This is a genomic window from Streptomyces sp. NPDC057249, from assembly GCF_042669245.1.
Taxonomy (GTDB): domain Bacteria; phylum Actinomycetota; class Actinomycetes; order Streptomycetales; family Streptomycetaceae; genus Streptomyces.
On the sequence record NZ_JBHUXS010000001.1, the window covers coordinates 506,773 to 563,877 of the forward strand.

51 protein-coding genes and 2 tRNA genes (2 of these 53 cut by a window edge) are annotated in these 57,105 nt (G+C 69.7%); 21 read left to right on the forward strand and 32 right to left on the reverse strand.

The window, feature by feature from the left end; all coding sequences use genetic code 11:
• Positions 1–331, forward strand: partial view of a response regulator transcription factor gene (locus ACFUJY_RS02440; protein WP_383293275.1) — the end only. Its footprint begins 377 nt before the window's first position; 331 of the gene's 708 nt are visible here — the last part of the coding sequence; the start codon falls outside the window, past its left edge; it ends in the stop codon at positions 329–331.
• Here ACFUJY_RS02440 and ACFUJY_RS02445 read toward each other — a convergent pair.
• From ACFUJY_RS02445 to ACFUJY_RS02470, 6 genes are all read right to left on the reverse strand, one after another.
• Entirely contained in the window at positions 317–1,975 is a 1,659-nt protein-coding gene (locus ACFUJY_RS02445) for a sensor histidine kinase (protein WP_383293278.1), read from the reverse strand. The genes ACFUJY_RS02440 and ACFUJY_RS02445 overlap by 15 nt on opposite strands.
• Positions 1,976–1,989: 14 nt before the next feature.
• A complete protein-coding gene (locus ACFUJY_RS02450; RefSeq protein ID WP_383293281.1) occupies positions 1,990–3,309 on the reverse strand; it encodes an ABC transporter permease in 1,320 nt (439 codons plus the stop codon).
• The gene (locus ACFUJY_RS02455; RefSeq protein WP_383293889.1) at positions 3,306–4,040 is read right to left on the reverse strand and encodes an ABC transporter ATP-binding protein; all 735 of its coding nucleotides are present in this window, start codon (positions 4,038–4,040) and stop codon (positions 3,306–3,308) included. The genes ACFUJY_RS02450 and ACFUJY_RS02455 overlap by 4 nt, the downstream gene beginning before the upstream one ends.
• A gap of 35 nt (positions 4,041–4,075) precedes the next feature.
• Positions 4,076–5,191: a peptidoglycan-binding protein gene (locus ACFUJY_RS02460; protein WP_383293284.1), complete on the reverse strand. Its 1,116-nt coding sequence runs from the start codon at positions 5,189–5,191 to the stop codon at positions 4,076–4,078.
• Between the two features lie 54 nt (positions 5,192–5,245).
• Positions 5,246–5,824, reverse strand: a complete 579-nt coding sequence (locus tag ACFUJY_RS02465; RefSeq protein WP_383293288.1) for a hypothetical protein — start codon at positions 5,822–5,824, stop codon at positions 5,246–5,248.
• A gap of 168 nt (positions 5,825–5,992) precedes the next feature.
• Positions 5,993–6,065: transfer RNA gene (locus tag ACFUJY_RS02470), tRNA-Ala, on the reverse strand.
• Positions 6,066–6,233: 168 nt separating this feature from the next.
• On the opposite strand from ACFUJY_RS02470, the gene ACFUJY_RS02475 reads away from it, so the two are divergent.
• Together ACFUJY_RS02475 and ACFUJY_RS02480 are read left to right on the forward strand one after the other, a co-directional pair.
• Positions 6,234–6,782 carry a DNA-binding protein gene (locus ACFUJY_RS02475; protein WP_383293291.1) on the forward strand — a complete coding sequence of 183 codons (549 nt, stop codon included), beginning with the start codon at positions 6,234–6,236 and terminating at the stop codon, positions 6,780–6,782.
• Between the two features lie 57 nt (positions 6,783–6,839).
• Positions 6,840–8,228 carry a serine/threonine protein kinase gene (locus ACFUJY_RS02480; RefSeq protein ID WP_383293294.1) on the forward strand — a complete coding sequence of 463 codons (1,389 nt, stop codon included), beginning with the start codon at positions 6,840–6,842 and terminating at the stop codon, positions 8,226–8,228.
• 18 nt (positions 8,229–8,246) lie between these two features.
• Here ACFUJY_RS02480 and ACFUJY_RS02485 read toward each other — a convergent pair whose 3' ends face one another.
• Together ACFUJY_RS02485 and ACFUJY_RS02490 are read right to left on the reverse strand one after the other, a co-directional pair.
• Complete coding sequence (locus tag ACFUJY_RS02485) at positions 8,247–9,575, reverse strand: hypothetical protein (protein WP_383293892.1); 1,329 nt, start codon at positions 9,573–9,575, stop codon at positions 8,247–8,249.
• Between the two features lie 393 nt (positions 9,576–9,968).
• Positions 9,969–10,103 carry a DLW-39 family protein gene (locus ACFUJY_RS02490; RefSeq protein ID WP_003958712.1) on the reverse strand — a complete coding sequence of 45 codons (135 nt, stop codon included), beginning with the start codon at positions 10,101–10,103 and terminating at the stop codon, positions 9,969–9,971.
• A gap of 295 nt (positions 10,104–10,398) precedes the next feature.
• Between ACFUJY_RS02490 and ACFUJY_RS02495 the strand changes: the two genes are divergently transcribed.
• Positions 10,399–10,782, forward strand: coding sequence for a DUF6344 domain-containing protein (locus tag ACFUJY_RS02495; RefSeq protein ID WP_383293297.1), 384 nt, complete (start codon positions 10,399–10,401; stop codon positions 10,780–10,782).
• 357 nt (positions 10,783–11,139) lie between these two features.
• On the opposite strand, the gene ACFUJY_RS02500 is transcribed toward ACFUJY_RS02495, so the two are convergent.
• The 9 genes from ACFUJY_RS02500 to dnaA form a co-directional block, all read right to left on the reverse strand.
• Positions 11,140–11,216: transfer RNA gene (locus tag ACFUJY_RS02500), tRNA-Ile, on the reverse strand.
• Between the two features lie 77 nt (positions 11,217–11,293).
• Positions 11,294–11,893: a DUF3566 domain-containing protein gene (locus ACFUJY_RS02505; RefSeq protein WP_383293299.1), complete on the reverse strand. Its 600-nt coding sequence runs from the start codon at positions 11,891–11,893 to the stop codon at positions 11,294–11,296.
• 93 nt (positions 11,894–11,986) lie between these two features.
• Positions 11,987–14,641, reverse strand: a complete 2,655-nt coding sequence (gene gyrA, locus ACFUJY_RS02510) for a DNA gyrase subunit A (RefSeq protein ID WP_383293302.1) — start codon at positions 14,639–14,641, stop codon at positions 11,987–11,989.
• A gap of 46 nt (positions 14,642–14,687) precedes the next feature.
• Positions 14,688–16,775 carry a DNA topoisomerase (ATP-hydrolyzing) subunit B gene (gyrB, locus tag ACFUJY_RS02515; protein ID WP_383293305.1) on the reverse strand — a complete coding sequence of 696 codons (2,088 nt, stop codon included), beginning with the start codon at positions 16,773–16,775 and terminating at the stop codon, positions 14,688–14,690.
• A gap of 353 nt (positions 16,776–17,128) precedes the next feature.
• A complete protein-coding gene (locus tag ACFUJY_RS02520; protein ID WP_383293307.1) occupies positions 17,129–17,692 on the reverse strand; it encodes a DUF721 domain-containing protein in 564 nt (187 codons plus the stop codon).
• Positions 17,689–18,819 carry a DNA replication/repair protein RecF gene (gene recF, locus ACFUJY_RS02525; RefSeq protein ID WP_383293309.1) on the reverse strand — a complete coding sequence of 377 codons (1,131 nt, stop codon included), beginning with the start codon at positions 18,817–18,819 and terminating at the stop codon, positions 17,689–17,691. The genes ACFUJY_RS02520 and recF overlap by 4 nt, the downstream gene beginning before the upstream one ends.
• 84 nt (positions 18,820–18,903) lie before the next feature.
• Positions 18,904–19,782, reverse strand: a complete 879-nt coding sequence (gnd, locus tag ACFUJY_RS02530) for a phosphogluconate dehydrogenase (NAD(+)-dependent, decarboxylating) (RefSeq protein WP_383293312.1) — start codon at positions 19,780–19,782, stop codon at positions 18,904–18,906.
• A 128-nt stretch (positions 19,783–19,910) separates the two neighbouring features.
• Positions 19,911–21,041 carry a DNA polymerase III subunit beta gene (gene dnaN, locus ACFUJY_RS02535; protein ID WP_073966647.1) on the reverse strand — a complete coding sequence of 377 codons (1,131 nt, stop codon included), beginning with the start codon at positions 21,039–21,041 and terminating at the stop codon, positions 19,911–19,913.
• Between the two features lie 941 nt (positions 21,042–21,982).
• Entirely contained in the window at positions 21,983–23,788 is a 1,806-nt protein-coding gene (dnaA, locus tag ACFUJY_RS02540; protein WP_383293316.1) for a chromosomal replication initiator protein DnaA, read from the reverse strand.
• A gap of 382 nt (positions 23,789–24,170) precedes the next feature.
• Here dnaA and rpmH point away from each other — a divergent pair, with 382 nt between their 5' ends.
• The 9 genes from rpmH to ACFUJY_RS02585 all read left to right on the forward strand — a co-directional run bounded on the left by rpmH (position 24,171) and on the right by ACFUJY_RS02585 (position 30,818).
• The gene (gene rpmH / locus ACFUJY_RS02545) at positions 24,171–24,308 is read left to right on the forward strand and encodes a 50S ribosomal protein L34 (RefSeq protein WP_006348049.1); all 138 of its coding nucleotides are present in this window, start codon (positions 24,171–24,173) and stop codon (positions 24,306–24,308) included.
• Between the two features lie 21 nt (positions 24,309–24,329).
• The gene (gene rnpA / locus ACFUJY_RS02550) at positions 24,330–24,701 is read left to right on the forward strand and encodes a ribonuclease P protein component (RefSeq protein WP_383293321.1); all 372 of its coding nucleotides are present in this window, start codon (positions 24,330–24,332) and stop codon (positions 24,699–24,701) included.
• The gene (gene yidD, locus ACFUJY_RS02555) at positions 24,698–25,057 is read left to right on the forward strand and encodes a membrane protein insertion efficiency factor YidD (RefSeq protein WP_383293323.1); all 360 of its coding nucleotides are present in this window, start codon (positions 24,698–24,700) and stop codon (positions 25,055–25,057) included. The genes rnpA and yidD overlap by 4 nt, the downstream gene beginning before the upstream one ends.
• 3 nt (positions 25,058–25,060) lie before the next feature.
• Complete coding sequence (gene yidC / locus ACFUJY_RS02560) at positions 25,061–26,323, forward strand: membrane protein insertase YidC (RefSeq protein WP_383293326.1); 1,263 nt, start codon at positions 25,061–25,063, stop codon at positions 26,321–26,323.
• Between the two features lie 14 nt (positions 26,324–26,337).
• Positions 26,338–26,847 carry a protein jag gene (locus ACFUJY_RS02565; RefSeq protein ID WP_383293329.1) on the forward strand — a complete coding sequence of 170 codons (510 nt, stop codon included), beginning with the start codon at positions 26,338–26,340 and terminating at the stop codon, positions 26,845–26,847.
• 108 nt (positions 26,848–26,955) lie between these two features.
• On the forward strand, positions 26,956–27,672 hold the full coding sequence (gene rsmG, locus ACFUJY_RS02570) for a 16S rRNA (guanine(527)-N(7))-methyltransferase RsmG (RefSeq protein ID WP_018101894.1): 717 nt from the start codon (positions 26,956–26,958) through the stop codon (positions 27,670–27,672).
• A 209-nt stretch (positions 27,673–27,881) separates the two neighbouring features.
• Complete coding sequence (locus ACFUJY_RS02575) at positions 27,882–28,958, forward strand: ParA family protein (RefSeq protein ID WP_383293895.1); 1,077 nt, start codon at positions 27,882–27,884, stop codon at positions 28,956–28,958.
• Positions 28,955–30,040 carry a ParB/RepB/Spo0J family partition protein gene (locus ACFUJY_RS02580; protein ID WP_383293331.1) on the forward strand — a complete coding sequence of 362 codons (1,086 nt, stop codon included), beginning with the start codon at positions 28,955–28,957 and terminating at the stop codon, positions 30,038–30,040. The genes ACFUJY_RS02575 and ACFUJY_RS02580 overlap by 4 nt, the downstream gene beginning before the upstream one ends.
• 160 nt (positions 30,041–30,200) lie before the next feature.
• Positions 30,201–30,818, forward strand: coding sequence for a GNAT family N-acetyltransferase (locus ACFUJY_RS02585; RefSeq protein ID WP_073863857.1), 618 nt, complete (start codon positions 30,201–30,203; stop codon positions 30,816–30,818).
• 88 nt (positions 30,819–30,906) lie between these two features.
• Here ACFUJY_RS02585 and trxA read toward each other — a convergent pair whose 3' ends face one another.
• From trxA to sigM, 4 genes are all read right to left on the reverse strand, one after another.
• Positions 30,907–31,245: a thioredoxin gene (gene trxA / locus ACFUJY_RS02590; RefSeq protein ID WP_383293334.1), complete on the reverse strand. Its 339-nt coding sequence runs from the start codon at positions 31,243–31,245 to the stop codon at positions 30,907–30,909.
• A gap of 51 nt (positions 31,246–31,296) precedes the next feature.
• A complete protein-coding gene (gene trxB / locus ACFUJY_RS02595; RefSeq protein WP_383293337.1) occupies positions 31,297–32,262 on the reverse strand; it encodes a thioredoxin-disulfide reductase in 966 nt (321 codons plus the stop codon).
• A gap of 133 nt (positions 32,263–32,395) precedes the next feature.
• Entirely contained in the window at positions 32,396–32,599 is a 204-nt protein-coding gene (locus ACFUJY_RS02600) for a hypothetical protein (protein ID WP_383293340.1), read from the reverse strand.
• A 776-nt stretch (positions 32,600–33,375) separates the two neighbouring features.
• Positions 33,376–34,113, reverse strand: coding sequence for an RNA polymerase sigma factor SigM (sigM, locus tag ACFUJY_RS02605; RefSeq protein ID WP_383293342.1), 738 nt, complete (start codon positions 34,111–34,113; stop codon positions 33,376–33,378).
• 141 nt (positions 34,114–34,254) lie between these two features.
• Between sigM and ACFUJY_RS02610 the strand changes: the two genes are divergently transcribed.
• The gene (locus ACFUJY_RS02610; RefSeq protein WP_383293345.1) at positions 34,255–34,719 is read left to right on the forward strand and encodes a DUF2690 domain-containing protein; all 465 of its coding nucleotides are present in this window, start codon (positions 34,255–34,257) and stop codon (positions 34,717–34,719) included.
• 83 nt (positions 34,720–34,802) lie between these two features.
• Here ACFUJY_RS02610 and ACFUJY_RS02615 read toward each other — a convergent pair whose 3' ends face one another.
• From ACFUJY_RS02615 to ACFUJY_RS02625, 3 genes are all read right to left on the reverse strand, one after another.
• On the reverse strand, positions 34,803–36,503 hold the full coding sequence (locus ACFUJY_RS02615; RefSeq protein ID WP_383293348.1) for a protein kinase family protein: 1,701 nt from the start codon (positions 36,501–36,503) through the stop codon (positions 34,803–34,805).
• A 133-nt stretch (positions 36,504–36,636) separates the two neighbouring features.
• Complete coding sequence (gene murJ / locus ACFUJY_RS02620) at positions 36,637–38,793, reverse strand: murein biosynthesis integral membrane protein MurJ (RefSeq protein ID WP_383293350.1); 2,157 nt, start codon at positions 38,791–38,793, stop codon at positions 36,637–36,639.
• A gap of 49 nt (positions 38,794–38,842) precedes the next feature.
• Positions 38,843–41,140, reverse strand: coding sequence for a DUF6049 family protein (locus ACFUJY_RS02625; RefSeq protein WP_383293353.1), 2,298 nt, complete (start codon positions 41,138–41,140; stop codon positions 38,843–38,845).
• Positions 41,141–41,321: 181 nt separating this feature from the next.
• Here ACFUJY_RS02625 and ACFUJY_RS02630 point away from each other — a divergent pair, with 181 nt between their 5' ends.
• On the forward strand, positions 41,322–42,764 hold the full coding sequence (locus ACFUJY_RS02630) for a CCA tRNA nucleotidyltransferase (RefSeq protein ID WP_383293356.1): 1,443 nt from the start codon (positions 41,322–41,324) through the stop codon (positions 42,762–42,764).
• 123 nt (positions 42,765–42,887) lie between these two features.
• On the opposite strand, the gene ACFUJY_RS02635 is transcribed toward ACFUJY_RS02630, so the two are convergent.
• From ACFUJY_RS02635 to ACFUJY_RS02650, 4 genes are all read right to left on the reverse strand, one after another.
• Entirely contained in the window at positions 42,888–43,445 is a 558-nt protein-coding gene (locus ACFUJY_RS02635; protein WP_383293359.1) for a hypothetical protein, read from the reverse strand.
• Positions 43,446–43,489: 44 nt separating this feature from the next.
• Positions 43,490–44,755 carry an MFS transporter gene (locus ACFUJY_RS02640; protein WP_383293361.1) on the reverse strand — a complete coding sequence of 422 codons (1,266 nt, stop codon included), beginning with the start codon at positions 44,753–44,755 and terminating at the stop codon, positions 43,490–43,492.
• A 114-nt stretch (positions 44,756–44,869) separates the two neighbouring features.
• On the reverse strand, positions 44,870–45,952 hold the full coding sequence (locus ACFUJY_RS02645) for an inositol-3-phosphate synthase (RefSeq protein ID WP_383293364.1): 1,083 nt from the start codon (positions 45,950–45,952) through the stop codon (positions 44,870–44,872).
• A 62-nt stretch (positions 45,953–46,014) separates the two neighbouring features.
• Entirely contained in the window at positions 46,015–46,719 is a 705-nt protein-coding gene (locus ACFUJY_RS02650; RefSeq protein ID WP_383293367.1) for a helix-turn-helix transcriptional regulator, read from the reverse strand.
• A 387-nt stretch (positions 46,720–47,106) separates the two neighbouring features.
• Between ACFUJY_RS02650 and ACFUJY_RS02655 the strand changes: the two genes are divergently transcribed.
• Positions 47,107–49,875, forward strand: coding sequence for a transglycosylase domain-containing protein (locus ACFUJY_RS02655; RefSeq protein WP_383293369.1), 2,769 nt, complete (start codon positions 47,107–47,109; stop codon positions 49,873–49,875).
• 134 nt (positions 49,876–50,009) lie between these two features.
• Positions 50,010–51,512, forward strand: coding sequence for a glycosyltransferase family 87 protein (locus tag ACFUJY_RS02660; RefSeq protein WP_383293371.1), 1,503 nt, complete (start codon positions 50,010–50,012; stop codon positions 51,510–51,512).
• A 19-nt stretch (positions 51,513–51,531) separates the two neighbouring features.
• Here ACFUJY_RS02660 and ACFUJY_RS02665 read toward each other — a convergent pair whose 3' ends face one another.
• The 3 genes from ACFUJY_RS02665 to ACFUJY_RS02675 all read right to left on the reverse strand — a co-directional run bounded on the left by ACFUJY_RS02665 (position 51,532) and on the right by ACFUJY_RS02675 (position 54,265).
• Complete coding sequence (locus tag ACFUJY_RS02665; RefSeq protein ID WP_361028417.1) at positions 51,532–52,563, reverse strand: alanine racemase; 1,032 nt, start codon at positions 52,561–52,563, stop codon at positions 51,532–51,534.
• Positions 52,564–52,669: 106 nt separating this feature from the next.
• A complete protein-coding gene (locus tag ACFUJY_RS02670; RefSeq protein WP_383293375.1) occupies positions 52,670–53,788 on the reverse strand; it encodes a lipid II:glycine glycyltransferase FemX in 1,119 nt (372 codons plus the stop codon).
• Between the two features lie 162 nt (positions 53,789–53,950).
• Entirely contained in the window at positions 53,951–54,265 is a 315-nt protein-coding gene (locus tag ACFUJY_RS02675) for a hypothetical protein (protein ID WP_383293378.1), read from the reverse strand.
• 276 nt (positions 54,266–54,541) lie between these two features.
• Between ACFUJY_RS02675 and rpsF the strand changes: the two genes are divergently transcribed.
• From rpsF to rplI, 4 genes are all read left to right on the forward strand, one after another.
• Positions 54,542–54,832, forward strand: coding sequence for a 30S ribosomal protein S6 (rpsF, locus tag ACFUJY_RS02680; RefSeq protein WP_018101872.1), 291 nt, complete (start codon positions 54,542–54,544; stop codon positions 54,830–54,832).
• Between the two features lie 72 nt (positions 54,833–54,904).
• Positions 54,905–55,498 carry a single-stranded DNA-binding protein gene (locus tag ACFUJY_RS02685; protein ID WP_143617562.1) on the forward strand — a complete coding sequence of 198 codons (594 nt, stop codon included), beginning with the start codon at positions 54,905–54,907 and terminating at the stop codon, positions 55,496–55,498.
• 43 nt (positions 55,499–55,541) lie between these two features.
• The gene (gene rpsR, locus ACFUJY_RS02690) at positions 55,542–55,778 is read left to right on the forward strand and encodes a 30S ribosomal protein S18 (protein ID WP_003967857.1); all 237 of its coding nucleotides are present in this window, start codon (positions 55,542–55,544) and stop codon (positions 55,776–55,778) included.
• Positions 55,779–55,796: 18 nt separating this feature from the next.
• The gene (rplI, locus tag ACFUJY_RS02695; protein WP_143617560.1) at positions 55,797–56,243 is read left to right on the forward strand and encodes a 50S ribosomal protein L9; all 447 of its coding nucleotides are present in this window, start codon (positions 55,797–55,799) and stop codon (positions 56,241–56,243) included.
• Positions 56,244–56,329: 86 nt separating this feature from the next.
• Here the strand turns inward: rplI and ACFUJY_RS02700 are convergent, their stop codons facing one another.
• Positions 56,330–57,105: the 3' portion of an MATE family efflux transporter gene (locus ACFUJY_RS02700; RefSeq protein WP_383293382.1), read on the reverse strand. Its footprint extends 562 nt past the window's final position; 776 of the gene's 1,338 nt are visible here — the last part of the coding sequence; its start codon lies off the right edge, out of view; the stop codon is at positions 56,330–56,332.

Consider the following 57,105-nt stretch of genomic DNA (forward strand, 5'->3'; position numbering starts at 1 on the left):
CGACGGGACGGCGCTGCTGCGGGTCGGCGACGTGGAGCTGGACACCGCGCGCTTCGAGGTCCGGGTGGCGGGCCGGCCGGTGGAGCTGACCGCGAAGGAGTTCGCCATCCTGGAGACGCTCGCCCGCGAGCCCGGCCGGGTCTTCACCCGTGCCCAGATCATCGAGCGCGTCTTCGGTTTCGACCGGGACGTGCTGGAAAGGACCGTCGACGCCCATGTGATGAACATGCGGCGGAAGCTGGGGACGGGCCCGGACGGCCCCCGCCATGTGGAGACGGTGTACGGCAGGGGCTACCGACTCGCGGACGGTCCCGTCTCAGCGTCCTCCTGAGACGTCCCCCTCCGCCCGGGGCCGGGCGCCCCGCGCCGGGGGGAGGGTGACCGCGAAGGCCGTGCCCTCCCCGACCGTGCTGCGCACCTCGATGGCACCCCCGTGGTCGGCGACGATCTGGCGGGCGATCGAAAGGCCAAGACCGCTGCCTCCGGTGGCCCGGTCCCGCGAGGCGTCCGCGCGCCAGAAGCGGTCGAAGAGCCGGGGCAGGTCCTCGGCCGCTATCCCGGTGCCCGTGTCGCGCACCTCCAGGACGGCCCGGTCGTCGTCCCTGAGCAGGGCCAGGGTCACCGTTCCCCCCGGGGCGGTGGCGCGCAGCGCGTTGCCGAGGAGGTTGCCGACGACCTGGCGCAGCCGGTCCGGGTCCGCCCGCGTGTACACCGGTCGCGGGGCCTGAAGGTCCAGCGTGATGCCCGCGCCCCGCGCCTGGGCGAGGTGGGCCCGGTGGCTCGTCTCCAGCAGCTCGCGGAGGTCGACGTCCATGGGGTGGTAGGCCAGCGCGCCCGCCTCGGCCAGTGCGAGGTCCCGCAGGTCGTCCACGATCCGCTGCTGCAACAGCGCCTCCTCGTGGAGGGATGCGAGGAGCTCGGGGGTCGGTTCGAGGACCCCGTCGCGCAGGGCCTCCAGATAGCCCCGCAGATTGGCCAGCGGGGTGCGCAGCTCGTGCGCGATGTCGCTGGTGAGGCGGCGCTGGTGCTCCTCGCTCGCCTGGAGCGAGTCGGCCATGCGGTTGAAGGCGCCGCCGAGCTGCGCGATCTCGTCCCGGCCGGACGCGGGCACCCGCCGCCCCAGGTCGCCCTCGCCCAGCCCCCTGGCGGCGAGCGTCAGGGCGCGTACGGGGCGCAGGACCGCCCTGCTCAGCAGCAGCCCGCCCAGGATGACCACGAGGGCCACGCCCGCCGCGACGGCCACGGTGGGCGCGACGGTCAGGGAGGGCGGCGACTCGTCCCGGAAGCCGAGCCGGACCTCCAGGCGGGGCGGGGCCACGGAGACGACGCGCTCCTCGAAGCCCCGCTGCAGACAGTCGGCGAACCGCTTCGCGGACTCGCACGGGCGCAGGGCGTCGAGGTCCCGGGGGGTCAGCGAGTCGTACGCGTCCGTGGGCTCCGGGCACGGGGCGGGCCTGCGGTCCGCGCGCACCGTCGGCACACCGAAGGCACCGGTCCCGGTGCCGAACCCGGCCCCCGCCCGGGTCAGGCAGGCCGCGTCGGCGGCGTACGAGCGGTAGGCGGCGACGGCGGAGGCGGTCTGCTTCATGGCGGCCCGCCGCACCTGTCCCCCGGCAATCCGCAGCGTGGGGCGCGCGTCGACCAGTACCGGCGGCCGGCCGCTCACCGCACGCGGTGCACGGCCGGCCAGGGTGTCGGAGTCGGCGAGCAGCGCGTCGGCCTCCGTGGCCACCCGGATGCGCTGCCCGGTGGCCTTCGCGAGCGCCGCGACCGTCGGCGCGAGCCCGTCCCAGGTGGCGTGCGCCAGCCCGTACGCGCGCAGCTCACCGACGATCCGGGAGGTGTCCTGCTGCCCGGCCGTGACGGTCTCGCGCACCTGGCGGTTGGCCTGCCGCAGGGTCAGCCAGGCGGTGGCCACCGTGGCGGTCATCGCGATCAGCATCAGCAGACCGAGGGCCCGAATCCGGAAGCTCACCCTGTCCCCTCTCCTCAGGTGCCGGCCAGCGCCCGGGTCGGCGACAGCCCGCTGGCCCGTACCGCCGGATACAGCCCGGCGACCGCCCCGATGACCAGGGTCGATCCGATGCCCGCCGCGCTCGCCCACACGGGCACGACCGTAGGCCAGTCGCGGCTGAGGGCGTACCCCGAGGTGATCAGCGTTCCCAGGACCGTTCCGGCGAGTCCGCCGATGAGCGACAGGAGCAGTGACTCCATCACGAACTGGGTGCGGATCTGTGCCCGGGTCGCGCCGAGCGCGCGGCGCAGCCCTATTTCCGTACGCCGTTCCAGTACAGAGATCACCATGGTGTTGCCGACGCCGACCCCGCCGACCAGCAGGGCCACCCCGCCGAGCCCCAGCAGCAGCCCGGTGAGCGCGGATTCGGTGGCCTCGCGGGCGGCGAGCGCGTCCGAGGGCCGCGAGACGCGCACCTCGCCGGGCTTCTCGGGGTACGCCGTCGCGGCGAGCACGTCCCGCACCGCGGCGACCCGGCTGTCCTCCGCCCGTACGTACACCGTGGACGGGTGGCCGTCGAAGCCCAGGTAGGTCCGCGCGGCCGGCCGGCCGACCAGGGCGGCAGCGTCGAGCTCCGGAGCGAGCGGCACCGGGTCGAGCACGCCGATCAGCGAGAACCACCGGTCGCCGATCCGGACCCGGGTGCCCGGCCGGTACACGTCCAGCCGCTGGGCGGCCGTCGCCCCGAGCACGACCGCCGGGTACTCCTCGGTGGCCGGGTCCAGCCAGCGGCCCTCGCGGAGACGGCCGCCGACGGCGGGCAGCAGACCCGTGTCGGCCGCAAGGACGCTCAGCGAACCGGTGTGCCCGACGGCGATCCGTTCGTTGCGGTAGACGTGCGCGCCGGTCTCGCCGGTGGCGGCGACCTCCCGCACCGGCGGGATGCGGCGGACCATGGCCACGGACTCCTCCGGGAGTTCGGCCTTCTCACCGGACAGGGACTCGCCGGGGGCGACGCGCAGCAGGTTGGTCCCGAGCGCGTCGAGCCTGCGGTCCACCTCGGCCTGGCCGGAGCCGGAGATCCCGACCACCGCGATCATGGCGGCGACCCCGATGGCGATCCCGAGGGCGGAGAGGAAGACGCGGAGGGGGCGGGTGCGCAGCCCGGTGGAGCCGAGCCGTACGACGTCGGCGGGGCGCAGCCGGGCGGATCGCAGGCGGGCGGGGGCGCGCCCGCGGTTTCGCGGCTGCCGGAATGGGAATCGCCCGCGGTTTCGCGCCTGCCGGGACGGGAACGGCGTCGGGGCCCCGGCCTCTTCCCGGGCCGGCCCGGGCGTATGCGTGCGGTCCGTCATCGGGGTGCCCCGATCGTCGTACCGCGGGTGACGTCACCGGTCAGCCGGCCGTCGCGCAGATCGAGGCGGCGGGGGAGCCCGGCCGCGATCTCCCGGTCGTGGGTGATGACGACGACCGTGGTGCCCGCCGCGTGCAGCCCGTGCAGCAGGTCCAGTACGGCCGCCCCGGAAGCGGAGTCGAGGTTCCCGGTCGGCTCGTCGGCTAGCAGGACCGCGGGTTCGCCGACCACCGCGCGGGCGACCGCGACCCGTTGCCACTCACCGCCGGAGATCTGATGCGGGAGGTGGTGGACGCGGTGGCTGAGCCCCACCCGGGCGAGCGCGGCGGCCGCCCGGGCCCTGCGCCGGCGTAGCGGCACCCCCGCGTAGAGCAGGCCGTCACCGACCGCGTCGAGCACCGGGACACCGACCGCGAGGTGGAACTGCTGGAAGACGAAGCCGATTCGGGTGGCCCGGAGCGCGGAGACCTCCCGGTCGGACAGCTTCGCCACGTCGTGCCCGTCGATCAGCACCCGGCCCGAGGACGGCCGGTCCAGGCTGCCCATCAGATGGAGCATGCTCGACTTGCCGGAGCCCGAGGGCCCGACGACGGCGACCAGCTCCCCGCGTCCGATCCGCAGACTGACGTCCCGCACCGCGTGCACCCCGCCCGGATACGTCTTGGAGACGGCGTCGAATTCCACGACCGCCGAAGAGCCCGCGCGGTGCGTCGACGAGCCCGCACTGTCCACCGAAGAGCGCGCGCCGTGCTGCGTAGAGTCCCCGCTCACTCCGGAATCCTCACCTTCAGGCCCTCGCGGACCGCCGGACCGCTCACCTCCACACCCCCGTCCGCGAACAGCCCGGTCTTCACCGCGACGAACGTCCCGTCCGCCCGCTCCAGGCCGTGGCCGCCCTCCGCGAGGGCCACCAGGGCGGCGACCGGGACGGTCAGCACGTTCCGGGCCCGCCGCCCCACGTACTCGACGGTCACGGGCCCGCTCTCCCACTTCCCCACGGCCTTCTGGTCCTTGATGGTGAGGGTCACCGGCACCGTGGCCGCCCGCTCGCCCGTGCCGCCGCCCCCCTCGGCCGCGTCCGCCTGCTTCCCCACGGACGCCACCCGCCCCTGCACGGTGGTCTCGTCGGGCAGCCGGATCGTCACGCCGGCGCCGCGCACGGCCCACGACGCCTCGGCCGCCGAGGCGTTGACGACCACCTTGCGCGCCGTGCCGGTGTAGGTGAGAGCGCCCTCGCCGACGGCGGCGCCCAGCCGGACGCCCGGCCGGCCGATCCGTATCCGCCACGCGCCGTAGACGACGTCCCCGACGCCGACCGTCCCGGTCTGCGGCAGGCCGAGCGACTTCTGCCAGCGCTCGACCGCCGCGGCGGTGCCCTCGGTGAACGTCTCGTCCACCGTGAAGCCCGTGTAGCCGAGGGCGGCCAGGTTGGTCTCGAACTGCATGACGTCCATGCCCCGTACGGGCGTGGGTTCCTGAGCGGGCGGGGACGTGCTCTTGCCGGACTCGTCGGGCCCGTCTGCCTCGTCGCCCTCCGGAGCGGCCGGGGCCAGGCCCAGGTCGCGGTACATCGGCAGCGCCCCGTAGAGCAGCACGACCGGGCGGTCGTCGACGCGCAGCAGCGTGTCGCCGCGCTCCGCCGTCGTGCCGGAGTCGGGCAGCCAGGTCACCGTGCCCGTCGCCTTGACCGGCAGCGGGATCTCGGGGCCGTATCCCAAGGTGCCGTCCACCGTGGTGCGTTCGGTCAGCGTCGCCCGGGTGACGGGCACGGTCGAGCCGGTCCTGGGAAGGGGTTTCGGCCCCTCGTCCCCGCCGCCGAGCCCGAGGGTCCCGGTCACCGTGACCGCCGCCACGACGACCGCGCCGGCGACGACGAGCAACATCCGCCGTCCGCGGGCCCCACGCTTCTCATCGAGGTCTGTCACCGTCTCCACCGCTCAGCCCTTGCCCGGACCGGCGTTCTCGGGGACGCCGATGATCGGCCCGCAGATCCGGGCGGCCCGCTTCGCTCCGGCCGCGCTCTGGTCCCACTCGTCCTGGCCGAGGCCGTCGGGGCCGGGGTCGGGGAAGTCGGCGGCGCCGTTCTTCTGCATGCAGGCGGCGTACTCGCGCTTCACCTTGATCTGGGCGGCCGACAGCTCGGGCTGATTGCCCTTCTCGATGCTCTCCGGCACCGCCGATACGTACCGGGCGCACTTCTCCTGGGCGGCCCTGAACTTCGGGTCCTGTTTCAGCTCACGCCGCTGGTCGCCCGCGCCGAAGTCGATGGTGCCCTTCGCGTCGGGGTCCGGCGCGTCCACGCCGTGTTCCCGCAGGCACTTCACGTACGCGCGCTGCGCCCGCACGTACGCGGCGATGTCGTCCGTGGCCTTTCCCCGCCCGGCCGGGGCCGACACCTTGCCGCCGCCGGCCGTCGGGACCTCCGCGCCGCCGTCGCTCCCGCCGCAGCCGGCCAGTACGAAGGCCATGGCCAAGGCCGCGGCGGCCGGTCGTACCCGGTTCGTCCTCATCGTCATCCCGCTCTCCCTGTCGGCCCGGCCGCGGGTGCGGCGGGCAGGGCGAACGTAGGAGGGGAACGATGAAGAACCTTTGAAGAACCTGTCCGGCTGCCGTGCGGTCCGGACCGGGCGCGTGCAAAGACTCCCCCGACCCGCGTTTCCGCAGGTCGGGGGAGTCCGGGGAAGTGGAGCCTAGGAGATTCGAACTCCTGACATCTGCCTTGCAAAGGCAGCGCTCTACCAACTGAGCTAAGGCCCCGACAGCACGCAGCCCGAACACCTCGATGTTCCGGCCACCGCCGCAGAACAGAGTACCGGCTCACCCCCGTGATCCTGCAAAATTACGGGGACTCCCCGTGTGCGACCACGCTCCGTAAGATGCTGGTCGAGGTTCGCAGCAGCGAAGCGGATGCGAAGGGGAGACGCAATGGATGCAGCGCAGCAAGAGGCCACGGCCAGAGCCAGAGACCTCCAGCGCAGTTGGTACGGGGAGCCGTTGGGGGCGCTCTTCCGCCGGCTGATCGACGACCTCGGTCTCAACCAGGCCCGCCTCGCCGCGGCACTCGGGCTGTCCGCTCCCATGCTCTCCCAGCTCATGAGCGGTCAGCGCGCGAAGATCGGCAATCCGGCGGTCGTGCAGCGCGTCCAGGCCCTTCAGGAACTGGCGAGCCAGGTCGCCGACGGCAGCGTCAGCGCCGCCGAGGCCACGGCCCGCATGGAGGAGATCAAGAAGTCCCAGGGCGGCTCGGTCCTCACGGGCACCGGCCAGACCACGTCCAGCGGCGGGGCGCCCACCGTGCGCCGGGTGGTCCGGGAGATCCAGTCGCTGCTGCGCTCGGTCGCGGCGGCCGGTGACATCATCGATGCCGCGGACTCCCTCGCCCCGACGCACCCGGAACTGGCAGAGTTCCTCCGGGTATACGGAGCGGGGCGCACCGCGGAAGCGGTGGCGCACTACGAGAGCCACCAGAGCTAGGCCCCGCACGGTACGGGGGCACGGGCCGGAACATGAACGGGGAGCGGGCGCAGCGCCATGGGTGAGGTCTTCGCCGGACGGTACGAACTGGTCGATCCGATCGGACGCGGTGGGGTCGGTGCCGTGTGGCGCGCCTGGGACCACCGGCGCCGCCGCTATGTGGCGGCCAAGGTCCTCCAGCAGAGCGACGCGCACACGCTGCTCCGCTTCGTCCGGGAACAGGCGCTGCGCATCGAGCACCCCCATGTGCTGGCGCCGGCCAGCTGGGCCGCCGACGACGACCAGGTCCTGTTCACCATGGACCTCGTCAGCGGCGGTTCGCTGGCCCATGTCATCGGCGACTACGGCCCGTTGCCCCCTCGCTTCGTCTGCACCCTGCTCGACCAGCTGCTGTCCGGCCTCTCGACGGTGCACGCCGAAGGCGTCGTGCACCGGGACATCAAACCGGCCAACATCCTCATGGAGGCCACCGGTCGCGGCCGGCCGCATCTGCGGCTGTCGGACTTCGGCATCTCCATGCGCAAGGGCGAGCCCCGCCTCACCGAGACGAACTACGTGGTGGGGACCCTCGGTTACTTCGCGCCCGAGCAGATGATGGGCGCCGAACCGGACTTCCCGGCGGACCTGTTCGCGGTCGGTCTGGTCGCCCTCTATCTGCTCCAGGGCACCAAGCCCGACTCGCAGGAGCTCATCGAGCACTTCGCCGCGCACGGCACGCCCAGCGCCCCGGACGGCGTCCCGGAGCCCTTGTGGCAGGTCATCGCGGGGCTCCTGCAACCAGACCCGCAGGACCGTTTCCGCACGGCCACGGGGGCGCGCAAGGCGCTGAACGCCGCCGTCGAGATGCTTCCCGAACCCTCGGGCACCGAGGAGCCGGTGGAGGTCTTCGACCAGATCGGCCCGCTGCCCGAGGGCTTCGGCCCCGACGGCCCCGTGCGGTCCGGCGGGACGGCGGCAGCGCACTCACCGGGTCCTCAGACAACCGGCCGGCCGGCCACGCCGCCCTCGTCCCAGGGAGTCCCGGACGCCCCGCCATCGGTGCCCCAGCCGACCGGCCCGCACCCCGCCGGGCAGCCGGCACAGCCCTACCCCTCCGCACCGGCCGCCATGTCCGAGACGGGCAGTTTCCACCTCCCGCCCCCCGGGCCGGCCGTTCCCGCGCACCACGCCCCGCAAACCGCCGCCCCCGCGGCCCCGTACGGCTATCCGAACCCGGCCGGCTACACCGCTCCCGACGCGGCGCCCTCGCACGCTCCGGCCCCCGGTCCGCACGACCAGTCCTTCACCCACCCCTACACGACCCCCCAGCAAGGGGCGGCCCCGTACCAGGCACCGGCGTCCGCCCCGGGAACGCGTCCGGGACCGTCCCCGAAGGTGGCGGTCCCGGTCCTGCTGGTGGCACTGGTCTGCTTCGCCGTCGGCATCTGGGCGCTGACCCAGGCGTGAGTACGGGGGCGGCCCCGGCTACCAGGCCTGGGGCGGCCCGCCGTACGGGTACTGCCCGCCCGTGGGAGCCACCGGTGCGGCAGCCGCGCGGCGTCGCGCGATCAGGGTCCAGGCCCCCAGCCAGAGCACCAGCACGGTGCCGGCGCCGATGCCGCCCGCCGCGACCAGCTTCATCGTGCCGCGCTCGCTCCTGGCCTCGGCGGCCTGCGCCCCGCTCTGCCCTTCCCGCGCCGCGTCCTTGTCGCCCTGGGTCACGGAGAAGATCCCGGCGTCCCCCTTGTACGGCGACTTACCGGCCTCGCCCTTCACACTGATCTTGAGGGTCAGCGCGATCGGCTTCTGCCCGTACGCCTTCGCGACGTCCGGGCTCAGCGAGACGGAGAGGTAGTACCAGCCCGCGAACCGCATCCCGCGGACATCGTCACCGGAGTCGTACCGGTTCCGGTACGCCACCGGGGGCAGCGGGTCGAAGGGGACGGAGATCGGCTTTCCCGAGTAGGACGTGGGCGACACATCGGCGACATGCCCCAGCGCGGGGTTCTCCAGCGACATCGCCAGCGCGCTGCTGACGTACGCGTTCTTCTCGGAGGTGCTGTTGCTCAGTTCCGCCGTGGCGAACAGCTGCTGCCCCCAGTCCACCGGCACCCGGTAGAAGAGGGTCTGCCCGGGCTCGATCCGGTCCTTCCACTCGCCGGTCTCCAGGCTCGTGGCGTCGTAGTAACCGGCGCCCCCGCGCCGGGTGTTGTCCGCGGCAGCGGCGGGCGGCGCGGGCGAAGCGGACGGCCAGGACGACGGAGCGGTGGTCGGCTCCGAAGAGGCGAGCTGCGGCTCCGAGGCGTAACGCAGCTCCAGACCCCACTCCCCCTGGTCGGACGTCTCCTTGCTCTCCCGCTCGATCAGCACGTAGTACGTACCGGCGTCCTGGCAGGTGCCGTCCTTGTCCATCCGCCGGGAGGCATAGGCGGCGAGGGGGCGCGGGTACTGCGCGGACCCGAACACGGCGTCCTGCGAACTGCACTCGTCGTCCGAGCTGTCCCGGATGCTCAGCGTGATCCCGTCCCCGTACGCCACCTTGCCGCCGCCCTTCGGCACGACGACGGCGGAGACGTAGGCGTTCGTCCGCGCGTCCAGGTCCAGCCGGTAGTACAGCTTCTGGCCGCTCCGGATCGCGCTCTTGTAGACCCCGCCCGGCTTCAGCTTCGACGCCTCGGCGCTGATGTCGGCGCCGCCGACCGACTCGGCGTCCGGATCGAAGGTGTACGAGCCGGGGGCGCCGGCCGCGTACACCTGTCCCGGCAGCGCCGCCACCGCGAACACCGCCGCCACCGCCACCAGCGCCCCCCGCATCCTGCTGCGCCGCCTCATCACGCGCTCCCCCTCGTCATCGGTGCGGCTGCCCCTCGGCGACCGCGTACACATACGAACACGGCCGGATTCGCGGCCATGGCGGCAGCCCCCGCGCCCACGGCCGCAACGACGGCCCATCCTGCCCCTCGCGTACCGCCACTGTCTCCGGCGGCGGCCGAATCGCCCCGCTTGTCCGCGTCTTCGCCTCGCTCGCCGCTCCGCTGCCCTCAGCAGGCAACCGGGGTCGCGCGCACCCCCGCCCCACAGCGCCTTTGCTCACGCAAGCTAATAATTCGCTCACGTGAACTCAAGAGCACAGCCGTCACGGTCCCGCAACAGCACGAAGCCCCGGCCGCGTCGGCGACCGGGGCTTCCTACCAGGCTGTTTCCGTCTCAGACACCCGAACCTGCGGGCACGGAGTCGGTCGCCTCCGTCCACAGATCCTGCTCGGCGCGATCCGCCTGGATCTGGCGGTACACGAGGAGCCCGCCGATGGCGGCCAGTGCGACCAGGAGAAGCTTCTTCACCGCGCGACCTCGTCCTTCGTTGGCGTAGGGGACTTCTGCCGCCCGACTATACACACCGGCCGATATCGACCGGTGACCTCCCCGCAACCCAATTGGCGCCTGCCGACGTGCGGTCGGCAGCCCTCTGTGCGTGCCCCTCGGAAGCCCCCGCCGGAAGCCGGGACGGGCCGGTTGAACCATACGAGTGGTGTTCATCTGAAGATCGGCGCTTGCGCGGCGTCGGTCCACGAAATCGCCAGCCCGATCCACATCATCGGAAAGGTAAGCAAACCGGACCACCCGAAAGTGAGGGGCCATGAGCACCGCCACGGCCAAGAACATCTGGACCGCCTTCGTCACCGCCTTCTTCGCACTCCTCGCGGCCCTGGGCCTCGCCGGCTCCACGGCCACCGCCGCGCAGGCCACGACCACGACCACGAACACGGAGCCGGCGGCCACGGCCCCCGAGCACACGCCCGCCGCCCGCGCAACAGCGACCGGACCGTCGGTGCGATGGACCCTTCCGCGTGACCGGGCGCTGCCCCCCACGATGAAGCAGCGCATCCGGGCCGAGGCCCACGGCTCCTCACCCGCCACCCGGCATCTGTCCGCCGACACCAGGAACACCGTGAACACCACGGGCTCCGCCCGCGCCTCGCACGGCACTCCGGAGCAGGACGCCTCGCTCCTCCCACCGTGACGCCGCCGCACCTGATCCCCTGAGCCCCCGGGCCGGTTCACACCGGACGGGGGCTTTCCCGTGCGCCCGCACGTCCGCACATGCCGGATGAGCAGGTGTACTCACGCCCGGCCGTTCCTCCTCACCCGGCCTCCCTGCCGTTCGCCATGACGAGCATGGGCATCGGGGGCCCGACCGCCGTCTCGTACGGGCTCCTCGCCGGCGGGGTCGTCGGCAGCGCCCTGATCCAGGCATTCGTCCTCGGCGCCCTCACGGAGACGGTCCGCAGCCGCCTGCGGCGTACGGCCACGAGGCGATCACGTGAGTACCTTCGGCAACGCCGAAGGCCCCCACCGTTCCCGGTGGGGGCCTTCGTACTGGTGGGGCTAACAGGATTTGAACCTGTGGCCTCATCCTTATCAGGGATGCGCTCTAACCAACTGAGCTATAGCCCCGCCGCGCTGTTTCCGTCGCGCTGACTTCTGAAGATTAGCGCACGTCGGGGCCAGTCCCAAAATCGATACCCGCCGGGCTACTCGTCCTCCGCCAGCGTGAGCTCGACACCGCCCACGAAGCCCGCCGACAGGTTGTAGATGAAGGCGCCCAGGGTGGCCAGCGCGGTGGCCAGGACCACGTCGATCACCGCGATGACCGACGTGAAGATCAGGACCCTGGGCAGCGACAGGAACGCCTGGAGGTCGAAGCCGTTGCCCTCGTTGGAACCGGTCGCCTCGCTGATGGTGCCGCCCACGGTGGAGAAGACGCCCATCGCGTCCATCACCATCCACAGGACCGCCGACGCCACCACCGTGCAGATGCCGAGCGCGATGGACAGCAGGAAGCTGACCTTCATCACCGACCACGGATCGGCCTTGGACACCCGCAGGCGCGCCTTACGGGTACGCGGAGTGGTCCGCGCCCCCGTCCGCGGCTTGCGGACCGTCTGGGCCGGTCCCACGCCCTGCTGAGCGCCGTAGGGCAGACCGCCGCCCTGCGTCCCGCCCGGAGGCGAGGGGTAGGCCTGCGGCGGGTGGTACGGGCCCGCCTGGCCGGGTGCGGGCTCCCGCTCGCCGGGCAGCGGCCCGGTCGCGTAACCCTCGTACTGGGGCTGAGGGCCCCGCGTATCCGTCACAGTGCCCCCTTGGGAGTCCGTGGCGGGGCCACGGGCACCGTTACCTCCGGCTCCGGAAGCGGCCGAACCGGCGCCCGTGGCTCCACTCACGCTCTACTCCTCGTGCTCCCCGGTCGAGGGCGACGTGCCCTCGACATTGCTGTCGACCGTGCTGCCGGCGGCCTCGTCGGCCGTGGTCGCCCCGGTCGTCCCGCCGTCGGCGTCGCCGTCGACGGCACCGTCGACCTCGTCGGCCTCGCGGCCCGCCTCGGCGTTGCGGGCGATGCCGACGACGGCGTCCCGCTTGCCCAGATTGATCAGTTGGACGCCCATGGTGTCACGGCCCGTCTCCCTGACTTCGTTGACTCGCGTACGAATCACACCGCCGCCGAGCGTGATGGCGAGGATCTCGTCCGTCTCCTCCACCACCAGCGCGCCGACCAGCGAGCCCCGGTCCTCCACGATCTTCGCGGCCTTGATGCCGAGGCCGCCGCGACCCTGGACGCGGTACTCGTCGACCGGGGTCCGCTTCGCGTACCCGCCGTCGGTGGCAGTGAACACGAAAGTACCGGGCCTGACGACATTCATCGAGAGCAGTTCGTCTCCCTCACGGAAACTCATGCCCTTGACGCCCGAGGTGGCGCGGCCCATCGGCCGCAGCGCCTCGTCCGTCGCGGTGAACCTGATCGACTGGGCCTTCTTGCTGATGAGCAGCAGGTCGTCCTCGGCCGAGACCAGCTCCGCGCCGATCAGCTCGTCGTCCGCGCCGTCCGCCGTCTCGCGCAGGTTGATCGCGATGACACCGCCGGAGCGCGGTGAGTCGTAGTCCTTCAGCGCGGTCTTCTTCACCAGGCCGCCCTGGGTGGCCAGGATCAGGTAGGGCGCGGCGTCGTAGTCGCGGATCGCGAGGATCTGCGCGATCCGCTCGTCCGGCTGGAAGGCCAGCAGGTTCGCCACGTGCTGGCCGCGCGCGTCCCGGCCGGCGTCCGGCAGCTCGTACGCCTTGGCCCGGTAGACCCGGCCCTTGTTGGTGAAGAACAGCAGCCAGTGGTGCGTCGTCGACACGAAGAAGTGGTCGACGATGTCGTCTTCCTTGAGCTTCGTGCCCCGCACGCCCTTGCCGCCGCGCTTCTGCGAGCGGTAGTCGTCCGTCTTGGTGCGCTTCACATAGCCGCCGCGGGAGATCGTGACGACGATGTCCTCCTCGGCGATCAGGTCCTCGATGGACATGTCGCCCTCGAAGGGCACCAGCTTGGAACGCCGGTCGTCGCCGAACTTGTCGACGATCGCCGCCAGCTCCTCGCTGACGATCTGCCGCTGCCGCGCGGGCGAGGCCAGGATCTCGTTGTACTCGTTGATCTTCGCCTGGAGCTCGTCGTGCTCGGCGGTGATCTTCTGGTGCTCCAGCGCGGCCAGCCGGCGCAGCTGCATCTCCAGGATCGCGTTCGCCTGGAGGTCGTCGATCTCCAGCAGGCCCATCAGGCCCTCACGGGCGATCTCGACGGTCTGGCTGCGCCGGATGAGGGCGATGACCTCGTCGATGGCGTTCAGGGCCTTCAGCAGGCCGCGCAGGATGTGCGCGCGCTCCTCGGCCTTGCGCAGCCGGAACTTCGTCCGCCGGACGATGACCTCGATCTGGTGCGTCACCCAGTGGCGGATGAACGCGTCGATCGACAGGGTGCGCGGCACCCCGTCCACCAGCGCCAGCATGTTGGCGCCGAAGTTGGTCTGGAGGTCGGTGTGCTTGTACAGGTTGTTCAGGACGACCTTGGCGACCGCGTCCCGCTTCAGCACGACGACCAGGCGCTGCCCGGTACGCGAGGAGGTCTCGTCGCGCACGTCGGCGATGCCGCCGATCTTGCCGTCCTTCACCAGGTCGGCGATCTTCTGCGCGAGGTTGTCGGGGTTGGTCTGGTACGGAAGCTCCGTGACGACCAGGCACTGGCGGTTCTGGATCTCCTCGACCGCCACGACCGCGCGCATCGTGATCGAGCCGCGGCCGGTGCGGTACGCCTCCTCGATGCCCTTGCGGCCGACGACCAGCGCGCCGGTGGGGAAGTCCGGGCCCTTGATCCGCTCGATCAGGGCGTCCAGCAGCTCCTCCTGCGAGGCCTCCGGGTTCTCCAGGTACCACTGGGCGCCCGAAGCGACCTCGCGCAGGTTGTGCGGCGGGATGTTGGTCGCCATGCCGACCGCAATGCCCGCGGAGCCGTTGACCAGCAGGTTCGGGAAGCGCGCCGGGAGGACCGTCGGCTCCTGGTTGCGGCCGTCGTAGTTGTCCTGGAAGTCGACGGTCTCCTCGTCGATGTCCCGGACCATCTCCATGGACAGCGGCATCATCTTGCACTCGGTGTACCGCATGGCGGCGGCCGGGTCGTTGCCCGGGGAACCGAAGTTGCCGTTGGAGTCCACCAGCGGCATGCGCATCGACCACGGCTGGGCCAGGCGGACCAGGGCGTCGTAGATCGAGGAGTCGCCGTGCGGGTGGTACGTACCCATGACGTCACCGACGACACGGGCGCACTTGTAGAAGCCCTTCTCGGGCCGGTAGCCGCCGTCGTACATCGCGTACAGCACCCGGCGGTGGACGGGCTTGAGGCCGTCCCGCACGTCGGGCAGCGCACGCGAGACGATGACGGACATCGCGTAGTCGAGGTAGGAGCGCTGCATCTCCGTCTCGAGCCCGACGGGCTCGACACGCATGCCCACGCCCTCGACGGGCGGAACCTCTTCGGGCGTCACGGGTGCGGGGGTGTTCTCGTCGGCCATTGCTGGTCAAAGTCCTTTCGCGCTGCGGCTTGCTTGTACGGCCGACTCAGATGTCGAGGAAGCGGACGTCCTTGGCGTTGCGCTGGATGAACGAGCGCCGCGCCTCGACGTCCTCGCCCATGAGCACCGAGAACAGGTCGTCGGCCTGCGCCGCGTCGTCCAGCGTGACCTGGCCGAGCACCCGGTGGTCGACGTCCATCGTGGTGACGCGCAGCTCCTCGGCGTTCATCTCGCCGAGGCCCTTGAAGCGCTGGATCGAGTCTTCCTTGATCCGCTTGCCGTTCTGCTTGCCGAGCGCGACCAGGGCGTCCCGCTCGCGGTCCGAGTACGCGTACTCGGAGTCGTCGCGGCCCCACTTGATCTTGTACAGCGGGGGGCGCGACAGATAGACGTGGCCGGCCTCGACCAGCGGGCGCATGAAGCGGAACAGGAACGTCAGCAGCAGGGTGTTGATGTGCTGGCCGTCGACGTCGGCGTCCGCCATCAGGATGATCTTGTGATAGCGGAGCTTCTCGATGTCGAAGTCCTCGTGGACCCCGGTGCCGAACGCCGAGATCAGCGCCTGGACCTCGGTGTTCTGGAGGATCTTGTCGACCCGGGCCTTCTCGACGTTCAGGATCTTGCCCCGGATCGGCAGGATCGCCTGGTACATCGGGTTGCGGCCGGACTTGGCCGAGCCGCCGGCGGAGTCACCCTCGACGATGAAGATCTCGCACTTGGTGGGGTCGTTCGACTGGCAGTCGCTGAGCTTGCCGGGGAGCGAGGCGCTCTCCAGCAGCCCCTTGCGCCGGGTCAGGTCGCGCGCCTTGCGGGCCGCCACACGGGCGGTCGAGGCGGCGATGCCCTTGCGGATGATGTCGGCCGCCTCGTTGGGGTTGCGGTCGAACCAGTCCGTCAGCTGCTCGTGGACGACCTTCTGCACGAAGGTCTTGGCCTCCGTGTTGCCCAGCTTGGTCTTCGTCTGGCCCTCGAACTGCGGCTCGCCCAGCTTCACCGAGATGATCGCGGTCAGACCCTCGCGGACGTCCTCGCCGGTGAGGTTGTCGTCCTTCTCGCGCAGCAGCTTCTTGTCCCGGGCGTACCGGTTGACCAGGGAGGTCAGCGCGGCGCGGAAGCCCTCCTCGTGCGTACCGCCCTCATGCGTGTGGATCGCGTTGGCGAAGGAGTAGACACCCTCGCTGTACTGCGTGTTCCACTGCATGGCGATCTCGACCGAGAGCAGCCGGTCCTTGTCCTCGGCCTCGATGTCGATCACCGACTGGTGGATGACATCGCCCTTGCGGGAGTTGAGGTACTTGACGAAGTCGACGATGCCGTTCTCGTAGTGGTACGTGACCGAGCGGGCCACTTCCTCCTCGGGAACGTCCACCGCCTCGGCGCTGTCCGCGCCGGCCGTCGCCTTCGCCGACTCGCGCTCGTCGGTCAGCTTGAGGGTGAGGCCCTTGTTGAGGAAGGCCATCTCCTGGAAGCGGCGCGAGAGCGTCTCGAAGGAGTACTCGGTCGTCTCGAAGATGTCGCCGTCGGCCCAGAAGGTGACGCTCGTGCCCGTCTCGTCGGTGGCCTCGTTGCGCGCCAGCGGGGCGGTCGGGACACCGAACTTGTAGTCCTGGGTCCAGCGGTACCCGTCGGTCCTCACCTCGACGGCCACCCGCGTGGACAGGGCGTTGACGACGGAGACACCGACGCCGTGCAGACCACCGGAGACGGCGTAACCGCCGCCGCCGAACTTGCCGCCCGCGTGCAGCACGGTGAGCACGACCTCGACGGCGGGCTTGCCCTCGGACGGCACGATGCCGACCGGGATGCCACGGCCGTTGTCGACCACGCGCACCCCGCCGTCGGCGAGGATCGTGACGTCGATGGTGTCCGCGTGCCCGGCCATGGCCTCGTCGACCGAGTTGTCCACGACCTCCTGCACGAGGTGGTGGAGACCGCGCTCACCGGTCGAGCCGATGTACATGCCGGGTCGCTTGCGGACCGCGTCCAGGCCCTCCAGCACGGTGATCGCGCTGGCGTCGTACGAGGGCTGAGCCCCGGCCGGGGCGGGAGCGGCGTCGCCCTCGCCCTGGGTGGACGGAATGTTCTCGTTGGGGTTGCCGGAATCGGCCACGAAGCGCCCTTTCTGGCACAGCACAGGCCGTTCTCCGGGCAGGCGGGAGCGGCTGCGTCGTTCGGCTTGTATCGACGAATCCCGCCAGACGCGGGATTGTTCATCAGTCTACCGGTAGCGCCGACCCGAATGGGGGTTTGCGGGCACCTGAGTACGCATGTGCCGCCCTGAATGAGCGGCTGACGACTCCCCATATTCGGGACGGGGCCTCAAGGGGCTCACGCAGGCGTTGAGCGCTTCGGCCTGTCAGCCCTCCGCTACGGTGCGGGACGCCCGCCCACCACCACCTGGTTTCACGTGCCACGTCATCGGCTCTCCGGGCACCGAGGACACCGCCCAGGACCGGCCCCGGGCAGGAAAAGCGCAGGTCGCAGCGGTCAGCCGTAGGTGTCGCCCGGGCCCGTGCTGCCCGGCGCACGCAGCGGGCCGAACCTCTGCTGCGGCCCGCCGGGGCCCAGCACCTTGATCATCCGTACCGTGCCGCTGCCCAGGTCCGCGTTGAGCCGGGCCACCAGCTGGGGAGCCAGCAGCCGCAGCTGCGTCGCCCAGGCCGTCGAATCGCACTGCACGGTCAGCACCCGCTGGTCCGGCTCCTCGTCGTACCGCACGGGCACACAGTGCAGGGCGAGGTCGTCACCGACGATCTGCGGCCAGCGGCCCATCACCCCGCCCACCGCCGCCGGGGTCTCCCAGCCGCGCTCGGTGATCAGCCGGTTGATCGCGGCACCCAGCGGCAGCGGGTCGCGGCCGTCCCGCCGCGCCCCCGAGCGCAGCCCGCCGCCCCGCCTGGCCTGCTTCTTCTGCTGAGCCGCCTCACCACGCGCCCGCGCCTGCTCCTTCGCGGCGCGCAGGGCGACCCGGGCCAGGTCCACACCGGACGGCTCCGCCGGCTTCGCCCGGTCCTCGCCGCCGGGGGCCTTCCCCTCACCGTCGCCGCTCACACCCGCTCCACCTCGCCGGCCGAGACCGCGTACCGGGTCCCCGCAAGCGCCCCCGGCACGTCGTCGTCGACCGCCGCGGTCACCAGCACCTGCTCGGCCGGCGCCACCAGCTCCGCCAGCCGCTCCCTGCGGCGGGCGTCCAGCTCGGCGAACACGTCGTCCAGCACCAGCACCGGTTCGTTGCCCTCGCCGCGCAGCAGCTCGTACGAGGCGAGGCGCAGCGCCAGCGCGTACGACCAGGACTCCCCGTGGCTCGCGTACCCCTTCGCGGGCATCCCGCGCAGGCCCAGCACCAGGTCGTCGCGGTGCGGGCCGACCAGCGTCACACCCCGCTCGATCTCCTGCTTGCGGACTCCGGCCAGGGCCTCGGTGAGCTGTCCGTACAGCTCCTCCCGGGTCCGTGCGGGGCCGGCCTCGCCGCCGACGGAACTGCGGTAGTCCAGGGCCACCGGGCCGCCGCCGGGCGCCACGTCCCCGTACGCCTTGTCGGCCAGCGGCTGGAGCGTGGCGATCAGGTCCAGGCGCTGGGCCAGCAGCTCCGCGCCCACCCCGGCCAGATGCTGGTCCCACACGTCGAGCGTCGACAGGTCCATGGAGCGCCCGCCGTGCCGGCGGGCCATCGCCGCGGACTTCAGCAGCGTGTTCCGCTGCTTGAGCACCCGCTCGTAGTCGGAGCGCACCCCGGCCATCCGCGGCGACCGCGCGGTGACCAGCTCGTCCAGGAACCGCCGGCGTTCGCCGGGGTCGCCCTTCACCAGGGCCAGGTCCTCCGGGGCGAACAGCACCGTCCGCACGATACCGAGCACGTCACGGGGTCTCACCTGCGACGATCTATTGATCCGGGCGCGGTTCGCCTTGCCCGGGTTGAGTTCGAGCTCGACCAGCTGCGAGCGCTCCCCCTGGGTGACGGCCGCCCTGATCACCGCCCGCTCGGCGCCCATCCGCACGAGCGGGGCGTCCGAGGAGACGCGGTGGCTGCCGAGCGTGGCGAGGTAGCCGACGGCCTCCACCAGATTCGTCTTGCCCTGGCCGTTGGCCCCCACGAACGCGGTGACGCCCGGGTCGAGGGACACCTCGGCCCGGGCGTACGAGCGGAAGTCGGCCAGCGACAGATGCGTGACGTGCATGATGTGCGCCGACCTTCCCGGCTTCCTGCTCCGTGCTCCGGCGGCGGGAGGGACGGTCGGCCCCTTCCCGCTCCTCGTTGCGGGTTACTTCTTGTTCTCGACCGCGTGACCGCCGAACTGGTTGCGCAGCGCGGCGATCATCTTCATCTGCGGGGAGTCGTCCTGGCGCGAGGCGAAGCGCGCGAAGAGCGACGCGGTGATCGCGGGCAGCGGCACCGCGTTGTCGATCGCGGCCTCCACCGTCCAGCGGCCCTCGCCCGAGTCGGCCGCGAAGCCGCGGAGCTTGTCGAGGTGCTCGTCGTCGTCCAGGGCGTTGACCGCCAGGTCGAGCAGCCAGGAACGGATGACCGTGCCCTCCTGCCAGGAGCGGAAGACCTCGCGCACGTCGGTGACGGAGTCGACCTTCTCCAGGAGCTCCCAGCCCTCGGCGTACGCCTGCATCATGGCGTACTCGATGCCGTTGTGGACCATCTTGGCGAAGTGGCCGGCGCCGACCTTGCCCGCGTGGACCGAGCCGAAGTCGCCCTCGGGCTTCAGGGCGTCGAAGACCGGCTGGACCTTCGCCACGTCCTCGGCGTCGCCGCCGTACATGAGCGCGTAGCCGTTCTCCAGGCCCCAGACGCCGCCGGAGACGCCGCAGTCGACGAAGCCGATGCCCTTGGCGCGCAGCTCCTCAGCGTGCTTCTCGTCGTCGGTCCAGCGGCTGTTGCCGCCGTCCACGACGATGTCGCCGGGCGAGAGGAGCTCGGCCAGCTCGTCGACGGTGGACTGGGTCGCGGCTCCGGCCGGGACCATCACCCAGACGACCCGGGGGCCCTTGAGGCTGCCCACAAGCTCTTCCAGGCTGTGGACGTCGGCGAGATCCGGGTTGCGGTCGTAACCGATGACGGTGTGGCCTGCGCGGCGGATGCGCTCGCGCATGTTGCCGCCCATCTTGCCGAGGCCGACGAGACCGAGCTCCATCAGAGATTCCTTAGCGTTGTGCCGATTCGTACCCAAGTCCGAGCCTACGCCCGGAAGGGAACAGGACGCCGGGCGTGCTCGGCGCTGAACACGCCCGTCGGGCCCCGCCGGGGCGGGGCCGGGGGAGGTCAGCCGGAGAGGCGGACCGGCATGATCAGGTACTTGTACGCGTCGTCCGCCTCGGCGTCCACGGCCGGGCGGCCGCTGAGCAGCGCCGGCTTGGTGGAGGTCGTGAACGAGAGCTGGGCGACCGGGGAGTCGATGGCGCTGAGGCCGTCGAGCAGGAAGGTCGGGTTGAAGGCGATCGAGATGTCGTCGCCCTCCAGCACGGCGTCGACCCTTTCCACAGCCTGTGCGTCGTCGCTGGAGCCCGCCTCCAGGATCAGGACGCCCTGCTCGAAGGTGAGCCGCACCGGGGTGTTGCGTTCGGCCACCAGGGCGACGCGCTTGACGGCCTCCACGAACGGGGCGGTCTCGATCACGGCGACCGAGTTGAACTCGGTGGGGAAGAGCGTGCGGTACTTCGGCAGGTCGCCTTCGAGCAGTCGGGTGGTCGTACGCCGTCCGGCACCCTCGAACCCGATGAGCCCCTCGCCCGCGCCGGAGCCGGAGAGCGCCAGGGTGACCGTGTCACCGCTGGTGAGGGCCTTGGCGGTGTCCAGCAGCGTCTTGGCGGGCACCAGCGCGACGGCGGATGCCTCCGGGTCCTCCGGCTTCCAGAGGAACTCGCGGACCGCGAAGCGGTAGCGGTCGGTGGAGGCGAGGGTGACGGTGTCGCCCTCGATCTCGATCCGGACTCCGGTCAGGACGGGCAGCGTGTCGTCGCGGCCGGCGGCGATGGCGACCTGGGCGGCGGCGGAGGCGAAGACCTCACCGGGCACGGTGCCGGTCGCGGTGGGCATCTGCGGGAGCGCCGGGTACTCCTCCACAGGAAGGGTGTGGAGGGTGAATCGCGAGGAGCCGCAGGAGACGGTCGCCCGTACACCGTCTGTGGAGATCTCCACCGGACGGTTGGGGAGGGCGCGGCAGATGTCGGCGAGCAGCCGGCCGGAGACGAGGACGGTGCCGTCCTCCTCGACCTCGGCCTCCACCGACACCCGTGCCGAGACCTCGTAGTCGAAGCTGGAGAAGCTGAGCGCGCCGTCCTCGGCCTTCAGCAGAAGGCCCGCGAGAACGGGCGCCGGCGGACGGGCCGGAAGGCTGCGGGCCACCCAGGCCACCGCCTCCGCGAGTACATCGCGCTCCACCCGGATCTTCACCGGAACCGCCTCCTGCTGTTCTCGCCCTGTCGGCCTTCGTCGTCGTCTGGTCGGGTCGCTCCGCCGAAGAGAGGGGGAGGACGCCGGGGACCAGTCTGACGCACCGCACCGACACTCGTTGCTGCTCGGGGTCAAATCGCGGCGAGCGGCCCGCAGCGCTCCGAGGGCGAGTTGTGCACAGGCCCCACTTCGAAACGGATTCCGGGCTAACTATGGGTGGTGGTAGTAGTAGGCCCTGTGGAAACCGTGGATAACCCCGTTTCCGCAGCTCAGAGCCGGTTTTTTATCCACCGACCCTGTGGGTGGAACCGGTGGACAACCCGGGCTTTCTGTGGACACCCGGAAGTTGTGCACAACCCGTACACAGGGGAGGGCAGTTTCTCCCCAGGTCTGTCCCCAGCTTTACCCCCGTTCCCCACAGGCCAACCCTGCCTCTCGGTGTGACGCCTTTCACTCGGCCTGGTGACGGAGCCTGTCGTGTTGCCGAACAGTGGACAGCGATGTGGAGAAGCGGCTTACCGCTGGGGAAAACAGCCTCCGGCCTGTGGGCAGTCGGTGGACAACCCGGAGCACAGCCTGTGGACGAAAATCTTGTCCACAGGCTGTGGATCATCGTTGACCACAAATCCCCAACCCGCTGAGCTGGTCCGATGCCCTCCCGAAGGGTCTGCCTGTGGATGCAGTATGGACAACTTTTGGATCCCCAGGCTGTGGAGGGAAAAAAGTGCCCAGATCTGTGGAGAACACCCGTGACCTCCCGAGTAATCGAACAGACCGGGGCTTCGGGAGTGGACCCGGTGGACGGCCGACCGACGTCCACAGCCGCGCGAAGGGGGTTGCGAGCCGGATTCCGGGGGAACACAGAAGGGCGCTGTGCGGACTCCTGACGAGTCCGCACAGCGCCCTCCGGGGGTGCGGTGCGGTGCCGGCGCGGAGCGCCGTCAGCCGTTCTTGATGCGGTTCGTGAGTTCGGTGACCTGGTTGTAGATGGAGCGCCGCTCCGCCATCAGCGCCCGGATCTTGCGGTCCGCGTGCATCACCGTCGTGTGGTCCCGGCCGCCGAACTGGGCGCCGATCTTCGGCAGTGAGAGATCGGTCAGCTCGCGGCACAGGTACATGGCGATCTGCCGGGCCGTCACCAGCACCCGGCTGCGCGACGATCCGCAGAGGTCTTCCACCGTCAGGCCGAAGTAGTCCGCGGTGGCCGCCATGATGGCGGTCGCCGTGATCTCGGGGGCCGTGTCCTCGCCGCCCGGGATCAGATCCTTCAGCACGATCTCCGTGAGCCCCAGGTCCACGGGCTGCCGGTTGAGGCTCGCGAAGGCCGTCACCCGGATGAGCGCGCCCTCCAGCTCACGGATGTTGCGCGAGATGCGGGAGGCGATGAACTCCAGCACCTCCGGAGGGGCGTTGAGCTGCTCCTGCACCGCCTTCTTGCGCAGGATCGCGATCCGGGTCTCCAGCTCGGGAGGCTGGACGTCGGTGGTCAGCCCCCACTCGAAACGATTCCGCAGCCGGTCCTCCAGAGTGACCAGCTGCTTCGGCGGCCGGTCGGACGAGAGCACGATCTGCTTGTTGGCGTTGTGCAGCGTGTTGAAGGTGTGGAAGAACTCCTCCTGCGTCGACTCCTTGCTCGCCAGGAACTGGATGTCGTCCACGAGCAGGATGTCGACGTCGCGGTACCGCTTGCGGAAGGTGTCGCCCTTGCCGTCGCGGATCGAGTTGATGAACTCGTTGGTGAACTCCTCGGAGCTCACGTACCGCACCCGGGTGCCCGGGTACAGACTCCGCGCGTAGTGCCCGATGGCGTGCAGCAGGTGGGTCTTGCCGAGCCCCGACTCCCCGTAGACGAACAGGGGGTTGTACGCCTTCGCGGGCGCCTCGGCCACCGCCACGGCCGCGGCATGCGCGAAGCGGTTGGAGGCCCCGATGACGAAGGTGTCGAAGAGGTACTTCGGGTTCAGCCGGGCGTGCGGCTCGCCGGGGCCGGGGGCCGGTGCGGGCTGGGCGCCCATCGGCCCCGGGGCTCCCCCGGGACGGCCGGTGCCGGCACCGGGGCGGTGCTGCGGCTCGGGGAGCTCGGGACGCTCGGAGCGGGGGCGCTCGGTGTGCGGGGGCTCGTACCCCTGGCGCTCGGGCGGCTGCTGACGGTAGTCGTGCTGCGGGGGGCGGCCGCCGCCGTACGGCTCGCGCCACTGGTCGGCGGACGGTTCGCGGTCCTGGAAGCCGCCGAGCCGGGGCTGCTGCCAGGACAGGTCCTCCTGGGTGCGCGGCCAGGCGCCGGGCTCCGGGCGCTGCTGCTGGTAGTCCGGGTAGGCGGGCCGCGCGGTGGGCATGCCGTCGTCCGCGGGCCGGCCGCCGTAGCCGTCGTACGCGTCGCCGTGCCGGCCCTCGTCGTGCTGCGGGCCCTGGTAGCGGTGGGTCGGCTGGGGGGACTGGTGCATCGGGGGCGCCGGGGGGCCCGACGGCTCGCCCGCGGAGTCGTCGACCGTGATCGCGATCCGGATGGGGCGCCCGCACTCGCGGCTCAGCGTCTCGCTGATGAGCGGGGCGAGGCGGCCTTCGAGGACCCGCTTGCCCCATTCGTTGGGGACGGCGAGGAGCGCGGTGTCGGCGACCAGGGCGAGCGGCTGGCAGCGCTCGATCCACTGCTTGTCCTTCGGCTCGATGCCCTGCTGCCCCTCCCCGAGGAGCTGCTCCAGCACTCGCGGCCACACTGCGGCAAGATCGGCAGGTACGTCAGCCACAGGGCACGCTCTCTCGCTGGTCCCACGAATGTGTGGTTCTCGGGACGGTATGGGTCGGGGTGGGTGAGGACCGGCAGGCGGGAAGAAAAAGAACCGGAGTTCAGCCACGGTAGTCAGCCCGACCCGCGACGTTCAAGTCGTTGTCCACAGCCTGTGCACAATGGGGGGTCCGACAGGGTCGGTTTGACCGGATGGCGTAGCCGCGCGTACCGTGACCAGGTCGAGTTGTCGATGGCTGCTGCCGCCTGCCTCCGATGGGCAAAGATCACGATCTGTGATTGTGAATGCGGTGCACTAGGGCGTTTACGCGAGTCTCTCGTGGGCGCACGGTGACAGCCAGGCGATGTCCCGCCAACACACGAGTCATTTCTGGAGCCCCCGAGTGAGCAAGCGCACCTTCCAGCCGAACAACCGTCGTCGCGCGAAGACCCACGGCTTCCGGCTGCGTATGCGTACCCGTGCCGGCCGCGCGATTCTCGCGTCCCGCCGCAGCAAGGGTCGCGCCAGCCTGTCCGCCTGATCGCGTACAGGTCGTCATGACGTGCTGCCTTCCGAGAATCGGCTGAGGCGGCGCGAGGACTTCGCGACCGCGGTACGACGAGGACGCCGGGCCGGTCGCCCGCTCCTCGTCGTCCATCTACGAAGCGGTGCAACCGACCCGCACGTGCCTGGGGAGAACCTTCCCCCGCCGCGTGCGGGTTTCGTTGTCAGCAAAGCCGTGGGTGGTGCGGTCGTCCGCACAGCGGTGAAGCGCAGGCTTCGCCACCTGGTCCGAGAACGGCTCGCCCTGCTGGCCCCCGGTAGCCTGGTTGTCGTACGAGCGTTGCCCGGAGCGGGCGATGCCGACCATGAACAGCTGGCCCGAGACCTGGACGCCGCCTTGCAGCGGCTGCTGGGAGGGGGCGTGCGATGAAGTACCCGCTGCTGGCTCTCATCAAGCTGTACCAGTGGACGATCAGCCCGCTGCTCGGGCCTGTCTGCCGTTACTACCCGTCGTGTTCCCACTATGGATATACGGCGATCGACCGGCACGGAGCGATCAAGGGAACAGCGCTGACGGCCTGGCGCATCCTGCGATGCAATCCGTGGTCACCCGGCGGCGTGGACTACGTACCACCACGCAAACGTCCGCGTTGGCACGAACTGCTGCGCAGCGCCATACGCGGCGGCAAGGGCGGGGACTCCGCCGCTGACGTGCCTCCCGGGGGTTCGGCCACCGACCTCCCGAGTTCGGCCGCAGAGACTTCGCCCAATGCTCAAGGAGCCTGATTAGTGGACACGATTGCCAGTCTGTTCAGCTTCATCACCTGGCCCGTCTCCTGGGTCATCGTCCAGTTCCACAAGTTGTACGGGGCGATCTTCGGCCCTGACACCGGATGGGCCTGGGGCCTGTCCATCGTGTCCCTCGTGGTGCTCATCCGTATCTGTCTGATCCCGCTGTTCGTCAAGCAGATCAAGTCGACGCGGAACATGCAGCTGCTCCAGCCGAAGATGAAGGCGATCCAGGAGCGCTACAAGAGCGACAAGCAGCGCCAGTCCGAAGAGATGATGAAGCTGTACAAGGAGACGGGTACCAACCCGCTCTCCTCGTGCCTGCCCATCATCGCTCAGTCGCCGTTCTTCTTCGCGCTGTACCACGTACTCTCCGCGATCGCCTCGAACAAGAAGATCGGCGTCATCGACCAGTCGCTGCTGGACAGCGCCCGTCAGGCCCACATCTTCGGCGCTCCGCTGGCCGCCAAGTTCATGGACAGCGCGGAGAAGGTCGGCACCCTCGATGCTTCGCTGACCGACGTCCGGGTCGTCACCGCGGTCATGATCGTGCTGATGTCGGCCTCGCAGTTCTTCACGCAGCGCCAGCTGATGACGAAGAACGTCGACCTGACGGTCAAGACGCCGTACATGCAGCAGCAGAAGATGCTGATGTACATCTTCCCGCTGATCTTCGCGGTCATGGGCATCAACTTCCCCGTCGGTGTCCTCGTCTACTGGCTCACCACGAACGTCTGGACCATGGGTCAGCAGATGTACGTGATCAACCAGAACCCGACGCCGGGCAGCAAGGCCCAGGAGCAGTACCTCGGGCGGGTGCTGAAGAGCGTCACCGCACATGGTCAGGTCCGCGGCCGGACCCGGCGCAACACCGTCAAGCGGATCGTGGCCAAGGGCCCGGACCGCAATGACATCGAGCGGAAGTTCGTCGTCGGACTGGCCAAGCTGGGACTCGCTCCGCAGGAGGACGGCACGGTGGCCAAGAGCGACACGGCCGTCGCCGAGGCAGAGGGCGGAGCCCCGCAGCGCCGCCAGCAGCCCAAGCGGCAGACGAAGGCCCAGCGCCAGACCGGTGCGGCCCACCAGGGCGGAGCCAAGGACGACGACTCCGGCGAGCCGGCGTCCAAGACCTCTCTGAAGAAGAGCACCGCGCAGGACGACAAGTCGAAGCCGGCGGGCAAGGCCGCGTCCGGCTCCTCACGCCAAGCCAAGTCCGGACAGCGCAAGGGCCCGCAGCGGCCCAAGCACCCGTCCAAGAAGTAAGAAGGAGTCCATCCGTGACGGAAGGCACCACCTCCACGGCCGCTGAGGGCAGCGACACCCTGACCCGCCTTGAGCAGGAAGGGGAGATCGCAGCGGACTACCTCGAGGGCCTGCTCGACATCGCCGATCTCGACGGCGACATCGACATGGACGTCGAGGCGGACCGGGCCGCGGTCTCCATCATCAGCGAGTCGACGCGCGAACTGCAGAAGCTCGTGGGGCGCGACGGTGAGGTCCTGGAGGCGCTTCAGGAGCTGACGCGGCTGGCCGTGCACCGGGAGACCGGTGACCGGAGCCGTCTGATGCTGGACATCGCCGGGTTCCGGGCCAAGAAGCGCACGGAGCTCGCCGAGCTGGGTGCCACGGCGGCGGACAAGGTCAAGAGCACCGGTGAGCCGGTGAAGATGGACCCGATGACGCCCTTCGAGCGCAAGGTCGTGCACGACGCGGTCGCCGCGGCGGGCCTGCGCAGCGAGTCGGAGGGCGAGGAGCCGCAGCGCTTCGTCGTCGTCCTGCCGGCCTGACCGGCTCCTTACCTGTCGGCCCCGTCTGTTCGCAGACGGGGCCGATCTTTGTCAGCCTGATAGGCAGCCACCATGGTTGGTAGTGCGGTACGGAAGGACGGTCCCCCCGTGACGGAGGAAGTAGCGCTTCCCCAGGCGCCCGACGAGGCCCGGGAAGTCTTCGGTGAGAGCTTTCCCGAGGCTGTCCGGTACGCGGAACTGCTGGCGGACGCGGGGGTCACGCGCGGACTGATCGGGCCGCGCGAGGTCCCGCGTCTGTGGGAGAGGCACCTGCTGAACTGTGCGGTGCTCTCGGAGGTCGTTCCCGAAGGGGTCACGGTCTGCGACGTGGGCTCCGGGGCCGGGCTGCCGGGCATTCCCCTGGCTCTGGTGCGCCCGGACCTGAAGATCACCCTTCTGGAACCGCTGCTGCGCCGGACGAACTTCCTCCAGGAGGTCGTGGAGCTGCTGGGGCTCGACCATGTGACGGTCGTCCGCGGCCGAGCCGAGGAGGTTCTCGGCTCTCTGCAGCCGGTGCATGTGGTGACCGCCAGGGCGGTGGCCCCGCTGGACCGGCTGGCCGGCTGGGGTGTGCCCCTGCTGCGCCCGTACGGCGAGATGCTGGCGCTCAAGGGTGACACCGCCGAAGAGGAGATCAACGGGGCGCGGGCCGCACTCAGCAAGCTGGGCGTGGTGGACACCGAGGTGCTGCATGTCGGCGAGGGTGTGGTCGACCCGACGTCCACCGTGGTCCGGGTGGTGGTCGGTGAGAGCCCGGGCGGTGTGAGGTTCGCCGCGAAGCGTGCCAAGGCGGCGCGGACCAGCCGGACGCGGCGTCGTCGCTGAGCCCTGCGCGGAGTGTCGTGACGCCGTAGCTACGCTGCGGAGGCATCGTGTTTCACGTGAAACGTCGTTCTCTGCTGCATGGAATCATCGGCCGCGGTCATGAGGCGGCCGCCCCTCCCCATCGCAGGCCCGTTAGGGCTACGGAGTTGTCCACAGAAGTGGTTTCATCCACAGAAGAGCGGGCCTCGCTGGTTCACGACCCCGAAACCATGACAGGCTCTGCTCATTGCGAGCCTGAAGTCGAGGAGAGTGAATCCTTGCGGTCCGACGCCAACATCGCGGGGCCGATGACCGATCCGGTCCCCGGCCCCCGAACCGAATCGGCGGGGAACGGTGTTTCACGTGAAACACCGCCGCCGATGGACGACACACCCATCGGTCGTGCGGCCCAGCTGGCGGTGGAGGCCCTTGGCCGAGCCGGCGAGGGGCTGCCACGGCCCGAGCAGACCCGCGTCATGGTCGTGGCCAACCAGAAGGGCGGGGTGGGTAAGACCACCTCGACGGTCAACCTCGCCGCGTCGCTGGCACTTCACGGGGCACGGGTCCTGGTGGTGGACCTCGACCCGCAGGGCAATGCCTCGACGGCTCTGGGCATCGATCATCACGCCGAAGTTCCCTCGATCTATGACGTCCTGGTGGAGAGCAAGCCGCTCTCCGACGTGGTTCAGCCCGTACCGGACGTCGAAGGTCTCTTCTGCGCCCCGGCCACCATCGATCTCGCCGGTGCGGAGATCGAGCTGGTGTCGCTGGTGGCGCGGGAGAGTCGACTCCAGCGCGCCATCCAGGCGTATGAGCAGCCGCTGGATTACATCCTGATCGACTGCCCGCCCTCATTGGGCCTGCTGACGGTCAACGCGCTGGTAGCCGGTGCGGAGGTGCTGATCCCGATTCAGTGCGAGTACTACGCGCTGGAGGGCCTGGGCCAGCTCCTGCGGAACGTCGAGTTGGTGCGGGGTCACTTGAACCCCGACCTCCATGTCTCGACCATCCTGCTCACCATGTACGACGGCCGGACCCGGCTGGCGTCGCAGGTCGCGGAGGAGGTCCGCAGCCACTTCGGCAAGGAGGTGCTGCGGACCAGCATCCCCCGGTCCGTCCGTATCTCCGAGGCACCGAGCTACGGGCAGACCGTGCTCACCTACGACCCTGGGTCCAGCGGTTCGTTGTCGTACCTCGAAGCAGCACGCGAGATCGCGCTGCGAGGGGTCGGGGTGCACTACGAGGGACAGCACGCCCACACGGGCGGTTCGATCAGTCAGCAGAGCAATTCGGAGGGGATCCAGTGAGTGAGCGTCGTCGAGGGTTGGGGCGAGGGCTCGGTGCCCTGATCCCAGCCGCTCCGCAGGAGAAGCAGCTGTCGTCCGGCGGCTCCGGGGCTTCCTCGCCCGTTCTGACCACGGAGCGGGGTGTGGCAGCTGCCAAGGTGGCCACGCTCGGGGCCGTCCCCGTCGTGCCGGAGCCCAGCTCGCCGGTGTCGGCGTCCGAGGCGACGGCTTCGGGTGATGTGGCCGGCGCGTACTTCGCCGAGGTGCCGCTCGACTCCATCACGCCGAACCCGCGTCAGCCGCGTGAGGTCTTTGACGAGGACGCGCTTGCGGAGCTGGTCACCTCCATCAAGGAGGTCGGTCTTCTCCAGCCGGTCGTGGTGCGCAAGATCGGGGCGGACCGCTTCGAGCTCATCATGGGCGAGCGGCGCTGGCGGGCCTGCCGCGAGGCGGGCCTGGAGCGCATCCCGGCCATCGTCCGGGCCACGGACGACGAGAAGCTTCTCCTGGACGCCCTCCTGGAGAACCTGCACCGGGCTCAGCTGAACCCGCTGGAGGAAGCCGCCGCCTACGACCAGCTGCTCAAGGACTTCAAGTGCACGCATGACCAGCTGGCGGACCGGATCGGCCGTTCCCGGCCGCAGGTGTCCAACACGTTGCGTCTCCTGCGGCTGTCTCCGCCGGTGCAGCGCAGGGTGGCCGCCGGGGTGCTGTCGGCGGGCCACGCGCGAGCACTGCTGTCGGTGGACGACTCCGAGGAGCAGGACAAGCTGGCTCATCGCATCGTGGCCGAAGGGCTCTCGGTGCGGGCGGTCGAGGAGATCGTGACGCTCATGGGCTCCAGGCCCACGAGCGCCAAGAAGGCCAAGGGCCCCCGGGCAGGGGCGCGGCTCTCCCCGGCGCTCACCGATCTGGCGTCGCGGCTCTCCGACCGGTTCGAGACGCGGGTGAAGGTCGATCTGGGTCAGAAGAAGGGCAAGATCGTCGTGGAGTTCGCCTCGATGGAGGACCTCGACCGCATCCTCGGCAGCCTCGCCCCGGGCGAAGGCCGAGTGCTGGACCGTGTTCCCTCCGAGAAGTCGGCCGAGGCCGACGAGAGCTGACGCACCCGGACGATGAGGGCGGGCTGTTCCCGGTTCACGGGATACAGCCCGCCCTTTGTTCTGTCACGGTGTCGGCTTGATCCGGCGGTGGTTACGATGCGTTCTGGCAGGGCATTTCCGTCCATGACGCAGTGGGCGCGAGAAGTGAGGAACAGCCTTCATGGGGCGTCGGCTCGTACCGCTCACGCTGGACAACCTTCCCGACCTTCCCCGGCGCTGCCGCTCCTGTGTCTTCTGGGAGCTCGACCCCGTCAGCGGAGAGGCCGCCGTCAAGAGCGGGACATCCGACCGGGAGAAGGAGGCGTGGATCTCCGGCGTTCTCCTGGAGTGGGGCTCCTGCGGGCGGGTGGTCTACGTCGATGACGTGCCGGCCGGCTTCGTGCTCTACGCACCACCCGCATACGTTCCGCGCGCCACCGCCTTCCCGACGAGTCCCGTCTCCCCCGATGCCGTGCAGCTGATGACCGCGCTGATCATGCCGGGGTATCGGGGGCAGGGGCTCGGGCGGGTCATGGTGCAGACCGTTGCCAAGGATCTGATCCGCCGGGGCTTCAAGGCGATCGAGGCGTTCGGGGACGCCAGGTGGAAAGAATCGGCCTGCGTGCTGCCTGCCGATCACCTTCTGGCCGTGGGGTTCAAGACGGTGCGTCCGCACCCGGTGCACCCTCGGCTTCGGCTGGAACTGCGTACGACGCTCTCCTGGAAGGAAGACGTCGAGCTGGCCCTGGACCGGCTCCTGGGCGCGGTGCAGAAGGAGCCTGCGCTGCGGCCGTTGTGAGGCGCGCATGCAACCTCGCATGCAAAACGGGCCCGTCCTGGGGAGGACGGGCCCGTTTCACGTGAAACAAGCGGACGCAGCTTCTGCCCTACTGGTCCTTGCCCACGATGAAGCCCTCAAGGTCGCGGAGGATCGCGGCCTTCGGCTTGGCGCCGACGATGGTCTTGGCGACCTCGCCGCCCTGGTAGACGTTCAGCGTCGGGATGGACATGACGCCGTACTTGGCGGCGGTGGCCGGGTTCTCATCGATGTTGAGCTTCACGACCTCGATCTCGCCGTGCTCGGCCGCGATGGCCTCCAGCGACGGGGCGATCTGGCGGCACGGGCCGCACCAGGCGGCCCAGAAGTCCACCAGCACGGGCTTGTCGCTCTTGAGGACGACCTCTTCGAAGGAGTCGTCAGTCACGTTCTTCAGGGCGCCGGCCACGGCGGTCTCCTAACTTCGCGGGGTGTGTGGGGATGTGAGTGAGGTCTGGTGTCAGACGGCGGCCGCAGGGGCGGCCTTCTCGTCATCGGCGAGCGCGGCGAGGAAGCGCTCCGCGTCGAGGGCGGCGGAGCAGCCGGTGCCGGCCGCGGTGATCGCCTGGCGGTACGTGTGGTCGACGACGTCACCGGCGCCGAAGACCCCGGTCAGGTTGGTGCGCGTCGAGGGCGCGGCAACCTTCAGGTAGCCCTCGTCGTCGAGGTCGAGCTGCCCCTTGAAGAGCTCGGTACGCGGGTCGTGGCCGACGGCGATGAACAGGCCGGTCACGGGCAGCTCGGACGTCTCACCGGTCTTGGTGTTGCGCAGCGTCACGCCGGAGAGCTTCTGCTCGCCGTTGACTCCGGCGACCTCGCTGTCCCAGGCGAACTTGATCTTCGGGTCGGCGAAGGCGCGGTCCTGCATGGTCTTGGAGGCACGCAGGGTGTCGCGGCGGTGGATGATGGTGACCGACTTGGCGAAGCGCGAGAGGAAGGTCGCCTCCTCCATCGCAGTGTCGCCACCGCCGACCACGGCGATGTCCTGGTCCTTGAAGAAGAAGCCGTCGCAGGTCGCGCACCAGGAGACACCGCGTCCGGAGAGGGCGTCCTCGTTGGGGAGCCCGAGCTTGCGGTGCTGGGAGCCCGTGGTGACGATGACCGCCTTGGCACGGTGGACGGTGCCGGCCGTGTCGGTGACGGTCTTGATGTCACCGGTGAGGTCGACGGAGACCACGTCGTCCGGGACCAGCTCCGCGCCGAAGCGCTCGGCCTGGGCGCGCATGTTGTCCATGAGCTCGGGGCCCATGATGCCGTCCTGGAAGCCGGGGAAGTTCTCCACGTCAGTGGTGTTCATGAGTGCGCCACCGGCGGTGACGGCCCCCTCGAAGACCAGCGGCTTCAGCGAGGCGCGCGCGGTGTACAGGGCGGCTGTGTAGCCGGCCGGGCCGGAGCCGATGATGATCACATTACGCACGTCGCTCACGGGTTTCTTCCTCGTCTCTGCAGACTGCCTACTGTCCACGCCTACTGGGGCCGGTTCAACGACTCTCACCCCACCCAACGGATCCTACGGGGGATGCATTCCCGACGTGCCGGGGCAACAGGCGGCCCGGTTCTCAGGGGCGCGCGTAGGTGTGCGTCAGCAGCAGCTTCCCCTTGGCGGGAGGCTCGGCCCCCACACAGGACGCGTCGACGACATACGCCTGGACTCCGGCCGGGTCCGTGGGATGAGGCAGGACGACGAGGAATGCGTCGGCACCTTCGTAGTTGCCCCTCTCGATGGCGAGGGCCGGGCTGTTCCGTCCGATGGCTTCCTCCACGCAAGCAGGGACGGTCACAGCGGGGGCCCGTAGGGGGGACTCGGGGGACATGGAGTCCGAGGGGTTCGCCTGGAGGGAGGGGGAGGTCAGGGGTGAGGACTGGGATTCGACAGGGGGAGCCTCTTCGCTTCCCTTGGGAGCCTGCGGGTTCTCCGTGCCGTTGCTCGGACTCAGGAGTGCGTGTACCCGGGCCTCAAGGGTGGCTGCGGAGAACGCCTGCGACCGGCTCTTCGGGGCTGTGGCCGTTGTGTCCCGGCTGAACCCGGAGGCGGAGGCGTTGCTGCTCTCCGAACCCGGGACGTTCTGCAGCAGGAAGACACTCATGCCGACCAGGGCGGCGGCACCCAGTGCGGAGGCGAGCAGGGTGGTGCGACGCCGCCTTCGGCCGGGGTGCCGCCCGGGGCCTGTGTTCGCACGCCCGCGGCCGGCCGGACGATCCGAGGTGTGGGATCGGGACGGAGGACCACCGGCTATGTGCGCGGGCTCTGTTTCACGTGAAACATCGGGCGTCGCATCCGGCTCCGCGCAATGATTCCGCGTCTCGGCTGCGAGAGCCGCATCGATGCGGTCGGCGATGTCGGTCGGCATCGGCTCAGGGGCGGGCAATTCGCCGAGCAGCCCGCGGATCTCCTCCAATGCGCTGAGGACATCGCTGCAGGGCTCGCACGTGCCCAGGTGGCTGCGGATCTCGGCCGCGCGGTCTTCAGGGAGCAGGTCCTCGGTCAGGTCGGAGATTTCCGAGACTTCCGGGTGCTGGGTCGTGCCGGGTGTTGTCGTCATCGGTGTCCACCTCCGCCCTTCATCACAGTGGGGTCGCTCGTGTCCGCGTCTCGTGGTCCGGCTGCCGGTGGGACGGATGCCCTGGGCGCGCGGTTCCCTTCCGTACCGGGTGTTTCTCCGGCGCGCCCGTCGCTTCGGAGATGTGCCAACAGGGGCGCCAGTCGGGCGCGGCCCCGCGCACAACGGCTCTTCACGGTGCCCACGGGCACATCGAGGATGCGAGCGGCCTCCGCCACCGGATACCCCTGCATGTCCACGAGGACGAGCGCCGCACGCTGCTCGGCGGGGAGGGTGGTCAGCGCGGCGAGGAGTTCGCGGTGGAGATCGTGGCGTTCCGCCGGGGCCGCTGCGGACTCATGCGGTTCCAGCAGCTGGTCGAGCCGTTCCGGGTCGTCGACGGGCGAGGTCTTCCGGGACGCTGCCTTGCGTACACGGTCGAGACAGGCGTTCACCGTGATGCGGTGCAGCCAGGTGGTGACGGCGGACTGGCCTCGGAAGGTGTGGGCGGCGCGGAAGGCGGAGATCAGGGCGTCCTGCACGGCGTCGGCCGCTTCCTCGCGATCGCCCAGCGTCCGCAGGGCCACGGCCCACAGCCGGTCGCGGTGGCGTCGAGCCAGTTCACCGAAGGCCTCTGGGTCTCCGGCGACATGACGGGCGAGCAGGTCCGCGTCGCTCGGTGGATCGGTGGCATCGGCGCCGAAGCGCTCGCGGTCTCCCCCCTCAGCTGTCGCCATCCGTGCATTCAAACCGATCCATGCCGGGAAGTAAATGGCGGGGTCGGTTCGATTGTATGAATGATAAAAGGCGCGATTCGCTCGTGCTTCTGAGGTGTCCTGTCCGCCCTATATTGAGGGAAATCAGAAAGGAGCCATGTGATGCAGAAGCATGTGAAGCGATACCTGGGAAAGGTACTCCCGGCCGTTCTCACCGCACCCGTGCTCGTGGCGCTGCTCCCGGGGAGCGCATCGGCGGCCACCTATTCGATGGATGGGAAGAATCCCATTTCCGCCGGGTGCTCCGGCGACGCCACCAGCGTGAAGCGCGCTGCGATCGGCACCTCCAGTTGGACGCTCGGCGCCGTTGAGCTGCGGTACAGCGTCAAGTGCCACACCGCGTGGGCGCGGATCACCCTCTCCGAGGACGTATGGGGCAAGGCCCAGATCGTGCGGAACTCGGACGGTAAATCTTATAACTGCACGAAGCTTTCCTACAGCTCGTCGCTCGGCTCTTATACCTGCTACACGGCGATGGTGTACGACAAGGACCCGCTCTCCTCATATGCGGAAGGCTGGTCCCAGTACGACAACGTGAGTCTTCACTCGAAGACACCTTCGTACTGACCGCTGAATCGGCTCGCGGGCAAGGAAATGGGGCTGGGCCGGATCATCCTCGGATCCGGCCCAGCCCCATTCTGTCGGAGCCGTCAGCTGGTGACCTTGATGTCCGAGACCTTCCCCCGGAAGTGCCCCCCGTCGCTGGGCGGGAGCTTGGTGAGCCAGACGAGCAGGAACCGTGCCTGTACGGGCTTGGCGGGCTTCAGCGTCACCTTGGTCCCCGAGCCCTGGGCCACCGTGTCGAATCCGGTGGGCTCGGTCGGCACCGTGGAGCCGTCGGCGGTCCGCAGCTCGGCCGAGGTGGTGCCACCGAGGAAGGACACGTCCACCTTGCCGACGCGCTGTGTCTTGCCGAGGTCGAGGACGACGCCGACGCCCTTCTTCAGCCTGCCGAAGTCGGTCGACGCGTACCAGTCGGTGTACCAGTACGAGCTCGGGTCGTCGTCGTAGACGTTTCCTATGCTCTGCGGCTTCTCACTGCCGTCGGGGCCCAGCGGGTCGTAGTCCTGGGCGGTGACGATCGGGACGGGCTTGCTCTTCTCGACCGGCGGGGCGTCGTTGTTCTCCGGGTTGGACTGGGTGGTGCCGGGGTCACCGCCCGAGTTGTTGTCCCGGTCGATGAGCGTCTCGGCGAGCTGCCAGCTGCCCAGGCCCAGGGCGGCGATCAGCAGCGCGGACACGGCCCACTTCAGGGCCCTGCCGGTACGGCTCTGCAAGGGTGCGGGGGGCACGGGCACGACGGGCTGGGTGACGACGGCACCGGCTGCCGCCGACCTGCCGTAGGTGCCCTGCTGGTAGGTGGTCCGCTGGTACTCGGGCGGTGCGGTGAAGACCGGCTCGGGCGGGGGGATGCGGGGCATGGCCGCCACGGCCTTGGCGAGCTCGTCGGGCGTGGTGCACGGCTGCTCCTGGCGGGAGGCCGTGGCACCGTCGTTGGCGAGAGCCCGCATGGCGATCTCGGAGAGACCCCGGTGGACTCCGGCCCGCACCTGGTCGGGCGGGAGCAGTCCCATCCCCTTGGGCAGGCCGGTGAGTCCGTACGCATCGCTCTCGTACGGCCAGCGCTGGGTCAGCGCGGCGTACAGCAGGGCCCCGATCGCCTCCGTGTCGGCGCGCTGGGGGCCCTCGGAGGTGATGCCCCGCAGGGCCGCGTTCACCGCGAGGCCGCGGATGCGGTACTGACCGGACGAGCTGCGCAGCACGGCCCCCGGCGTGAGCCGCAGGTGGGCCAGGCCCTCCCGGTGCGCGGCCGCCATGGCCTGGGAGAGCTGGCTGACGAGCTGGTAGGCGTCGTGGGCGTCCATCGGGCCCGCGCTCAGCAGGGCTGTGAGCTCGGTGGCGTCGGGAAGCCATTCGTGGACGACGTAGACGAGTTCGTCCTCCTCGACGGCGTCGAGGACCTGCACGAAGCGTGGGTCTCCCAGCAACGCGGAGGACCGGGCGGCGGCCAGGACCGAGCGTGCCCGCGGGTGGTCCGCGGGCAGGAGGTGGACCCCCACCGCGCGACGCAGCTTCTCGTCGACGGCACGCCAGCTGCTGAACCCGTCCAGACGGGTGACGCACTCCTCCAGCCGGTACCGGCCGGCCAGCTTGTGACCGCTGTGCAGATCCGGGGTGGCCGGGAAGGTCTTCGATGCGGCCTTCTCGCCGTTCTCCTCCGGGGAGCCCGTGTCCGCCGCGTCCTGCGCTTCTGCCGTACCGTCGGTCGTGGCCTCGTCCGCCTTGGCGGCCAGCGGCTTGTCGCCGCTGTTGTCGGCCACGTCGACGGCAGCCGTGCTACGTTCCGCCACCGTCGTTCCTGCCTCCCCATCCGTTGCGCGATGCCAGCCAGCTCTGCTCTGCACAGTCACGCCAATTGTGCCCACACTCCGGCGCTATGCACGACACGCGGAGACCGGCGATGGTTGTGCGGGCCGGCCGGCCTCAGCGGCCGAGCCGCCCCCTGACCATGCCGACCATGCCGTTGATCTCCTCGATCCGCATTTTCCTCGCCGCGACGAAGAACACTCCCAGCAGCAGGGCACCGCCGCAGACCAGCGCGACGAGCGAGCCGAAGGCGCCTTCCCCGAGCACCCGCAGCAGGCCGAAGCCGACCGCTCCGCCGACCACAGTGGCGGGCAGTGCGGCGAGGCACAGCCTGGCGTAGGTCCGAACCACATGCGCACCGTCCAGGTCGCCGCCCAGACGGTTGCGCAGCCGGCGCCAGGCGATCCCGACGCCGACGGCGTAGGCCAGGCCGTACGAGCCGGCCATGCCGACCACGGCCCACTGGGCGGGCAGCACGACGTAGCAGAGAGCGGAGGCCGCCGCGTTGACCAGGGCGACGATGACGGTGTTGTAGAAGGGCGTGCGGGTGTCCTCGTACGCGTAGAACCCGCGCAGCACCACGTACTGCACGGAGTAGGGGATCAGGCCGAGGCCGAAGGCCATCAGGATGAATCCCATGGAGCGGGCGGCCTCGGGGCCGCTGGACGAGTAGAGCAGGGTGCACATCGGCACGCCCAGGGCGAGGAACGCGAAGGCGACCGGGACGATGGCCACGGCGGAGTTGCGGAGCCCCTGCGAGATGTCGTCGCGGACGGCGCCGGGGTCGTTGTCGTGGGCGGCCCGGGAGATCCGGGGCAGCAGGGCGGCCATGACCGAGACGGTGATGATCGCCTGCGGCATGCCCCAGATCAACTGGGCGTTGGAGTAGGCGAGGAAGCCCGCGCCGTTCTTCCCGGACGCCTTGCCGGCCGAGGTCGCGAGCTGGGTGACGACCAGCACACCGGCCTGGTTGGCGAAGACGAACAGCACCGTCCACTTCGCGAGCTTTATCGTCTTGCCCAGCCCGTGGCCCTTCCAGTCGAACCGCGGACGGAAGCGGAAGCCGGCCTCGCGCAGGTACGGGATCATGGCCAGCGCCTGCACGACCAGACCGAGCAGGGTGCCGATGCCGAGCAGCCGTACGCCCTCCGGCGGGATCGTCTGCACGCCCATGTGGGACTCGTGGGACGTTCCGTAGACCCAGATGAACATCCCGAAGGTGAAGATCATGACGATGTTGTTCAGGACCGGGGTCCACATCATCGCGCCGAACTTGCCGCGGGCGTTGAGGATCTGGCCCATCACGACGTGCACACCCATGAAGAAGATGGTGGGCAGGCAGTAGCGGGCGAAGGTGACCGCGACGTTGTTGGCCGCCGGGTCGTCCGCGATCGTCGAGGACATCAGCCGAATCAGCCAGGGGGCCGCGAAGACCACCACGGCGACGATGAGGCCGAGGGCGACCATCACCAGGGTCAGCAGCCGGTTGGCGTATGCCTCGCCACCGTCCTCGTCGTCCTTCATCGAGCGGACGAGCTGGGGGACGAAGACGGAGTTGAGGCCGCCGCCCACGGTGAGGATGTAGATCATCGTGGGCAGTGTGTACGCGATGGTGAAGCTGTCACCGAGCAGGGCCGCGCCGAGCGCCGCGGTGATCACGAGGCTGCGGACGAAGCCGGTGAGCCGCGAGACCAGCGTTCCGGCCGCCATGACCGCGCTGGACTTCAGCAGGCTGGAGGCACGGCCGCCGGACTTGGCCGGCGCCGGGGCGGGCTCGGGCTGGGCCGGTGCCGGAGAGGCGCCCGGGTTCGCGGGGCCCTCCTGGTCGCGGAAGAGGTGGGCGAAGGCGTCGGGCTCGTCGCGGTTCGCGGAAGCCTGTGTGACGAGGTCGTCCACGCCCACGAACTGGGTCGTCGCGGCATGGTCGCCGTACGGGAGGTGGCGCGAGGGTCCGGCGGGCTCGGGCGGCGGCGTCTGGGCCCAGATGCGGGGGTCGGGGGCGTACTGGGGCGCCTGAGGCTGCTGGTAGAGCGGCTGCGGCTGCTGGTAGGTGCCGGGAGGCGGCGGCGGATGCGCGGCACGGTCGTACAGCGCCTCGTCCACCGGGTCCTGGGCCGAGAGATCCTGGGCCCGGTACGGGTCGTAGTCGTACGCGGACTGCAGATACGGGTCCGGCGCCGGTTGCTGCTGCGGGTCAGGGGGCACCGGAGGGCCGCCGGAGTACCCGGCCCCGCCCGTACCCTGACCGCGGTCACCGTCGTACGGCGCGTTCATCGAAACCCCACCTCATCGTCCCCGGCCGACCGGCCACGACAGACATCGCTCAACGGTCCACTTTCTCACCCGTGCCCGACGGCTCCGCGCTTTCGGGACCGGTGTCCGGCGTCGGGTCACTCGGCTGCTCGGGTTCACCGCCGTCGTCGCCCGCCGCGCCGCCCGCGTTGGCGCGCTTGCGATGTGCATACATCCTGATGCCCGCCAGGACCAGCAGCAGGAGCCCGCCGGCGATGACCAGAAGCACCGTCGGGGTGATCTCGGAGACCTTCACGGTGAAGGCCATCTCCTCGCCGTACGGGGTCCCGTCCTCCGTGTAGAGCTGCGCGGTCATCTGGACCTGGCCGTTGATGTTGGCCGCCGCGTCGAACTTCACGGACTGGCTGTGTCCGGCGCCGATCTGGATGGGCTGCTCCGCGATGCTGCCGCCGTCGTTCAGCTTGAGCCTGGTCGCGTTGTCGGACTTCAGCCGCAGCACCAGGTGCTCGACGTCCTGCAACAGCCTGTTCTGCACGGTCACGGGGATCGTGGCGCTGCGGCCGGAGAGGGTGATGTCCGACTTCGGGACGAGCTGGACCTCGCCGACGAGCCCTTGCAGATAGGTGCGGACCGAGTCCCGGTACTGCTGGGCCTCCAGCGGCCTCCCCCGCCACGACGTCGACATGGACCGGTTGACGGCGTTACCGAAGGGGGTCACCACCCGCTCGGGGTGGGTGAGGATGACCTGGAAGTTGTTGAGCGAGGACTGGATGGACTTGATGTCCTGGAACGCCTGCGTCGGCAGCTCCTGGCGGCGCAGCTTCTTGGGATACCGGGATGCCGGAGGCACGTCGGTGGTGGCCTCGGAGTCCGGCTTGGTCGCCGCCGCCTGGGCCAGGCCCTCGGCCTTCGTCCAGCGGTCGTCGTCCAGTGCGTCGATGGCGCGCGCCATCGACTGCGCCTGGGCGACCGTCGGCGTGCGCTGGGGTGCCACGACGACGGACCGGTCCTTGTCCGTGTCCTGCTCGGCCAGGGCGAGGGTCAGGGCGAGGAACTTCTGCACGGCGAGCGTGGAGTTGCCGGCGTTGCCCATGTCGCCCTGGAAGGCCGTGGAGAGCCTTGCGTCGGAGACGACCGCCGTGGTGCCGCCGCCGATCGGGCGGGCGGCGGAAGGCGTGTAGACCAGGTTCCCGGTCTCGTCGAGGCTGTCGCTGCGGGCGATCACATGGTGGGCACCGGCCGAGGTGGCGACATCCACGATCGAGGGGTCCACCGCACCGTCGACCGGCCACGCGAAGTCGGTGGACGGCTTCAGGTGGAGGATCGTCTCCACCGTCATCCCGGCGACCTCACTGGCGGTCTGTAGGTGGCTGAGGGTGCCGGAGACGTTCTTGCCGCGGTGGGCGATCGACGCCAGGTCCGGGTCGCCGAAGGGCAGGGCCACGACCTTGCCGTCGGACACGGCCGCTTCCAGCGAGGTCAGCCACTTCTTGGCCACGCCCTGGTTCGTCCCGGCCACCGTGGTGTCACCGGACTTGACCCGGTAGGGCTTGGTCATCGCGTCGACGCTGGCCAGCAGATCCGGATCGATGACCCAGGTCACGGGCAGCCGGCTGCCCAGGGAGACCATCTGTTCGAGTCGGCCGCCCGGTGCGATCTCCGCGGCGAGGTCGTCGTCGGCGAACACCGGGGTCTGCTGCTCGTCCGAGCCGGTCTCCGCCGTGAGGTGCGCGGAAGCGATCAGCGGCCAGAGGTAGCTGATGCCGATCTTGGAGTCGCGGTCGCCGTCCTGCCAGGGCAGGAAAGTCCGCTTGATGCCGAGCACCTGGTCGTACACGGTGTGCGAGGTGCGCCCCGACAGCGAGACGCCGAGCTGGTAGACCCCGTCGTCCCCGAGGCGCAACTTGCTGACCGGAACGGACAGTGTGAAGTCCTGGCTGATGCCCGAGCGCAGCTTGTCGATCTCGACCGTGTACTTGCCCCCGATCGGATAGGGGTCGGTACCGGGCAGGTAGCCAGTGCGCCGGGCAGCCGTGTCGATGGCGGTCCTGCTGAAGAGACGGGGGCCGACCCGCAGGTCGACCTGGGCGTCGGTGACCGTCTCCTTGCCCTTGTTGGTCAGCGTCCCGGAGATGCGCAGCGTGTCCCCCTTCTCCGGGGCGCTGGGCGTGATCTCGTCCAGGGAGACCGACACCGTGCTGGAACCTGTCGGCGCCTTGGCCGGAGCGTCGGCCAGGGCCTGCGGGGCGGAGGCTCCGGCCAGCAGGGCGGCGATCAGCGGAGCCCCGGCGAGCACGGCGGCTGTGCGCCGCAGCCACCGGCGGGCAGGAGAGGGATGCATCCCCTGGATGTCTGCCGCCTCGGCCACGCGTACCCGTCCCTCGTCATCGTCAACTGCTGTTGATCGTCGTCCGTTGCTGCGTCCCCGCATGGTAACGAGGTGCGTCGGGGCTAAGTGCCGGGGAGTGTGCTGCATGATCGGGAGAGTCTCGCAGGGCCGGGGAAATGGGTGACGCCCGGACCGGTCCGTGCACGTACCCTTTTCTGTTGTGCCGAATGCCAACGAAGACAACCCCAGCGCCCTGACCCAGGTGCAGCACCGCGCAGTCAGTGAACTGCTGCGGGTCGCCCCGGTCGCCGACGATCTCGCCCGCCGATTCCAGGATGCCGGATTCAGTCTCGCACTGGTCGGCGGCTCGGTCCGTGACGCACTTCTCGGCAGGCTCGGGAACGACCTGGACTTCACGACCGACGCACGCCCCGAGGACGTGCTGAAGATCGTCAGGCCGTGGGCCGACTCCGTGTGGGAGGTCGGAATCGCCTTCGGCACGGTGGGAGCGCAGAAGCACGGCTACCAGATCGAGGTCACGACGTACCGGTCGGAGGCCTACGACAGGACCTCACGCAAGCCGGAGGTGTCCTACGGGGACTCCATCGAGGATGACCTCGTGCGGCGCGATTTCACGGTCAACGCCATGGCCGTCGCGTTGCCGGGGAAGGACTTCATCGATCCCCACGACGGCCGGAAGGACCTGGCCGAGCGGGTCCTGCGTACGCCGGGAACGCCCGAGGCGTCGTTCTCCGATGATCCGCTGCGCATGCTGCGGGCGGCACGGTTCGCCGCGCAGCTCGACTTCGATGTGGCCCCCGAGGTCGTCGCCGCCATGACGGAGATGGCGGGCCGGATCGAGATCGTCTCCGCCGAGCGTGTGCGGGAGGAGCTGAACAAGCTCCTGCTCTCCGCGCATCCCCGGAAGGGTCTGTCCCTCCTCGTGGAAACGGGGCTGGCTCAGCAGGTCCTGCCCGAGCTGCCGGCCCTCCGGCTGGAGAGTGACGAGCACCATCGGCACAAGGACGTGTACGAGCACTCCCTGACCGTCCTGGAGCAGGCGATCGGCCTGGAGGAGGAGGGGCCCGACCTCGTTCTGCGTCTTGCCGCTCTCCTTCATGACATCGGCAAGCCGAGGACGCGGCGCTTCGAGAAGGACGGGCGGGTCTCCTTCCACCACCACGAGGTGGTGGGCGCCAAGATGACCAAGAAACGCATGACGGCGCTGAAGTACTCCAACGAGATGGTGAAGGACGTCTCGAAGCTGGTGGAGCTGCACCTGCGCTTCCATGGCTACGGCGATGGCGAGTGGACCGACTCAGCGGTGCGTCGCTACGTACGGGATGCCGGCCCGCTGCTGGATCGGCTGCACAAGCTGACGCGGTCGGACTGCACCACACGGAACAAGCGCAAGGCTGCCGCTCTCTCGCGTACCTACGACGGCCTTGAGGAGCGCATCGCCCAGCTGAAGAGCCAGGAGGAGCTGGACGCGATCCGGCCGGATCTGGACGGCAACGAGATCATGCAGATCCTGGACGTGGGGCCGGGCCCGGTCATCGGTAAGGCGTACGCCTTCCTGCTGGAGCTGCGTCTGGAGAACGGTCCGCTGGAGCACGATGCGGCAGTCGCGGAACTGAAGAAGTGGTGGGAGGCGCAGAGCTGACGCTCTGGGTCCCGTTCGCCGGCGCTCATGTTTCACGTGAAACATGAGCGCCGACGCATACGCCGAGGGCGTTGTTTCACGTGAAACAACGCCCTCGGTCGGTGTTCTGAGTGCTGCGCAGGCTCAGTTGGTCGCCTTGAGCGGTGTCAGGCAGAGCACCACGCTGTTCCGGCTCTTACGACGTCCCGAGCTCTCGGTGTAGGCGGAGTACTTCTCCGCATCGCAGAGATCCGTGTCGGTCGTGTTGTCGTGCACCTCGGCGACCTTGTACTCGGCGGTGGACGAGCCGCAGTCGACGGACTGCATGTCGGGGTCGAAGTTGGTGCCCTTGTTCTCCAGGCAGTCCCCGACCGAAGCGGCCTTGGCGTCGGACTCGAACATGTCGCCCAGGCCGAACTTCAGCACGCCGAGGACGACGAGGCCCACGACGATGAGGATGATGTTGCGCGTGGCGAGGAGCTTCTTGCCGCCGGAGGGCTGCGAAGGCCCCTGGGGAGGAGTGCCCCACCCCTGGGGCTGCTGCGGTTGCTGGGGGCCTCCCCAGCCCTGCGGCTGCTGAGGGGCGCCCCACCCCTGCTGGGGCTGTTGCGGCGGGTAGCCGTATCCGCCCTGCTGCGGCGGGTAGGGCTGAGCCGGCTGCTGACCGTAGGGACCGCTGCCCTGCTGCGGCGGGTAAGTCATCTGAATGCCCCCGTGATTCGTGCGTCTTGTTTGACGCGGGCACGCTATAGGACATCACCGCCCCGACTCCAATGCGCGAGGCACAGGGCAGAACTTGCGTAGAGTGCCGCCACACCGATCACCAGCACCGCCGACCGCCCGTCCGGCGGGAGCATCAGCGCGGCGACCGCTGCCGCGGCGACGAAGGCCACGTTGAACAGCACGTCGTAGAACGAGAAGGCCCTGCCCCGGTAGGCGTCGTCCACGGCGGTCTGCACCACGGTGTCCGTGGCGATCTTCGCCCCCTGGGTGACGAGTCCGAGGACGAACGCGGCGACGAGCATCGGCGCCGGAGCGAACCACAGCCCCAGGGCCGGTTCGAGGACCGCGGCGGTGCCCGCGCACACCACCATCCAACGGAGCCGCCCGAGCCGTCCCGCGGCCCACGGGGTCAGCACGGCCGCCGCGAAGAACCCGGCACCGGACACGACCACCGCCAGCCCGAGGAGGGCGAGACCGTCGTCCTCGCTGTCCGTCCAGGCGTACCGGCAGAGCATCAGGACCATGACGGTCAGCGCCCCGTAGCAGAGCCGGATCACCGTCATCGCCGCCAGTGCGCGGGACGCGGTCCGGTGTTCCAGCAAGTGCCGCAGTCCGGCGAGGAGTCCGCCGGCCGCAGTGGCCAGCGCCGCCCGCAGCGACATGCGCCCGGTGCCGCGGTCCGGCCCGAGGAGCCCCGCCGCCAGGCTCAGCGCCGCCAGCGCCGAAGCGAGGTAGAGCGCCGCCCCGAACAACACCACGGCGGAGTCCGAAGCCGCCAGCAGCCGCACCACGAAGGCCAGTCCGCCGCCCGCCGTGGCGGCGAGAGTGCCTGCGGTCGGCGACAGTGAGTTGGCGAGCACCAGATGCTTCCGCTCGACCACGCGCGGCAGGACGGCGGAGAGACCGGCGAGGACGAAGCGGTTGACCGCGGTGACGCACAGCGCGGAGGCGTAGAAGAGCCACGCGGGAGCCGCGCCGATGAGCAGGAGGGAGGTGCAGCAGGCGAGCCCGGAGCGCAGCAGGTTGCCGTAGACGAAGACCTTGCGCCGGGGCCAGCGGTCCAGCAGCACCCCGGCGAAGGGCCCGACGAGCGAGTAGGGGAGCAGGAGCACGGCCATGGCGGAGGCGATCGCCCCGGCGGACGCCTGCTTCTCCGGTGCGAAGACCACATGCGTGGCCAGCGCCACCTGATAGACCCCGTCGGCCGACTGGGACAGGACCCGCACGGCCAGCAGGCGGCGGAAGTCCGGGAGACGGAGAAGTATGCGCAGGTCGCGCGCGACGGGCATGGGAGCAAGGGTCACACACGACGAGGGCCCCCGGGGGGATTGCCTGGGGGCCCTCAACGGCGCGGCAGCCGAGAAGCGTTGCCGCTCCTCACCTGCGCGGCTGACTCACGGGAGTCAGTTGGAGACCTCACCGCGGATGAACTTCTCGACGTTCTCGCGGGCCTCGTCGTCGAAGTACTGGACCGGCGGGGACTTCATGAAGTACGAGGAAGCCGAGAGGATCGGGCCACCGATGCCGCGGTCCTTGGCGATCTTCGCGGCGCGGAGGGCGTCGATGATGACACCGGCGGAGTTCGGGGAGTCCCAGACCTCCAGCTTGTACTCCAGGTTCAGCGGGACATCACCGAAGGCGCGGCCCTCAAGGCGCACGTACGCCCACTTGCGGTCGTCCAGCCAGGCCACGTAGTCCGAGGGACCGATGTGGACGTTGTTCTCGCCCAGCTCGCGGTCACGGATCTGCGAGGTGACGGCCTGCGTCTTGGAGATCTTCTTGGACTCCAGGCGCTCACGCTCGAGCATGTTCTTGAAGTCCATGTTGCCGCCGACGTTCAGCTGCATCGTGCGGTCCAGGATGACGCCCCGGTCCTCGAAGAGCTTCGCCATCACGCGGTGCGTGATGGTGGCGCCGACCTGCGACTTGATGTCGTCGCCGACGATCGGGACACCGGCCTCGGTGAACTTGTCCGCCCACTCCTTGGTACCGGCGATGAAGACCGGAAGAGCGTTGACGAACGCGACCTTGGCGTCGATGGCGCACTGGGCGTAGAACTTCGCGGCCACCTCGGAACCCACCGGGAGGTAGCAGACCAGGACGTCGACCTTGCGGTCCTTGAGGATCTGGACGATGTCGACCGGGGCCTCGGCCGACTCCTCGATGGTCTGGCGGTAGTACTTGCCCAGGCCGTCGTGGGTGTGGCCGCGCTGGACGGTGACACCGGTGCTCGGCACGTCGCAGAGCTTGATGGTGTTGTTCTCGCTCGCGCCGATGGCGTCCGAGAGGTCCAGGCCGACCTTCTTCGCGTCGACGTCGAAGGCGGCGACGAACTCGACGTCCCGCACGTGGTACTCGCCGAACTGGACGTGCATCAGACCGGGCACCTTGCCGGCCGGATCGGCGTCCTTGTAGTACTCGACGCCCTGGACCAGCGAGGCGGCGCAGTTGCCCACGCCGACGATGGCTACGCGAACCGAACCCATTCCGGTTGCTCCCTGTGTGTAATGGATGTTTCTGATGAGCTCGCCGCGGATCTGCGGTGAACTCACTTGGCGGTGTCGCCGGACGGATCCGGCGGGTTGTCTCCCCGCCGGGGCAGGCCGTCAGGCTCTCCCGCGGTCTTCTGCTGAGCTGAGCTCTCGGGCGAGGATCGTCGCTGATCCCGTCCCGACCGCTCGCTCTCGATGAGCTCGTTCAGCCAGCGCACTTCGCGCTCCACGGACTCCATGCCGTGTCGCTGCAGCTCAAGTGTGTAGTCGTCGAGGCGCTCACGGGTGCGGGCCAAAGAGGCGCTCATCTTCTCCAAGCGCTCTTCCAGCCGGCTGCGGCGCCCTTCCAGCACCCGCATCCGCACCTCGTGCTCCGTCTGTCCGAAGAAGGCGAAGCGAGCCGCGAAGTGCTCGTCCTCCCAGGAGTCGGGGCCGGTGTGCGAGAGCAGCTCCTCGAAGTGCTCCTTACCTTCCGCCGTCAATCGGTAGACGATCTTGGCGCGGCGCCCCGCCAGGGACGAGGCGGGAGCGACGGGCCGGCCGGAGCCGGGTGCCCCTTCCGCCGGAGCGGTCCCCGGTTCCTCGATCAACCAGCCGTTGGCGACCAGCGTCTTCAGGCAGGGGTAGAGCGTTCCGTAACTGAAGGCACGGAAGATGCCCAACGAGGTGTTGAGGCGTTTGCGCAGCTCATAGCCGTGCATCGGGGATTCGCGGAGCAGTCCGAGGACGGCGAACTCGAGGATGCCGGAACGTCTGCTCAACCTCGCCCCTCCTTCTCCGAGTGCTCTCGCGGTCCCTTGTAGCGGGTCGATGTACCGAGCTGATGTATCGACTCGATACATCAGCACGATAGATCGGACCGGCGATGCCGACAAGGGGAGCCTCAGTGAGCGGCGTCACATCGACAATTCGTAGGAACCGACTTGCGTTATTTGAGGTGAAGTTCGGTCCCAGGAGGGTTTTGACCGTGCGTAGTCTGTGCGGCATGCAGACCACCGGGAACCGCGAGACGCGCGCGTGCGTCAGTGCTCGCGGGCCATCCGGATGCACTGCGGGCGAGCCTGTCGCCGGGCTGGCCCGTCATTCGGGGGACCGGATCTCACCTGCCGCTTCCAGGCGCTCTCGCCTGCCCGAGGAGTAGTCGTTCGATGAGCGAGCACCGTCGCAAAACGTCGCAACCGCAAGGTGGCGGACGTGCCGCGGCCCGACGAGCCGCCCAGCAGTCCTCCGGACGCCGCGCAGCACCGTCACGCGGAGTAACTTCAGACTCACCTTCCGACTCGCACAGCGAGGAGGCCCCGTACGCAGGTCGTGCAGCCGCCAGACGGGCGGCCCAGCGCGGCGGCGGAGGGCGGGGAGGTTCCGACGGCGGCGGCGGACGGCGCCGCGGCGGCGGGGACGACGGGCACGAGGGCCGCGGGCGCGGTGGCCGGCGCCCGGCCAAGAAGCGGTTCATCGACTACCCACGCGCAGGCCGCCAGGGCCTCCGCCGCTGGGTTCCGTCGTGGAAGCTGGTGTCCAGCCTGTGCATCGGCTTCCTCGGCTTGCTGATGGGCCTCGCCGGGCTCGCGTACGCGATGGTCGCGAAGCCGGAGATCCAGGCCGCCGCCAAGGCGGAGAACAACGTCTACTTCTGGAGCGACGGCACCCAGATGGTGGCCACCGGCGGTGAGGTCAACCGGCAGGTCATCGACTACGCGCAGATCCCCGAGGCGATGCGCAACGCCGTCATCTCCGCCGAGAACAAGTCCTTCGAGAGTGACCACGGCATCGACCCCATGGGTATCGCCCGCGCCGTCTTCAACATGGCCAAGGGCGGTGAGACCCAGGGCGGCTCGACGATCACCCAGCAGTACGTCAAGAACTCGCGGCTGTCGCAGGAACAGACCCTGAGCCGCAAGTTCGAGGAACTCTTCATCACGCTCAAGGTCGGCAGCGAGATGAAGAAGAAGGACGTCATGGCCGGGTACCTGAACGTCTCGTACTACGGGCGCGGCGCCTCCGGCATCCAGGCCGCGGCCCGTACGTACTACGGCAAGGACGCCAAGGACCTGGACCCGAGCCAGTGCGCCTTCCTGGCCAGCCTCCTCAAGGGCGCCAGCTACTACGACCCGGCCGGCGCGCCGGAGGTCGACCCCGTGCAGGCGACCGCGGAGAAGAACCTCGCCCGGGTGACGAAGCGCTGGAAGTGGATTCTCGACGAGGAGGTGAAGGACGGCCGGATGTCGCAGAAGGAGCGGGACAAGTACACGGAGTTCCCGATGCCCGACAAGCCGAAGCGGAGCGCGCAGCTGGGCGGCCAGATCGGCTACCTCGTCAACACCGCCAAGGCCGAGATCTTCGAGAAGACCGACATCACCAAGGACATGCTCGACCAGGGCGGCTACGAGATCCACACGACCTTCGACAAGAAAAAGGTCGACCAGCTCAGCAGGGCCGTCAAGCGGGTCTACAAGGAGAACATCGACCCCAAGAAGCGTCCGAAGTACGACACCCACGTGCAGTTCGGTGGTTCGTCGGTCGACCCCAAGACCGGCGCGATCCAGGCGATCTACGGCGGTGAGGACGCGACCAAGCACTTCCAGAGCAACGCCGACCCCACCGGCGCCGCGGTCGGCTCGACCTTCAAGCCCTTCGTGCTGGCGGCCGCCATGGAGTACGGCAAGCGGGACCCGTCCGGCGGCCCGGAGCAGGACGAGTCACAGCGTACGAAGGTCTCTCCGCTCAGCATCTACAACGGCGCCAACAAGCTGAAGATCCGGAAGTACAACGGCGACGTCTGGACCGACAAGGCCGGGAAGGAGTGGCTGCAGACCAACGACGACCACGAGTCGTACGGCAACATCACCTTGCGTGAGGCCATGCAGTGGTCCGCCAACTCCCCCTACGTGCAGCTGGGCATGGACGTCGGCACGGACAAGGTGAAGCAGGCGGCCATCGCCGCCGGGCTGAAGGACAACCGGTACATGGCGGACTCCAGCGTGCCGTCGTTCTCGATCGGTACGTCCTCGCCCAGTACGACGCGCATGGCCGGCGCCTACGCCACCTTCGCGGCCCGGGGACAGCAGCGAGAGCCGTTCTCCGTCACCGAGGTGGAGAAGCGGGGCAAGCCGGAGTACCAGCACAAGGTGGTCACCAAGAGCGCCTTCGACAGCGCGATCGCCGACAACGTCACGGACGTGCTCAAGAACGTCGTCGAGAAGGGGACCGGTACGTCCGCGCAGCTCCCGGGCCGCGAGGTCGCGGGCAAGACGGGTACGACCGACGACAACCTGTCGGCGTGGTTCGTCGGCTACACCCCGCAGCTGTCGACGGCGATCAGCATGTACCGGCTGGATGACGACGAGAACAACAAGAACCGCGGGTTCGAGAAGATGTACGGCACCGGTGGCAAGGACAAGATCCACGGTGCCTCCTTCCCCGCACAGGTCTGGCACGACTACATGGCCGAGGCCATGAAGAACGAGAAGGCGGTGCCCTTCCCCGAGGCGGAGCCGATCGGGGACAAGGTCTACGGCGGCGGCGCGTCCAAGAAGCCCTCGCCGACACCCACGCCCACGCCGACCGAGACCGAGACGACGAAGCCGACGCCGACGCCCACACCCACGCCCGACGTCCCGACCCCCGACCCGAGCGACACCTGCGGGACGTGGGACTGGAACTGCCAGAACAACAACGGCGGCGCCAACGCGGGCACCGTTCAGGGCAACGACGGCGGTACGGACACGGGCACGAGCCAGGGCAACGACGGAGGCACGGACACCGGCACCTCCACCGGTACGACCGGCGGAGACGACGGTACGGACGGTGGCACCACCACCGGCGGTACCGACAGCGGCGCCACCGGCGGCAACTCCAACAGCACCGGGAACAACAGCACCGGGAACAACGGCTGGTGGGGTGGCACGGCCGGGTAGAGCCCGGTACGCAGTGCGCCTCGCGCCCGGTGCAGAGCCGGGCGCGAGGCGGTCCGGACAGGAGATGAGGGCCGCGGCACCCCGGTGCGGCGGCCCTCGCCCGTTCCACAGCGCCGTACGGCAGGATGTGCGGCATGCCAAGCGCAGAGGACACGAGCGTGCACCAGGAACAGCCCCTCGTCCGGCCCACGTACCGGGACGAGGTCGCGGCTGCCGGGAGCGAGCTGATCGGCGGGAGGTCGGGGCGCTGGTCGCGGCTCGGCAGCGCCGCGCTCACCCCGGTGGGGGCGATCGCCCTGGTGGCCATCGGGATGTTCGCGCTCGGCATGGTGCAGAAGCTGCCCTGCTACAACTGGGCGTGGTTCAGGGGCGCCGGCTCCCAGTACACGCACGCGTGCTACTCGGACATCCCGCACCTGTACTCGGGACGCGGCTTCGCCGACGGGCTGGTGCCGTACTTCGACCGGCTGCCCGGGGACATGCAGTTCCTGGAGTACCCGGTGCTCACCGGCGTGTTCATGCAGGTCGCGGCGTGGCTGACGCCGGGCGGTTCCATCCAGGAGCAGGAGCAGGCGTACTGGCTGGTCAACGCGGGGATGCTGATGATCTGCACCGCCGTGATCGCCGTCTGCGTCGCCCGCACGCACCGGCGGCGCCCCTGGGACGGCCTGCTGATGGCGCTCGCACCCGCCTTCGCGCTCACCGCCACGATCAACTGGGATTTGCTGGCCGTGGCCCTCACCGCCGGGGCGATGCTCATGTGGTCCCGGAGCCGCCCGCTGGCGTTCGGCATCCTCATCGGCCTGGCGACGGCCGCGAAGCTCTATCCCGTCCTGCTGCTGGGGCCCGCGTTCGTCCTGTGCTGGCGGGCGGGGAAGTGGCGTGAGTTCGGAGCGGCGGTGCTGGGCGCGGCGGGCTCCTGGCTGGTGGTCAATCTGCCGGTCATGATCTTCGCGCCCGAGGGGTGGAAGAAGTTCTACACCTTCAGTGAGGAACGCGGCATCGACTTCGGCTCGTTCTGGCTGGTCATCACGCAGCGCACCGGTGAGCCCATCGACGTCGGCACCGTCAACACCGTATCGACGGTGACCACCATCGCCCTGTGTGCCGCGATCGGCGTCCTGACGCTGACGGCCCCGCGCCGGCCGCGGTTCGCCCAGCTCGCGTTCCTCGTCGTCGCGGTGTTCATCCTCGTCAACAAGGTCTACTCACCGCAGTACGTCCTGTGGCTGATCCCGCTCGCCGCGCTGGCCAGGCCCCGCTGGCGGGACTTCCTGATCTGGCAGACGTGCGAGGTCCTCTACTTCCTGGGGATCTGGTTGTACCTCGCCTACACGACGAGCGGCGACAAGCACCAGGGGCTGCCGACGGAGGGCTATCAGCTGGCGATCGTGCTGCACCTGCTGGGCACGCTGTACCTGTGCGCCGTCGTCGTGCGGGACATCGTGACGCCGGAACGCGACGGGGTGCGGCGGGACGGCTCGGACGATCCGTCGGGCGGGGTGCTCGACGGGGCCGAGGACGTGTTCGTGCTGTCCCGGCTGGTCGAGACGGGTACCGCCCGCCGGGAGAAGCTGCCCGCCGCGTCCGGACCGCGGGTGGAGTGGGGCACGGCCGGCACGCCCGCCGCCGACTGAGCGGGGCGGGCGCGCGGACTCAGCGTTCGACGATGCGGTCGTACTGCGTGGTCGTGTGGCGCAGGTGGGCCACCAGTTCGTCGCCCACCCGGGGCTCCTCGGCGTCCGAGGGCACGAACAGGATCGACACCTGCATGTGCGGCGGTTCGGCGAACCAGCGCTGCTTGCCCGCCCAGACGAACGGGGACAGGTTGCGGTTCACGGTGGCCAGGCCGGCCCGGGCGACGCCCTTGGCCCGCGGCATCACGCCGTGCAGGGCCTTCGGGGCCTCCAGGCCCACACCGTGCGAGGTGCCTCCGGCGACGACGACCAGCCAGCCGTCGGACGCGGCCTTCTGTTGCCGGTAGCCGAACCGGTCGCCCTTGGCGACCCGGGTGACGTCGAGCACGGCGCCCCGGTACTCGGTCGCCTCGTGGTCCCCGAGCCAGAGCCGGGTGCCGATGCGGGCGCGGAACCGGGTCTGCGGGAACTGCTGCTGCAGCCGGGCGAGCTCGTCGGCGCGCAGGTGGCTGACGAACATCGTGTGCAGCGGCAGCCGGGCGGCCCGCAGGCGGTCCATCCACGCGATGACCTCTTCGACCGCGTCCGACCCGTCCGTGCGGTCCAGCGGCAGGTGGAGGGCGAAGCCTTCGAGTCGTACGTCCTCGATGGCCGCGTGCAGCTGCCCGAGCTCCTCCTCCTTGACGCCGTGGCGCTTCATCGAGCTCATGCACTCGATGACGACCCGGGCGCCCACCAGGGCGTGCACCCCGTCGACGGAGGACACGGACCGTACGACGCGGTCGGGCAGCGGCACCGGTTCCTCACCGCGCCGGAACGGCGTGAGGACCAGCAGGTCACCGCTGAACCAGTCCTTGATGCGGGCCGCCTCGTACGTGGTGCCGACCGCGAGGATGTCGGAGCCGAAACGGATGGCCTCGTCGGCCAGCCGCTCGTGGCCGAAGCCGTACCCGTTGCCCTTGCAGACCGGCACGATGCCGGGGAACTGGTCGATAACGGATTTCTGGTGCGCCCGCCAGCGCGCGGTGTCGACGTACAGGGAGAGCGCCATGGCCGGTCCGGAACCCTTCTGGTGGCTGCGGTGGATCAGGGAGGAGAAGCGTGTTCAGGCCCCATTGAAACCAATGGAGCCGGTTTCGTCAGCTGTGGGGCTCGGATCAGCGGCGTGACATGTAGATGTCGAGCGCCTTGTGCAGCAGCTTGTTGAGCGGGAAGTCCCACTCGCCGAGGTACTCCGCCGCCTGGCCGCCGGTGCCGACCTTGAACTGGATCAGGCCGAAGAGGTGGTCGGTCTCGTCCAGCGAGTCGGAGATGCCGCGCAGGTCGTAGACGGTCGCGCCCATGGCGTACGCGTCGCGCAGCATCCGCCACTGCATCGCGTTCGAGGGGCGCACCTCACGCTTGTGGTTGGCCGAGGCGCCGTACGAGTACCAGACGTGCCCGCCGACGATCAGCATGGTCGCCGCCGCGACGTTCTCGCCCTCGTGACGGGCGAAGTAGAGCCGCATCCGGTTGGGGTCCTCGCTGTTGAGGGCCGTCCACATGCGCTGGAAGTAGCCGAGCGGGCGCGGCCGGAAGCGGTCGCGCTCCGCGGTGATCTCGTACAGCCGCTGCCACTCGGAGAGCTCCGCGTAACTGCCCTGGACGACCTCGACGCCGGCCTTCTCGGCCTTCTTGATGTTGCGTCGCCAGAGCTGGTTGAAGCCCTTGTGGACGTCCTCCAGCGAGCGGTTCGCCAGCGGCACCTGGAAGACGTAGCGGGGCTGTACGTCACCGAAGCCGGCGCCGCCGTCCTCGCCCTGCTGCCACCCCATCTTCCGCAGCCGGTCGGCGACCTCGAAGGCGCGCGGCTCGATGTGCGTGGCCTCGACGTCCCGCAGGCGCTTCACGTCCGGGTCCTGGATGCCGGCCTTGATGGCCGCTGCGTCCCAGCGGCGGATGATCACCGGCGGGCCCATCTTCACCGAGAAGGCGCCCTGCTGCTTGAGGTGGGCCAGCATCGGCTGCAGCCAGTCGCTCAGATTCGGGGCGTACCAGTTGATGACCGGGCCCTCGGGGAGGTACGCCAGGTAGCGCTTGATCTTGGGAAGCTGCCGGTAGAGCACCAGACCGGCGCCGACGAGCTGACCGGTCTTGTCGAACCAGCCCAGGCTCTCGGAGCGCCATTCGGCCTTCACGTCCGCCCATGCCGGGACCTGCATGTGGCTGGCCGCGGGCAGACTCTGGATGTAGGCCAGATGCTGCTCTCGGCTGATGGTCCTCAGGGTCAGGCTCATGCGGGGCGCTCCTCGGCAGGTGTGTCCCCATCGGTCAGGGGCTCCGGCTCTCGCGCCGAAGCCTACTGTGGCCGTGGAGCGAGCGGTCTGGCCCCGTGTACCTGTACGCGTGCGAGGGCGGCCCCGTCCGGTGACGGGGCCGCCCGGGCCGGACCCGAGAGGTCAGCCGATCACGCCGCCGAAGAGTCCGCCGTGGGCCATGCCGAGGAAGAACCCGAGGGCGGACGCCCCCATGCCGATGACCAGTGGGAACCTCTCACGCGTCGTGACGGAGATGTACTGGCCGTACGCCCCCGTGAGGATCCCGATGAGGCCCGCCCATGAACTGAGCAGGTGCAGGTTGTGGAACATCGCCGAGATGAAGGCGAGGGCGCCGAGGACGAGCGTGACCACCACGAGCGCGTCCTGCAGCGGATGGGGCCTGCCGTCCGTGGCGAAGAGGGAGACGGAGGGGCGGGTCCGCGTTACGTGTGCCATGGAGTACCTCCTGGCCGACATGCGGCGCGTCGTGGCGCCGCTCACACCCGATGTGTACAGATTGCGTCCCCTGACCACTGGATTTCAACCGGAAGGTGGTCTGCGGGTACTCTGGTCGGTCTGCACCGGTGTCTGCCCAGGCCGACACGGACCGTCCTTCTCACCGAGGGCGCTGTCAGTGGGGCCTGATCTACTCGGACACCGTTGCTCAACGCATCACGACCCTCCTGCCACGGAACGACCGTGGCCGCTGAGTCCAAAGGAGGTGGGTTCCACATGCGTCACTACGAGGTGATGGTCATCCTCGACCCCGATCTCGAGGAGCGAGCAGTCTCCCCGCTGATCGAGAACTTCCTCTCCGTCGTCCGTGAGGGCGAAGGAAAGGTTGAGAAGGTCGACACCTGGGGCCGTCGTCGTCTCGCTTACGAGATCAAGAAGAAGCCCGAGGGCATCTACTCGGTCATCGACCTGCAGGCCGAGCCTGCGGTCGTCAAGGAGCTCGACCGCCAGATGAACCTGAACGAGTCGGTCCTCCGGACCAAGGTCCTCCGTCCCGAGATTCACTGAGCTTCCGGCTCAGCGGTCATCGGGTCCGAGTAGCAGTAAGCAGCCAAGAAATCCCCGCCGAGAGGTTCACCCATGGCAGGCGAGACCGTCATCACGGTCGTCGGCAATCTCGTCGACGACCCCGAGCTGCGCTTCACCCCGTCCGGTGCGGCGGTCGCGAAGTTCCGTGTCGCGTCCACTCCCCGCATCTTCGACCGGCAGACCAATGAGTGGAAGGACGGCGAAGGCCTGTTCCTCACCTGCTCGGTCTGGCGGCAGGCGGCGGAGAACGTCGCCGAGTCGCTCACGCGAGGCATGCGCGTTGTCGTGCAGGGCCGGCTGAAGCAGCGGTCGTACGAGGACCGCGAGGGCGTCAAGCGCACGGTCTACGAGCTGGATGTCGAGGAAGTCGGCCCCAGCCTCAAGAACGCCACCGCCAAGGTCACCAAGACCACCGGTCGTGGTGGCCAGGGCGGCCAGGGTGGATACGGCGGCGGCCAGCAGGGCGGCGGCAACTGGGGCGGCGGTCCCGGTGGCGGCCAGCAGGGCGGCGGCGGTGCTCCCGCCGACGACCCGTGGGCCACCAGCGCTCCGGCCGGCGGCCAGGGCGGCCAGCAAGGCGGAGGCGGCTGGGGCGGAAGCTCCGGCGGTTCCGGCGGCGGCTACTCGGACGAGCCCCCCTTCTAGGGGAGCTCGTACCCCCACTTCTTGATCACACAGGAGAAACACCATGGCGAAGCCGCCTGTGCGCAAGCCTAAGAAGAAGGTCTGCGCGTTCTGCAAGGACAAGACCCAGTACGTGGACTACAAGGACACGAACATGCTGCGGAAGTTCATTTCCGACCGCGGCAAGATCCGTGCCCGCCGCGTCACCGGCAACTGCACGCAGCACCAGCGTGACGTCGCCACGGCAGTCAAGAACAGCCGTGAGATGGCGCTGCTGCCCTACACGTCCACCGCGCGATAAGGGAAGGGTGACCGAAACATGAAGATCATCCTCACCCACGAGGTCACCGGCCTCGGTGCTGCCGGCGACGTCGTAGACGTCAAGGACGGGTACGCCCGTAACTACCTGGTTCCGCGTGGCTTCGCCATCCGCTGGACCAAGGGTGGCGAGAAGGACGTGGCGCAGATCCGCCGCGCCCGCAAGATCCACGAGATCGCCACGATCGAGCAGGCCAACGAGGTCAAGGCCAAGCTGGAGGCCGTGAAGGTCCGTCTGGCCGTTCGCTCCGGCGACGCCGGCCGCCTCTTCGGCTCCGTCACCCCGGCCGACATCGCCTCGGCGATCAAGGCCGCCGGTGGCCCGGACGTCGACAAGCGTCGCGTCGAGCTGGGCTCGCCGATCAAGACGCTCGGCGGGCACCAGGTGTCCGTGCGTCTGCACCCCGAGGTCGCTGCGAAGCTCGGCGTCGAGGTCGTTGCCGCCTGATCGGGCCGCACCTCAGCAGAACAGTGAAGGGCCGCACCCTCCAGGGTGCGGCCCTTCGCCGTTTCACGTGAAACATCCCAGCTCGGTCAGCGGGCCGCGCCGGTGACCAGCCACTTTCCCGAGCGGGTACGGAGCCAGAGCGTCGCCATCCGCACGACCATCATCAGTGCCATCGCGCACCACAGGGCACCGAGCCCACCGCCCAGGGTGGGGACCAGAAGGGCTGCGGGGGCGAAGACGGCCAGCGTCACGAGCATGGCCCACGCCAGGTACGGTCCGTCGCCGGCGCCCATCAGCACGCCGTCCAGGACGAACACGACGCCGGCGATCGGCTGGGTGGCCGCCACCACCAGGAGGGCGGGCAGCAGGGCGTCCCGGACCGCCGTGTCGCTGGTGAACAGGGGGACGAACAAGGGGCGGGCCAGGACGATCAGTACGCCCAGGACCACACCGGACGCGATTCCCCACTCCACCATCCGGCGGCACGCCTCGCGCGCGCCCTGAGCATCGTCCGCGCCCAGGTACCGCCCGATGATGGCCTGCCCGGCGATGGCGATGGCGTCGAGGGCGAAGGCCATCAGGCTCCACAGGGAGAGGATGATCTGGTGGGCGGCGATGTCGGTGTCGCCGAGCCGGGCGGCGACCGCCGTGGCGATGAGCAGGACGGCCCGCAGCGACAGCGTGCGGACCAGGAGGGGCGCGCCCGCCTGGGCGCAGGCTTTGATGCCCGCGGCATCGGGACGCAGCGACGCACCGTGGCGTCGGGCGCCCCGGACGACGACGACCAGATACGCGGCCGCCATCGCGAACTGGGCGATGACGGTGCCCCAGGCCGATCCGGCGATGCCCAGGCCGGCGCCGT

Bases quoted from the DNA above. Each gene is read 5' to 3' on its own strand.
- ACFUJY_RS02450 (WP_383293281.1), bottom strand. From the start codon at position 3,309: ATGACGGACCGCACGCATACGCCCGGGCCGGCCCGGGAAGAGGCCGGG.
- ACFUJY_RS02460 (WP_383293284.1), bottom strand. From the start codon at position 5,191: ATGTTGCTCGTCGTCGCCGGCGCGGTCGTCGTGGCGGCGGTCACGGTG.
- ACFUJY_RS02465 (WP_383293288.1), bottom strand. From the start codon at position 5,824: ATGACGATGAGGACGAACCGGGTACGACCGGCCGCCGCGGCCTTGGCC.
- ACFUJY_RS02475 (WP_383293291.1), top strand. From the start codon at position 6,234: ATGGATGCAGCGCAGCAAGAGGCCACGGCCAGAGCCAGAGACCTCCAG.
- ACFUJY_RS02480 (WP_383293294.1), top strand. From the start codon at position 6,840: ATGGGTGAGGTCTTCGCCGGACGGTACGAACTGGTCGATCCGATCGGA.
- ACFUJY_RS02485 (WP_383293892.1), bottom strand. From the start codon at position 9,575: ATGCGGGGGGCGCTGGTGGCGGTGGCGGCGGTGTTCGCGGTGGCGGCG.
- ACFUJY_RS02495 (WP_383293297.1), top strand. From the start codon at position 10,399: ATGAGCACCGCCACGGCCAAGAACATCTGGACCGCCTTCGTCACCGCC.
- gyrA (WP_383293302.1), bottom strand. From the start codon at position 14,641: ATGGCCGACGAGAACACCCCCGCACCCGTGACGCCCGAAGAGGTTCCG.
- recF (WP_383293309.1), bottom strand. From the start codon at position 18,819: ATGCACGTCACGCATCTGTCGCTGGCCGACTTCCGCTCGTACGCCCGG.
- gnd (WP_383293312.1), bottom strand. From the start codon at position 19,782: ATGGAGCTCGGTCTCGTCGGCCTCGGCAAGATGGGCGGCAACATGCGC.
- yidD (WP_383293323.1), top strand. From the start codon at position 24,698: ATGAAGTACCCGCTGCTGGCTCTCATCAAGCTGTACCAGTGGACGATC.
- ACFUJY_RS02575 (WP_383293895.1), top strand. From the start codon at position 27,882: ATGACAGGCTCTGCTCATTGCGAGCCTGAAGTCGAGGAGAGTGAATCC.
- ACFUJY_RS02585 (WP_073863857.1), top strand. From the start codon at position 30,201: ATGGGGCGTCGGCTCGTACCGCTCACGCTGGACAACCTTCCCGACCTT.
- sigM (WP_383293342.1), bottom strand. From the start codon at position 34,113: ATGGCGACAGCTGAGGGGGGAGACCGCGAGCGCTTCGGCGCCGATGCC.
- ACFUJY_RS02610 (WP_383293345.1), top strand. From the start codon at position 34,255: ATGCAGAAGCATGTGAAGCGATACCTGGGAAAGGTACTCCCGGCCGTT.
- murJ (WP_383293350.1), bottom strand. From the start codon at position 38,793: ATGAACGCGCCGTACGACGGTGACCGCGGTCAGGGTACGGGCGGGGCC.
- ACFUJY_RS02635 (WP_383293359.1), bottom strand. From the start codon at position 43,445: ATGACTTACCCGCCGCAGCAGGGCAGCGGTCCCTACGGTCAGCAGCCG.
- ACFUJY_RS02640 (WP_383293361.1), bottom strand. From the start codon at position 44,755: ATGCCCGTCGCGCGCGACCTGCGCATACTTCTCCGTCTCCCGGACTTC.
- ACFUJY_RS02645 (WP_383293364.1), bottom strand. From the start codon at position 45,952: ATGGGTTCGGTTCGCGTAGCCATCGTCGGCGTGGGCAACTGCGCCGCC.
- ACFUJY_RS02655 (WP_383293369.1), top strand. From the start codon at position 47,107: ATGAGCGAGCACCGTCGCAAAACGTCGCAACCGCAAGGTGGCGGACGT.
- ACFUJY_RS02660 (WP_383293371.1), top strand. From the start codon at position 50,010: ATGCCAAGCGCAGAGGACACGAGCGTGCACCAGGAACAGCCCCTCGTC.
- ACFUJY_RS02665 (WP_361028417.1), bottom strand. From the start codon at position 52,563: ATGGCGCTCTCCCTGTACGTCGACACCGCGCGCTGGCGGGCGCACCAG.
- ACFUJY_RS02670 (WP_383293375.1), bottom strand. From the start codon at position 53,788: ATGAGCCTGACCCTGAGGACCATCAGCCGAGAGCAGCATCTGGCCTAC.
- ACFUJY_RS02675 (WP_383293378.1), bottom strand. From the start codon at position 54,265: ATGGCACACGTAACGCGGACCCGCCCCTCCGTCTCCCTCTTCGCCACG.
- rpsF (WP_018101872.1), top strand. From the start codon at position 54,542: ATGCGTCACTACGAGGTGATGGTCATCCTCGACCCCGATCTCGAGGAG.
- ACFUJY_RS02685 (WP_143617562.1), top strand. From the start codon at position 54,905: ATGGCAGGCGAGACCGTCATCACGGTCGTCGGCAATCTCGTCGACGAC.
- rpsR (WP_003967857.1), top strand. From the start codon at position 55,542: ATGGCGAAGCCGCCTGTGCGCAAGCCTAAGAAGAAGGTCTGCGCGTTC.
- rplI (WP_143617560.1), top strand. From the start codon at position 55,797: ATGAAGATCATCCTCACCCACGAGGTCACCGGCCTCGGTGCTGCCGGC.